Consider the following 54,976-nt stretch of genomic DNA (forward strand, 5'->3'; position numbering starts at 1 on the left):
ACGTCGCCACCCCCCGCCCCTGACCCCACCCCACCCACCCCCGATGTAGTCAGACTTCGTGCGGAGGATGATACTTCCAGGAGGGGTGAGCCGGTTGCCGGCGCTGACAGCTGCACACCTCGGCTGTCGGCGCCGCAATCGGTTCGCAGGCCGACTGGTGCAGTTCGCAGTACAGGGAAGCGCGGGCAGGACGCGCGGCCGTGGTAGACGGAAAGAACAGGACCGCTCTCTCGCAGGCGCGGGGCACGTGGTGACCTCCGCTCACCGGGTGCGGACCCGGTGCTGTTTCATTTCACAATATGGTATTTCGACCTCATATATTCCCGGGAAGGGATCATGATGAGCAATGAAAACATTCAAGCAAGTCCGGGGTCGGATCCCCAAGCGCCGGCTTGTCCGGTGGATGATCTGACGGAGCTGCACCACGCCGAGGCGGAGGAGGCCCAGATCCTCGGTGCGCTCAAGGAGGGTGTGCAGGAGCGGCGAGGTTCCCTGCGCGGGGGGTTCGAGGGTCTGGACAAGGTGATCCTGGGGGTCACCGGGGTGCTGGTGGTGGCCTTCGTGGCGTGGGGCTTCATCGCCACCGACAACCTGTCCACGGTCTCGACCGCGGCCCTGGGGTGGGTGCTGGAGAACACCGGGTGGATCTTCGTGCTGCTGTCGTCCCTGTTCGTGGTCTACGTCCTGTGGCTGGCCCTGGGACGCTACGGCACCATCCCGCTGGGCAAGGACGGAGAGCGCCCGGAATTCCGCACGGTGTCGTGGATCTCCATGATGTTCGCCTGCGGGATGGGCATCGGCCTGATGTTCTACGGGGTGGCCGAGCCGCTCTACCACTACATCTCCCCGCCTCCGGCCACGGTGGACGCGTCCACGGCCGAGGCGATCGAGACGGCCATGGCCACCTCGCTGTTCCACTGGACCCTGCACCCGTGGGCGATGTACGCGGTGCTGGGCATCGCCATCGCCTACGGCACGTTCCGGCTGGGCCGCAAGAACCTGCTCTCCGAGGCGTTCGTCTCCCTGTTCGGCCGCCGGGCCGTCGACGGGATCGGGGGGAAGATCATCAACATCCTGGCGATCTTCGCCACGCTGTTCGGCTCGGCGGCCTCCCTGGGCCTGGGGGCTCTGCAGATCGGCAGCGGGCTGCAGTTCAACGGTGTGGTGGGTCAGGTCGCCACCCCGCTGCTCGTGCTGATCATCGCGGTGCTCACCTTCTGCTTCGTGGCCTCGGCGGTGTCCGGGATCGAGCGCGGCATCCAGTTCCTGGCCAACACCAACATGGTGCTGGCCGTGCTCATGGCGGTCGTGATCTTCGTGGTGGGCCCGACCCTGTTCATCCTCAACCTCATTCCCAACGCGATCGGCTCCTACTTCCAGCAGCTGCCCGAGATGGCCGCGCGCACCGAGGCGGTGGGGGACGAGTCCATGCGGGAGTGGCTGTCCGGGTGGACGATCTTCTACTGGGCCTGGTGGATCTCCTGGACCCCGTTCGTGGGCATGTTCATCGCCCGCATCTCCCGGGGCCGCACCATCCGCCAGTTCGTCACCGGGGTGCTGCTGGTGCCCTCGCTGGTGTCCCTGCTGTGGTTCGCCGTCTTCGGCGGCAGCGCCATCCACATCCAGCGCACCGCCGAGGCCACCCCTGACACCGGCGACGGGATCGCCACGCTGGTGGACGGGGTGCCCACCATCTCCTTCGACGCGGCGATCTACGACATGTTCACCGGCCTGGGCGCCCCGCAGGCGCTGACCGTGGGGCTGGCGGTGCTGGCCATGGTGCTCACCGCGATCTTCTTCGTCACCGGCGCCGATTCGGCCTCCATCGTCATGGGCTCGCTCAGTTCCCGCGGCACCCTGGAGCCGTCCAAGCCCGTGGTGATCTTCTGGGGCGTGCTCATGGGCGCAGTCGCGGCCGTGATGCTGCTGGCCGGCGGGGACACTCCCGCCGAGGCCCTCGGCGGGCTGCAGCGGCTGACCATCGTGGCCGCCCTGCCGTTCATCCTGGTGATGTTCGTGCTGTGCTTCGCCCTCACCCGGGACCTGCGGCGGGATCCGATGTGGCTGCGCCAGCGCCTGTCCGACTCGGTGATGCGCCGCACCATCCGCACCGCCGTGGACGACTACGGGCACCAGAAGTTCACCCTCGTCACCCGGGAGAGCGCCGAACCGCTCACCGGAATGTTCCAGGCCATCGACGCCACCGCGGCCGGACAACCCATCTACCCGCCCGGCAACGGAAACGGCCGCCGGCGGAAGAAGGACCGTGAGCGTCTCGGAACGGGAATCGACAAAGAGCCGGTTCCCTAGGAGTGAGGCTTTGTAGCCGCGGGGCACGATCCTTCCGCGGCCAGGAAGGGTGGAGCAGCCCTCAGCGGACATGAGGTCTTCGGCTCGACGTGTGGAACTTCTGCTTCCCACATCGAGCCGAAGACCTCTTTGTCGCCTCGTCGCGGGAGCGGCCGCGGCATCCGCGTGGGGCGTCCGGTGGCCGCTGGAGCGTCGAACGTGCCGGGAACCCGCGAGTCCTCCGATGGGGAAGGAGCAGCACCGCCCTCCACGGCAGGCACCGACGTCCCGCGTCGGTTCGGCGGGGGCGGGTCAGTAGGGTTGCTGGTCGGGGTCGATCTGGTCGATCCAGGCGAGGATCCCGCCCTGCAGGTGGGTGACGTCGCGGTGGCCGTGGCCGGTGAGCAGCCGCAGGGCGGTCTCGGAGCGGGTTCCGGCCTTGCAGTGCACCACGGTGGGCCGGGCCGGGTCCAGCCCGGCCAGCCCCGCCCCGGACTCCAGCTCGCCCAGCGGGACCAGCCGCGCCCCGGGGATCGCCGCCAGCCGGGCCTCGTAGGGCTCGCGCACGTCGAGCAGCTCGAAGTCGGCCTCCCCCCGGCCCCGGGCGGCCAGCATCGCGGCCAGCTGCCGGGCCGTGACCGTGGGCGCGTCCCCGGCGGAAGCACCCGCCGCCGCACCCGCCGCCGCACCCGGCACCGCGCCGGTGGGCCCGTCCTCGCCGGCGTGGGCGCCGGGGTGGGCGGGGACCGTCGGGCGCCCGGGGGTGGGGGCCAGCGGGATCTCCCACCACCGCGCCGAGAGGGCGTCGTAGGTGGCGACCCGCCCGAGCATGGTGGTGCCGATCCCGGTGATCAGCTTGATCGCCTCCACGGCCATGGCCGTGCCCACGATCCCGGGCAGCACCCCCAGCACCCCGGCCTCCGCGCAGCTGGGCACCGCTCCCGGGGCCGGGGCCACCGGGTAGAGATCGCGGTAGGTGGGCCCGTGCGCGGCCCAGAACACCGAGTACTGCCCGTCGAAGCGCAGGATCGAGCCCCACACGTGCGGGATCCCGGCCAGCGCGCACGCATCCGAGACCAGGTAGCGGGTGGCGAAGTTGTCGGTGCCGTCGAGGACCAGGTCGTAACCGGCCAGCACCGCGGCAGCGGTGGCGGCCGTGAGCCGGTGGGGGTGCTCGACCACGCCCACCAGCGGGTTGAGGTCCCCGATCCGTTCCGCGGCCGAGGCCGTCTTGGCCGCCCCCACGGTGGTGTGCCCGTGCGCCACCTGGCGCTGGAGGTTGGAGACCTCCACCACGTCGTCGTCGACGATCCCGAGGGTCCCGACCCCGGCGGCGGCCAGGTAGAGCAGTGCTGGGGAGCCCAGCCCGCCGGCGCCCACGCACAGCACCCGGGCGTTCTTCAGCCGGCGCTGGCCCACCTCCCCGATCTCGGGCACGCTCAGGTGGCGGGCGTAGCGGCGCAGCTCCGCGTCGGTGAGTCCCGGGCCCGGCTCCACCAGCGCAGGCAACCCCCCCGAGGACGGGGCGAGGGGGTGCGGGGCGAGGGGGTGCGGGTCCACGGTGCTCAGGCGTCCAGCCCGACCCACTCGGTGGAGCCGTCGGTGAAGCGCTGCTCCTTCCAGATCGGGACCTCGGTCTTGATCCGGTCCACCAGCGCCGCGCAGGCGGCGAAGGCGAGCCGGCGGTGGGCGGCGGCCACGGCCGCCTCCAGGGCCGAGTCCCCGATCTGCAGGTGCCCCACCCGGTGGGCGGCCCAGATCCGCACCCCGGGGAACTGCTCGGCCACCGCCTGGGCCACCGCCTGGATCACCTCCCCGGCGCTGGGATGGCAGGTGTAGTCCAGGCTGGTGACACCGCGCCCGCCGTCGTGGTCGCGGATCACCCCGCTGAAGGAGACCACCGCCCCGGTGCGCGCCTCCTGCACCGCCGCCACCGCCCGGGCATGATCCAGCGGCTCACCCGTGACGAACGCGCCCACCACCACCGTCTCAGCCTCAACAGGCCCGGAAATGCTCATCGATCGGTCTCCTGCAGTGTCGTGGTCCCGCGGTGGGGGAGCGGCCGTGCTCGGTCGCCCTGCTACCAGTCTTCCGCATCTCGCGCCGACATGCTCGGTGTCCTTTGCACACTGACCCCTTCGGGCATGTCGAGCACCGCGCGGGCTGCCGGCCTGCGGCGGGGACCCCGGCAGCCGGGCGGGTCGCGAGCAGGTGTCGAATCGGCACCTCGAGGTCGGTGACGACGCGATTCGCCGGTGGATCGGTGCTGGAGCCCTTGCCGCGCGGTCCGCTCGGCCGCGCGGTCGGACGACCCCGTCCCCCTCCGGTTCATCGCAGCCGTGGGGAGTGGCCTCGGCGCCGTGAATTCCACCCGTAAGAAACCACAGCCTGTTCCTACGCCTGACCTGTCCCGATAGGGTGAGCGCGGGCGGTGTCGATGACGGGTCGCCCGGTCTGGTGATCAGGTGCCGGTGACGGAGCCTGACCCGAGTCACTTCACTCTGGGGGCAAGCATGACTGATTCACAGCAGGATCCGAGCCAGCCGGAAGGCCCGGCCGACGGTGGCGCGTCCGGCGCCCCGGGCGTCCACGACGGCGGTGCCGACGGGGGCGCGGAAGGTCCGGCGGACGGCGGCGCGTCCGGCACTCCGGGCGTCCACGACGGCGGTGCCGACGGGGGAGCCGACGGCGGTGCCGACGGGGGAGCCGACGGGGGAGCCGGAGCACGAGGCAGCTGAGGTTGAGCACCACTCGGACTGATCCCCAGGACCCCGGCGCCCCGGGAGGCGCCGGGGTCCTGGAGACCCGCCTGATCGACATCGGGCGGGAGCAGTTCGCCGGCAACGTCTGGGGGCGCACCGCGTTGCTCACCCGCTGTGCCGGCGACTTCTCCGACCTGTTCTCCGCCGCGGCCGTCGACGAACTGCTCTCGTGCCGTGGCCTGCGCACACCTTTCCTGCGCGTCGCCAAGGACGGCTCCACCTTTCCCGACTCCTCGTTCACCTCCTCCGCAGGCGTCGGCGCCACCATCGCCGACCAGCTCGACGACACCGCGCTGTGGCGGAGTTTCGCCGACGGCGCCACCCTCGTCCTGCAGGCGCTGCACCGCACGTGGGAACCGGTCTCGGCCTTCACGACCCGGCTGAGCACCGAACTCGGGCATCCGGTGCAGGCCAACGCCTACATCACCCCGCCCCAGAACCGCGGATTCGGCGATCACTACGACGTCCACGACGTCTTCGTCCTGCAGATAGCAGGCACCAAGCGCTGGATCATCCACGAGCCCGTCCACCCGGACCCGCTGCGTGATCACCCCTGGACCGATCGCCGCTCCGCCGTGGCCGAGGCCGCGAAAGGCGGGGCCTACATCGACAGCGTGCTCGAACCCGGTGATGTCCTCTACCTGCCGCGTGGCTGGCTGCATGCCGCCCAGGCGCAGGGCGAGGTCTCCATCCACCTCACCCTCGGGGTCCACAACTGGACCCGCTACGCCCTGGCCGAACAGCTCGTCCAGGCCGCCCTTGCCGCGCTGCGCGAGGATCCCGAGATGCGCAGAACCTTGCCCCTGGGCCTCGACGGTCCGAGCGGGGAGATCGACGCCATCCGCGAGCGCGTCACCGCCGCCGTCGCCGAGGCCGATTCCACCGCCCTGTTCCACCGCACCCGGCGAGGACAGGGACGTGCGGCGCCGCTGGGACCGCTGGCCCAGCTCGAAGCCGTCGAGAACCTGGGCCCCGGGTCCCCGGTGCGGCTGCGTGGCGCGCTGGAAGCACGGCTGGAGGGCTCACGCCTGACCACGCGCGTGGGCTGGCTCGACTTCCCGGAGGCCGATCTGCCCGCTGTCGCGCGTCTGCTCGACGGTGCGGTCCACACCGCGGACGCTCTTGGCGTCGACCTCACGAGAAGACTGTTGCGGGCGGGGGTCCTCGTTCCCGCCGGACAGTGACGTCGCCGCGATGACCGCCACGGACCGCTTCCTCTGCGCCGACGGCGCCCGCACGCGCGGCGACCCGATGGCAGGAACCGCGCCGCGCGGCGTCGCCTGGGTCCTCGTCGAGTACCGAGGCCGGTGGCCGATCAACGGTTTCGACGGCCTCGAGCTCGAGCCGGAGACCAAAGCCCGCGTGTTCTCCGCCGCGCAGGCAGCGCAGGCGCGCGTGCTCCTGGTCAGGCGGCACGGCCGCCGCAGTCGCGAGGGCCCCAGCCGCTGGGCCGTGCTGCACCGGGACAACTCCGGTGCCTGTCGTCAGCACTGGGGAACGTGGCACCGCGACGAGGAGCTGGCGCAGGTCGCCACAGCCCTCGGTGTTCCGGGCGTGCTCGGCCGTCCCCCCGTCCTCCTAGTCTGCACCCACGGTCAGCACGACCCCTGCTGCTCCGTGCGCGGACGGCCTGTGGGACGGGCACTGAGCGAGCGCTGGCCGGACCTGGTGTGGGAATGCACGCACGTCGGGGGTGACCGGTTCGCCGCCAACGTCGTCGTCGCCCCCGACGGCGTCTACTACGGCGGTCTCGATGCCACGTCCTCCGTCGCCACGATCGAGGAGCACCTCGCGGGCCGCATCCACGCCGAGCACCTGCGCGGATACACGGATCTCTCCCCGCCGCAGCAGGCCGCTGTCACGGCCGCGCTCAGACGCTTCGGTCCGGCCGCCCGCAACGACTACACGGTCGCCGAGAGCTTCCGGCACGGCGACCACTGGCGGATCCGCATCACCGGCAGGCCGCCTCACCCGGCGCGTGTCGACGTCGAACTGCAGGCCCACCGCGCCCCGCCGGCTCGGCTGACCTGCCGCGGGCCGGCGATGGGCTCGGCCACGGTCTACGAGCTCACGTCGATCCGCAGGGTCTGAAGGCCGGGCGGACCGGAGGCGCCGTCGTGGGCAGATCGGCCACCGACGGGTCGACCGTATCGGGGATCTCCGACCGGATCGGGCGACGCACCGCGTCCTTCCTCGGGTGCACCTGCCCGATCCCGGCCCCTCCGCCCTGGTCGCCGACCTGGACGACACCCACCCGCCGGTGGCCCATGAGCACTTGGGCCCGGCGCTGCCCATCGTGAAGTACACCGACGTGAAGGGGGCCATCTCCATGGCCAACGGTCCCGGGGTGGGCCCGGGCGCCTCCGTGTGGACGGCTGATCCCGCCAGGGCCCGCGAGGTCGCCGCCCGCGTCCACGCCGGCACCCTGTGGATCGACGAGCACGGCAACGCCGGCCCGCGCATCCCCTTCGGCGGGGCCAGGCGCTCCGGCTACGGCCCGGAGGGCCGCAAGCACCTCGGCATCCCCCCAGGTCGTCCACGGCTGACGCGGCGCCCCGCACGGACACGTGTGGCGCCGGTGGCCTGCGTCCGGGGAGGGCCACCGGCGTCACGTTCGTCGTCTGTGCTGACGCCGTCGGCTCCAGGACTGTGTGCTCAAGGCGCTTCTCCTGGGTCGAGGGAGCGCGCGCGCAGGTGCGAGGGCGTCGTGCCGTAGGCGGCCTTGAACACCCGTGAGAAGTGCGCTGCGTCGGTGAAGCCCCATCGGGCCGCTATCCGCGCGACCGGCACCCCGGCACTCACGGGGTCCTCCAGCGCCCTGCGGCACCGCTCCAGACGGCGGGTGCGGATCCAGGTCGAGACCGTGGTCCCCTCGTCGTGGAAGACCTGGTGCAGGCGTCGCACCGAGATGTAGTGGGCCCGGGCGATCATCGCCGGGTCCAGCTCCGGGTCCGCGAGGTGGGCCTCGATGAAGTCGTGCACGCTGGCGCGCAACCGGTCCTTCCCGTCGGCCGACGATGCCGCCTGCTCGTCGAGTGCGTGGTTGAAGGACGTGGTGAGCAGATCCAGGGCGGAGTTGCCCATCCGCTGGCCGGTCATCCCCGTGAGTTCGCCCAGGTGCTCGGCCATCGAGGCCAGGAAGGAGCCCACCATCCGGTGGACGGGATCCTCCGGCCCGGTCCGGCGAGCCCGCAGCTGGGCCACCGCGTTGGGCGGCAGGTCCAGGACGGCGTGGTCGAACATCAGCACCAGCAGGCGGGACTCCTCGGGGAACTCCAGCCGGTAGGGCGCCGAGGTGTCGTAGAGGGCCATGTCCCCGGGCTGGAGCACAGCGCACCGGCCGGCCTGCTCGACGATCCCGCGCCCCTCCAGCTGCACCCCGACCTTGAACCGGCCCGCCCCGGGATCCCCGGGGGCCACCGGAGCCCGCTCGACGACGTGCGGACCGAAGCGCAGCTGCGTGAGGTGCACCTTCCCGGCCTGCCGGGTCACCATGGCGCCCCGGAACGTGCGGGGGGACGTCGTCGTGCAGGTCAGCGGCACGAAGGAGCGGCAGGAGAGCCTCGTCCAGTCCCGGATCGACTCGACCAGGGTCGGGACCGAGGAAGCGTGGGCACCAGCGCCCGATGTCGACCCCATGAGATGCCTTTCCCGTTCCGCTGTGGGCGTGCCCGGCGTGTTCGCCGTCACAGTCGAGACCGCATCCTAGCGCAGGAAGCCGGGAATCCGCGCTCGGGAGCCCGCGGACCGGTGGCGCAGCCGAGCCGATGCGAGACCCGCCGCCACCAGCTCGAGGGCGATCGGCAGGACCATGGTGCCGTGGTCCGCCCCGCCGGTGGAGGCGGCCACGGCACCCGGTGCGGTACCGCCCTCTGCGTGGTGCGCATGCTGGGTCCCTCCCTGCCCGCCTGCCATGAGCGGGAGCATCAGGACATGGACCACGGCCATGGCCACCGCCATGCCCAGGGCCATGCGCACCGGCCCGTGCGCCTCCCGCCGGCGCACCAGATCCACCAGGCAGACGGTGCACGCCAGGGACATGGCGGCCATGACCAGCGACCAGCCGGCACCGTGGCCGCCGCCGACGGCCATCCATCCGTGGGCTGCGACGGAGGCGGCCACACAGGCGACGAGGAGGACGTGCACCGGCCGGGTCGAGGTGCGCGCGTCGGACGCGCCGACGAGAAGGCGCGGGGCCGGGGCGGGCCGGACGGCCTCAGCGGCGGACATCGCCGGTTCCTGCGCTGGAGGAGGCGGCTGCAGGAACCACCTCGGCGGTGCCTCCGGTGCCGACCCGGGCGAACACGTCGGGGCGACGACGCCGCAGGTGCTCTCCCCACACCACCCCGGCCGCCCCGGTGGCCAGGACGATCGCGGGCATGACCACCGCCAGCGGGCTGGGACCCTCGGCGCCGATGAGGACGTCGAAGTTCACCAGGATCAGCACGAACACGGCCCCCAGACCCGCCGCAGACAGTCCAGGGGCGATCCAGCGCACCCAGACGGAGTGACCCCCGGGGTCGCGGCGGAAGTGGCCCATGACGGCCAGCGAGGTGACGGCCAGCAGGAAGACCAGCCCGAAGGCGCCCGCGTTGGTGAGCCAGGTGAACAGGGTCAGCACCGGGAAGAGCGGGCCCAGTTCCGAGCCTTCTCCGGTGACCGCGAAGACGACCACGAGCACCACGGCGAGGCCGCTCTGGGTCAGGGACCCGGCCACCGGGGCGTGGTTGGCCCGCCCCACCGCCCCCAGCCACCGCGGCAGCACGGCCTCGCGGCCCAGGGAGAAGAAGTACCGGGCCACCGCGTTGTGGAAGGCGATGAGCGCGGCCAGCAGGCTGGTGACGAACAGGACCTGGGCGATGTCGGTGAGCAGCACCCCGCCGTGGGTAGTGAGGAAGACGAACACCAGGTCGGGCCCGTTCTCCCGGGCGGCCGCCACGATCGAGGAGGGACCGATGCCCACGGCCAGCGCCCAGGCCGACCCGGCGTAGAACACCGCGATGATGCCCACGGCGGTGAAGGTGGCCCGCGGCACGGAGCGAGCGGGGTCCCTGACCTCCTCGCTGTAGATCGCCCCGGACTCGAAGCCCATGAACGCCGCGATGCCGAAGGCCAGCACCGCCCCGATGCCGGGGGCGAAGAACTCCCCCGGCATCAGCGGGGCGGCACTGATGCCCTCCGGGGCCACCGCCAGGGAGACGACGTCGACGACGATCACCACGAGGAACTCCAGGGCCACGAGCACGGCGATCACCTTCGCGGAAAGGTCCACCCGGCTGATCCCGAGCAGGCCCACGACCACGAGCCCGGCCAGGGCCGAGGCCCACCACGGCACCGCCAGGCCCAGCCTGGCCTCCAGCAGGGAGGACAGGGCGAAGCCGAAGATGCCGTAGAGGCCGATCTGCATGGCGTTGTAGCTGACCAGCGCCAGCCACGAGGCGCCGATGCCCTGGCGGGGGCCCAGGCCGTCGGCGATGTAGGCGTAGAACGCCCCGGCGTTGGTGATCCGCGCGGACATCGCCCCGTAGCCCACGGCGAACAGTCCCAGCAGCAGCCCGAGCCCGACGTAGGCCAGGGGCACCCCCAGCAGGCCGGTGACGGCGTAGGTGGAGGTCACCCCGCCGGCCAGCACGGTCAGCGGAGCCGAGGCGGCGATGATGAGGAAGACCAGGGACGGCACGGTCAGCGTCCGGCGGTCCAGCCCCCCGCTCTGGGCGAGATGGCCGGAGGCCGTGGAGTTCCCGGGCGCGGGCGGGTTGTCGGACGGGGTGGCGTTCGCGCTCATGGGTCAGTCCTTGCAGTCGCAGGCGGGGGCTGCGGAGCGGGGCGAGGGGCTCGGGGCATGGCCGTGGGGGTGGTCGCCGGTGCCGGTGATGGCGTGCACCCTCTCGACGGCGGGGGCGGGGTCGGCGCGGCCCACCTCGGTGCCGCAGCACCGACCGCCGGCGGTGGACCAGTCGGGCAGGTCCAGGGCGGGGTTGCGGTCGAGGAAGCCGTAGGGCTTGAACCAGAACCCGTAGTAGTCCACGGGCATGACCGGCCAGTCCTCGGTGCGCGGGACGTGGGTGGGGCCGAAGGTGTGCCACAGCACCACGTCGGTGCCGGCGAGTTCGCGGTCCTGCTTCACCCACTCGCCGATGCCGCCGCCGGCGTGCTGGTTGGGGAAGTCCCCGGCCGGGAAGCGCTCGGCCGCATCGAACGCGGTGACCCACAGGTGGTGGGTGGCGAACTCGGCCCGCTTGCGCACCGAGGAGCCCTCCGCGGCCAGCAGCCGCGGCCCCGGCATGGGGATCAGGTGGTAGGCGGTGGGCTCCCCGACGTGGTTGCGCCGGTGGGGGTTGGTGACGAACCACTTGCGCCCGGTCTCGGTGTTCGCGTCGCGCACGCCCTCGGACTCGCGGGTGAGGTCGGTGCGCGACCAGGTGAAGGCGTTGCCGTACGGGTTGTCCTCGCCCATGGGCAGGGCCACCAGGTTCTCCTCCTGCACGGAGTTGGCCATCCCGTCGACGGCGACGTCGAGGCGGGCGCAGAAGATGTGCTGGTGGACGGGGGCCTGGATGCCCGGGGCGATCTCGGCGGCGTGGCGGCCGGGTTGCCCGGGCACACACGCTCCGGCGAAGACGATCCCGGTGGCCTTGGCCTCCACCTGGATGGAGCCGTCGAGGTAGAAGTACCAGAAGAACCCGTACTCGTAGTTGCCGATCGTGGCGAAGTAGGAGATGACCAGCCGCCGGGAGCGGCGCACCTGGGGGGCCTCGCCGGGCTCGGTGTGCTTCCAGAGGATGCCGTAGTCCTCCTCGTGCATGCACACCGCGTGCGGGATCTCCATCGGGTGGCCCTCGTCGTCGGCCACGAAGGCGTCGAAGTACTGGATCACGCCCAGGCAGTCGCAGCCCAGCTTCAGCGAGTTGGCGTTCTTGCCCAGCAGGTACTCCCCGGCGTCGAAGTAGCTGATCCAGAACCGGGTGCTCGTGGTGTCCCCGTAGGGCACCACCATCTCGGGCACGGAGCCGCGGTAGAGCACGGAGCGGTCCTCGGGCTCCTCCCCGGAGTCGTCGCGGAAGGTGACCTGGTTGATGACCAGGCCCTCCTGGGCGTTGAAGCCGATGCGCAGCTTCCAGTTCTCCCAGCTCACGTGCGTGCCCTCGACCTGGAAGGACGGGCCCTCGGGCTGGACGATGTCCAGGGGCTTGAGCGTGGTGCGGGCGGGGCCGACGTGCTCGGGGGTGTAGTTGGCGTCGGCCATCGGGACCGGCACCTCGCCCTCGTCCTCGAGGCGGATCACCACCCCGGCCGTGAGGTCGACATGGGCGATCAGGCCCTCGACCGGGTGGCCCCAGGGGTTGTCGCCCTCGAAGCGGCGGTGGAAGGTCAGGGAGCGGATCACGCGCCTGCCCGTCTCGTCCTCCCGGGGGAAGAACCCCGGGGCCAGCGGGGAGACGAACGTGTGGGTCGTGTCCTCGATCCCGCGGCGGGCCATGGCGGCCTGCCAGCGCGGGTCCGCCTTGACGATCGCCGCGGCCCGGTCGTACTCCTCGAACAGGTACTGGGCCTGGCCGTAGGGGTGCTCCCCGGTGGCCAGGGTCTCGATCGAGCGCACCTGCCCGGCCGTCACCGACACGACCGCCCGGCGCGTCTCGCCCGTGTCGGTGTCCAGCAGGGTGACGTCCACGGACCGGTCGAAGTCGTCCGCGCCGTCGGCGTGGGACAGGACCACGGACTTCGGCGGCTCCACGGGCAGGACCCGCGGGAACCGGGTGGCCGGCCCCACGTGTCCGGCGTCGGCGAGGATGCGGCGGGCGGCCGAGATCTCCGCAGGAGTCAGCAGGTCCAGGGGATGGCCCACCCCCAGTGCGGAGGGGCGGACGGGGTGGGTGGTTTCGCTCATGGACGCTCTCCAGGTGTGACGAAGGAGGCCGGGGATCCGGCCGCAACGGGGATTGCTGTCCATGGTGACCCAGGCAACACCACCTGTCGTGCGTCCGCTGGACTTCGTTCACTGGATGGCGGTCGACGTGCACGGAGAATCAAATGGCGAAGACCGGCGCTTCGCCCGGCCGATCGACACCAGGCCCGTGCGGGAGGTCGAACGAGCACGCTCCACTTCCAGGGGGCTGCTCGGAACTTCCAGGGGGCTGCTCGGACACGGGCCGGCGCACGGCGTGCACAGAACCGCACGGGGGACTGGGGTGGCTGTCGCAGGCAGCCGTCCTGATGCGTCTGGGCGGAGCCCCGTCCCACCTGTCTCCCGGGGTGCCGCGGGCTGGCCGCGGCGGACGGCGAGAGGTGCTGGAGCAGGGCCGTGACCCCGACAGGCCGATGAACGGCCCGGCCGCACGGCGGCGTTCGGGCCTCCGGCGGCGCCGGTGCGTTCCACCGGCGCCGATGTCCTGGGTGGAGGACCGGGCCCACGAGGGCCTCGACCGCGCCGTCGGCGATGTCGGGTCGATGCGGAACGACGAGGTCGGGGACGGTGCCCTCCGCCGGCGCCCCGACGAGGTCGGGCGCCGGCGTCCGGGCGGCGCCGGTCCGGGCCCGGGTCGATCGCAGGACCCCGTTGGCCGGCTCGTCCTCGGGCCGGGTGCGCGGGACGTCCGACGACGTGCTGACCCGCTGCGGTCCCAACCGTCCCTGGCCCGAGGCGGGCGACGAGCCGCTGGCGGGCGGTCCAGGAGCGCACCGCGGACCGGCTGGTCCCGCGGTGGTGGGCGAGCTGGCCGAGGAGCGCACCCGGCTCAACGGCGGCCCGGAGCCGCGGCAGCAGCACGACGACCACGTGGCGGTTCCGGATGACCGGGCGATGATCGCCACCCCCGGCGGGGATGGCCGAGAGGACCGGCCTGCGGGCCGGGACGGACGGCTACCCGCTGGTCCGGCGGGCCGGTGACCTGGGTGCAGAAGCACGGCAGGGACGTGCGGCCGCGGGCGGCGGCAGGACTCCTTCGAGGGCAACGGCCGCCACGTCCTCACCAGCTTCCGCCACCGGCCGTTCGCGTGGCGCAGCGACGACACGGCGCACGAGACCGTGAGGAGCGTGGACCACGGAGACGTTCCCGTCTCACCCAGCACGCCGGGTGAGCCCACCCGCCGCGAGCGCCTGGAGGGGAGGACGGCCGGGTACCGGGCCGGGCGCGGCCCGCGGTGAGCCGGTCGCGGCACCCTACGGCCCGTCGAAGCGGGGGAACCGGTCCCCCGGATCACCCGCGGCCTCGGCCTGTCCCGGGCGCTCCTCGGCCGGCGCGTGAGCGAACCCCCATGCCCTCGCCGGAGAACCGGGTCGGTGGTCACGTCGACCGCCGGCCGTGGGCGGAACCTGTCAGCCGGCGCCCACCTGGCATCAAGGTGGGTCTGCGACGGTGGTGCCGCTGGGGGGCGGTGCGCGCATCGCCCCCCTTCCCATGCCGCCCCCGATGCAGGAGTCGCCCGTGCCGCCGTCCCGCTCGACCTCTCGTGTGCCCCTGTCCCCGCCGACCGACCGTGCGTCGATCCCGGCCAACATGGTCCGAGGAGCGCTGATCGGGGTCGTCGAGACCGTGCCCGGGGTCAGCGGGGGCACCATGGCGCTGGTGACGGGCATCTACGACGAGCTGATCAACTCCGCCGGCCGCCTGGTCTCCGCCGCCAAGCAGCTGGTGCTGGGTCCCCACCGCCTCGCCGGGGCCGGGGACTACCTGGCGGCGGTGCAGTGGCGGATCATCGTTCCGGTCGCCGTGGGCATGGTGGTGGCCCTGCTGGGCGTGGCCGGGCCCGTGAGTGTCCTGGTGGACGCCCACCCCGTCACGACGCGGGCGGCGTTCTTCGGCATGGTGGCGGCCTCCCTGGCCGTGCCCCTGCGTCTGGCGGGCGGGCCGGTGCGCATGCGCGACGGGGCCGTCGTGGCCGCCGCCGCCGTCGCGGCGTTCGCGCTCGTGTCCCTGCCGCCCGTCGTGGTGGACCCGCACCCGGTCCTCATCGTGGCGGCGGCGACGGCCGCCGTCTGCGCACTGTTGCTGCCCGGGCTCTCGGGCTCCTTCCTGCTGCTGGCGATCGGGCTGTACCAGCCCACCCTGCAGGCGGTCGCCGACCGGGACCTCGCCTACCTCGGCCTGTTCCTCACCGGCTGCCTGCTGGGTCTCGCCGCGATCGTGAAGGTCCTGCAGTGGGTGCTGGCCCACCACCACCGGACCACCATGGTCGTGGTCACCGGGCTGATGCTCGGGGCCATGAGGTCCCTGTGGCCTTGGCAGCTGGCCGACCGCACACCGGTGGCCCCCGACGGGGACTGGCTGGTCCCAGCGCTGGTGGGCGCTGCCGGGTTCTGCGCCGTCGTGGCCGTGCTGGGCCTCGACGCCCGCACCCGGGCGCGCACCGGCCAGGGGGTGCCCGAGGAAATCGCCGGTGTGGAGCACCCCGGCCCGGGGCGCAGGCCGTGACGCGCGCCGACGCCGTGGCCTCCTGTGCCGCGTGGCCGCGCTGGGTCCGGCTGTCCGTGACCTTCGGCATGGTCCTGGTCCTGCTGACGGTGGTGACGGTCCCGGCGATGCTGGGCCGGTTCGCCCGTCTGGTCGACACCATCGACACGGTGGACCTGGACCGCGGAGCCGGCACGGCATCGGCCGGCGCCGTGCGGGGTGGCGGGACCAATCTCCTGCTCGTCGGCTCCGACGCCCGCGACGGGGACCCGGCCCTGGGCGACCGGGCCGACTCCATGGTGCTGGCCCACCTGAGCGAGGACCGGTCCCGCATCGACGCCGTGCAGATCCCCCGGGACACCATGATGGACCTCCCCGCCTGCACGGACGACCTCAGCGACGTCTTCGCCGGGCAGCACGGCATGCTCAACGCAGCCCTGGGGGACGGGGCGGGGTGTCTGGTCAAGGCCGTCGAGGCGCTGAGCGGGGCGAGGGTCGACCACTTCCTCGAGCTGCGCTTCGCCGGGTTCGCCCGTATCGTCGACGCCCTGGACGGGGTGCCGGTCGACCTGCCCGAGGCGATGGTCGACCCCAAGGCCGACCTCGACCTGCCGGCCGGGGAGCAGGTCCTCGACGGGGCCCAGGCCCTGGCCTGGGCCCGGACCCGGTACGGCATCGGCGACGGCAGCGACATCGGACGCATGGGCAATCAGCAGACGGTGATGTACACCGTCGTGGACCGGATCAAGGAACGGAGACTGGCCACCCGTCCGAAGCGTGCCTACACGTTCCTGGAGGCGGTGACCTCCTCGGTCCGGGCCGACCCCGACCTGGCCGACGTGCGCACCCTGGCCCGGCTCGGCGCCGGCATCGCACGGGTCCCGCGGGAGAGCATCAGCATCGACCTCATGCCCTGGGAACCCGATCCCGACGATCCCAACCGGGTGGTGCCCGCCGCCGAGGCCGAGGGGATCTTCGCCGCGCTGGCCGGCGACGAACCCCTCGGCGCCGCCCCCCGCACCACCGTCGCCGAGCCCGGCCACGGGCTGTGAGCTCACGTCGAGCCGCTTCCCCGCCTCCTCGTCCGGGTCACCGCGCCGCACCGTGCCACGGCACTGCTGGGGCGCGCGGAGGGGACGAACGACCGGGAGCCGAGCAGCCACGCCGGCTGCCTCGGGCCCGTGCCACCTGCGGCGGCCACCCTCCGGCCGCACACGTCCCGGCGCGTGCCGGTGACGCCGTGCCCGGCCCGGACCGGGCACCTCGCTCCCTCGCTCCCCCGGTCCGGGCAGGTGCTCGCCGGCCTCCCCTCCCGTGTGGTCCGAGCGGGTCGTGCCGGTGGCGTCGTCAGCGGAGGTCGAACCGGTCGAGCTCCATCACCTTGACCCACGCGGCGACGAAGTCGCGCACGAACTTCTCCTGGGCGTCGTCGCCGGCGTAGACCTCGGAGATCGCCCGCAGCTGGGAGTGCGAGCCGAAGACCAGGTCGGCCGCGGTGGCCGTCCACCTCAGTTCGTCCGTGGCGAGGTCGCGGATCTCGAAGACGTCCTCCGACGACCCGGAGGTCCTCCATTCCGTGCCGGACGCGAGGAGGTTGACGAAGAAGTCGTTGGTCAGGGTCCCGGTGCGGTCGGTGAGGACCCCGTGCTGCGACGTCCCGACGTTCGTGCCCAGGGCTCGCATGCCGCCGACCAGGACCGTCATCTCCGGGGCGGTGAGGTTGAGCATGTAGGCGCGGTCGAGCAGGAGCATCTCGGGGGAGAGCTTCGCCCCGGAGCCCAGGTAGTTGCGGAAGCCGTCGGCCTGGGGCTCGAGCACGGCGAAGGAGTCGGTGTCGGTCTGCTCCTGCGTGGCGTCCGTGCGCCCGGGCCGGAACGGGACCTCGACCTGGTGACCGGCGTTCCGCGCGGCCTCTTCGACGGCGGCGCAGCCGCCGAGGACGATGAGGTCGGCCAGCGAGACCTTCTTGCCGCCGGACCGGGCGCCGTTGAAGTCCTGCTGGACCTGCTCGAGGACGGGCAGCACCTCGGCCAGCCGGGCCGGTTCGTTGACCTCCCAGCTGCGCTGCGGCTCGAGGCGGATCCGGGCGCCGTTGGCCCCGCCCCGGTTGTCGGTGCCCCGGAAGCTGGACGCGGCGGCCCAGGCGGTGGAGGCGAGCTGGGACACGCTCAGGCCCGAGCCGAGGAGAGCGGCCTTCAGCGCGACCACGTCGTCGTCGTCGACCAGCTCGTGGTCCACCGGCGGGACGGGGTCCTGCCACAGCTGCGGCTCCGGGACCCACGGGCCCAGGTAGCGGGAGACGGGGCCCATGTCGCGGTGGAGCAGCTTGTACCAGGCCTTGGCGAACGCCTCGGCGAACTCGTCGGGGTTCTCGTGGAAGCGCCGCGAGATCTTCTCGTACACCGGGTCGGCCCGCAGCGCGAGGTCGGTCGTCAGCATTGTCGGCCGGTGCTTCTTCGCCGAGTCGTAGGCGTCCGGAACGGTCTCAGCGGCGTCCTTGGCGACCCACTGGTGCGCCCCGGCGGGACTCTCGGTCAGCTCCCACTCGTGGCCGAAGAGGTTCCCGAAGAAACCGTTGCCCCACCGGGTCGGGGTGCTGGTCCAGGTGACCTCCAGCCCGCTGGTGATCGTGTCCGGGCCCTTGCCGGTGCCGTAGGTGCTCCTCCAGCCGAGCCCCTGCGCCGCCACCGGACAGGCCTCGGGCTCGGGGCCCACGTGGTCGGCGGGCCCCGCGCCGTGGGTCTTGCCGAAGGTGTGCCCTCCGGCGATCAGGGCGACCGTCTCCTCGTCGTTCATCGCCATCCGGCGGAAGGTCTCGCGGATGTCACGGGCGGCGGCCACCGGGTCGGGGTTGCCGCCGGGGCCCTCAGGGTTGACGTAGATCAGTCCCATCTGCACCGCGGCCAGCGGGCCCGACAGCTCCCGGTCGCCGGCGTAGCGCTCGTCACCGAGCCAGGTGTCCTCCGGGCCCCAGAACATCTCCTCGGGCTCCCAGACGTCCTGGCGTCCGAAGCCGAACCCGAACGTCCTGAAGCCCATGGACTCGAGCGCGACGTTCCCGGCGAGGACCAGCAGGTCGGCCCAGGACAGTTTCCGGCCGTACTTCTGCTTGACCGGCCACAGCAGGCGCCGGGCCTTGTCGAGATTGGCGTTGTCCGGCCAGCTGTTGAGCGGGGCGAACCGCTGGGCGCCCTCCCCGGCGCCACCACGGCCGTCGGCGATCCGGTAGGTGCCGGCCGAGTGCCAGCTCATCCGGATGAACAGCCCCCCGTAGTGCCCGAAGTCGGCGGGCCACCAGTCCTGCGACGTGGTCATCAGCTCGACGAGGTCGCGCTTGAGCTCCTCGACGTCGAGCGTCCCGAACTCCTTCGCGTAGTCGAAGTCGGCGCCCAGCGGGTCGGTCGTGGCCGAGTGCTTCCTCAGGACCCCCAGGTCCAGCTGGTCGGGCCACCAGTCCTGGACCGTCCTCGGCCGGCGACCGGTCTTGGGGGTGGGGGAGTCGATCGCCGGGTTCTCGCTCTCGCTGCCGTGGGCAGGAGCTTCGGGCGTCGGGCACATGGGATTTCCTTCCAGGAGGGTTGTCCGGGGCGGTGGCCGGTCCCGCATGCGGGGCATGGCTGTCCGGGGACGAGGTCGGCCCCGCCGACAGGGAACCGGTCCGTGGAGCGGCCGTGCTCGCCGTGCGCCACGGGGCGCGAAGCCACACCGGTCGCGCGGTCGGCCTCGACCATGCCCGGCACGGCCTGCGGGCGGGACGGTGGTGGTCACCCCGTGCTCGCGCCCTGCGACGGGCCGGGAGGCCGGTGGGCCGGCTCCGGCCCACCGGGGCCGGAGTGGTCAGCGCCGGCGGGGTGCCGGGCACGGCGGGGTGTGACGGGCCGGGGGGATCACGATGGGCGGGCACTGCGCATCCGATCCGTCCCGGCCGGCGCGGGCACGGCATCCGGTGCCGCCGCCCGAGGCCGGGTGAGCCGCGGGGCGGCACCCAGGAGGAGCTGCTGGCGATCCAGCGGTGCAACCACGCTTCAAAGTCTGGTGCCGGGTCCGGAGGCAGTCAAGAAGCCGCCGGCACCGGCAGTCCCTCACGCAGGACGCCTTCCTCCAGCATCCCCGCCTCCGCACCGCGGGTGGAGCGGCCGTTCCCGCCGGCGGCGGCCGAGCGCACGGAGGCTCTGCCGGCCGAGCGCACGGAAGCGCTCAGGCCGGCCCGGCGCCCAGCTCGATCAGCAAGACCCCGCCCACGATGAGCGCCACCCCGACCGCCGTCACCCAGGTGAACGGCTCGCGGAACAGCAGCCGGCCGGCGAGCGCGGTCAGCGCCACGCCGGTGGCCGACCAGATGCCGTAGGCGACCCCCAGCGACATGCCCTCGGCCAGCGCGAGACTCAGGCAGGTGAAGGCCACCAGGTAGCCGGCGAGCACGGCGGCGTACCAGCGGGGGCGGCCCCGGGCGGCCATCCGCAGGGACAGGGTCCCGGCGACCTCGGTGAGGATCGAGCCGGCGAGGAAGAGCCAGGCCATCATGGTGCCTCCTCCTGCCGCGGGGCGGGACGGTGGGAACCGATCTCCACGCAGAGCACACCGGCCACGACGAGCGCGATCCCGGCCAGCACGGCCGGGCTCAGCCGCTCGCCGAAGACCACGGCCGCCCCCAGGGCGGTGAGCATCACCCCCAGGGCGGCCCACACGCCGTAGGCGACCCCCACGGGCGTGCCGCGGCGCAGCACGGCGGCCAGGAAGGTGAACGCGGCACCGTAGCCGGTGACGACGAGCGCGTACCAGGCGGGCTCGTCCAGCGCCGCCTTCAGCGACAGCGTGGCCGCCACCTCGCTGAGCACTGCGGCGATCAGCAGCAGCCACCGCGCCACGGCTCAGGCCGCCAGCAGGGCGTCGGCCACGGCCCGGACGCGCACCCGCTCGTCCGGGTCGAGAGGGAGGATGCCCGAGGCGTCGGCGAACCACGCGCCGTCGGCGATCAGCCGCACGGTCAGCAGCCGGTCCCGGTCCTCGGCCGGCAGGTCCCCGGGCAGCGCGACCCACGGTGCCACCCGCGCGGCCCAGCGCTCCTTGAGCGTTCCGCGCAGCCGCGGGTCGGTGAGCATCACCAGATCCGTCTCGTCGAACTCCCCGGACAGGCACCAGTCGAGGTAGGCGCGCAGGCGCTCGCGGGCGGGCACCTGCTCCGCCGGGGCGGGCAGGCGGCGGGCCATCTGCTCCTCCCAGCCGTCCATCACCCGGTCGACCAGCGCGAGCATCAGCGCCTCCTTCGTGCGGAAGTGGTACATCACCCCGGGCTTGCTCAGGCCCACGTGCCGTGCGGCCGACTCGAGGGAGATGGTGCCACCGCTTCGGAGCAGCTCGAGGGCGCCGCCCAGGACCCGGTCTCGGGAGGAAGTGCTCATGAAAAATGACTTTACCAACCGGAAGGGTGGTGTCACCATGTTACCCAACACCGGTGCGGCGGCCTCGGCCGTCGCACCGTCTCGCGGGCACGACGACGTGCCCGCCCCGACCGTTCCGCGCAGGGCCGCGGAACGGTCGGACTCCAACCCGGACCACCACTCCCAGGAGGACTCGTCCCATGACTTCCGTCCTGCAGCAACGCACCTCGGGCGGCGAGGAGCCGCCCGGCAGCGAGGATCCGCCCGGCGCGCGGTCCCGGCCCACCGTGAACCGCACGGTGTTCGCTGGTTCGGGCGCGACCATCGTCCTGTTCTCGCTGTGGGCGATCTTCTCCCCGGAGCAGGCCTCGACCGTGATCAGCGCCGTGGTCGGCTGGATCGCCACCAACATGGGCTGGTTCTACGTCCTGACCGCCACCGTGGTGACGGTCTTCGTGCTCGTCGTGGCGTTCTCCCGCGAGGGCAGGATCAAGATGGGCCCCGACCACTCCAAGCCGCAGTACAACCTGTTCACCTGGACCGCGATGCTCTTCGCGGCCGGCATCGGCATCGACCTGCTGTTCTTCTCCGTGGCGGAGCCGGTCACCCAGTACTACGGCCCGCCCACCGGGGACGGCGAGACGGCCGAGGCCACCCGGATGGCGGTGGTGTGGACCCTGTTCCACTACGGCGTGAGCGGGTGGGCGATGTACGCCATGATGGGCATGGCCTTCGGCTACTTCGCCTACCGCTGGAACATGCCGCTGAGCATCCGCTCGGCCCTCTACCCGCTGATCGGGCGGCGGGTGCACGGGCGGGCCGGGGACGCGGTGGACATCGCCGCGCTGCTGGGCACGATCTTCGGCGTGGCCACCTCCCTGGGCATCGGCGTGGTGCAGCTCAACTACGGCCTCTTCCTGCTGTTCGGGATCGAGGAGGGCGTCGCCGCCCAGATCGGGCTGATCGTCGTGGCCGTGGTGATGGCCACCGCCTCGTGCGTCTCGGGCGTGGACAAGGGCATCCGCCGGCTCTCGGAGCTCAACGTCCTGATGGCCGTGGCGCTCGTCGTCTGGCTGCTCGTGGCCGGCCGGACCTCGTTCCTGCTCGACGCCATGGTGCAGAACCTCGGCGACTACGTGGCCGCGCTGCCCGGGATCACCCTGGACACCTTCGCCTACACGGGCGCCGCGGAGTGGATGGCGGGATGGACGCTGTTCTTCTGGGCCTGGTGGGTCGCGTGGGCGCCGTTCGTCGGACTGTTCCTGGCGCGCATCTCCCGCGGCCGCACCCTGCGCGAGTTCGTGGTCGCCACCCTGACCGTGCCGTTCGTGTTCATCCTCATCCTGGTCTCGGTCTTCGGCAACAGCGCCCTGGCGATCGTCACGGGCGGCGACGACGCCTTCGGCCAGGTCGCCATGAACACCCCCGAGCGGGCCTTCTACTCCCTGCTCGACCAGTACCCGGGTGCCCCGCTGCTCATCGCGCTCGCGTCACTGGCCGGGCTGCTGTTCTACGTCACCAGCGCCGACTCGGGAGCGCTGGTGATGTCCACCTTCACCTCGACCATCCAGGACCCCACCCAGGACGGGCCCAAGTGGCTGCGGGTGTTCTGGGCCGCCGCCACGGGGCTGCTGACCCTGGCCATGCTGCTGGTCGGCGGGGTGGCCACCCTGCAGGCCGCCACGCTGATCATCGGCCTGCCCTTCTCGGTCGTGATGTACCTCGTGATGATCGGGTTCTGGAAGGCGCTGCGCGCCGAGCGCTCCCAGCGCGAGGGGCTCAGCTCCACGCGCCGCTCCGCGGCGGCCTCGCGCATCCCCGGTCCGGACAGCCACTGGCGCCGCAGGCTCTCCCGGATCGGCTCGTTCCCCGGCCCGAGGGCGGTGCGCCGCTACGAGGACCAGGTGCTGCTCCCCGCCCTGACGGAGGTCGTCGAGGAGTTCAAGGCCCAGGGCCGCGACGCCGAGCTCACCAGCTCGGTGGTCGGCTACCAGGGGCTCTCCGAGCACACGCTCAGCGTGCGCATGGGCGAGGACCGGGACTTCTGCTACCAGGTCTATCCGGTGGCCACCCCGGTGCCCGCATTCGGCGGGCACCGGACCAACCCCGACTCGGACCTCTACTACCGCCTCGAGGTCTTCAACGAGACCGGCTCCCAGGGCACCGACGTCATGGACTGGAGCCACGAGCAGGTCATCAACGACGTCCTCGACAGCTGGGAGGCGCACCTGGCCTTCCTGAGCATCCACGCCGGCCCGTCCAAGATCCAGGACGGCGCACAGGGCCACCCCGACTGGTCCACCGACATCCACGACGTGCCGACGGGGCAGATCCCCGCGGTCAAGGAGGTTAAACCGTGAGCACCACTTTGTTCATCGACGGTCAGTGGCAGGCAGCCGCCCAGGGCGGCACCCGCACCATCGTCTGTCCCGCCGACGGCACCGAGGTCGGCGTCGTCGCCGAGGCCACCGCGGAGGACACCGAGCGCGCGATCGCCGCGGCCCGCCGCGCCTTCGACGACGGCCGCTGGTCCTCGGTGCCGGCCGCCCAGCGCGGCGACCTGCTCCTGAGGGTCGCCGAGCGCCTGCGCGAGCGCAAGGACGAGTTCGCCCGCGCCGAGTCCCTCGACACCGGCAAGCGCCTGGTCGAGTCCGAGATCGACATGGACGACATCACCGCCTGCTTCGCCTACTTCGGCAAGATCGCCGCCGAGCAGACCGGGCGCATCGTGGACGCCGGGAACCCGGACGTCGTCTCGAAGGTCGTCACCGAGCCGGTGGGCGTGTGCGGCCTGATCACGCCGTGGAACTACCCCCTGCTGCAGGCCGTGTGGAAGATCGCCCCGGCCCTGGCCGCGGGCAACACGTTCGTGCTCAAGCCCGCCGAGCTCACCCCGCACACCGCGATCCTCATGATGGAGGTGCTCCAGGAGGTCGGCCTGCCGGACGGCGTGGCCAACCTCGTGCTCGGCGCCGGTGCGCAGGCCGGTGCCCCGCTGTCCTCCTCCCCGGACGTGGACCTCGTCTCCTTCACCGGCGGCGTGCTCACGGGAAGGGCGATCGCCGCCGCGGCCGCGCCGACCGTCAAGAAGATCGCCCTGGAGCTCGGCGGGAAGAACCCCAACATCGTCTTCGCCGACGCGGACTTCGACGCCGCGGTGGACAACGCCCTCAACGCCGCGTTCGTGCACTCCGGCCAGGTCTGCTCGGCCGGGGCCCGGCTGGTGGTCGAGGAGTCCGTCGCCGAGCGCTTCGTCGACGAGCTGGTCCGGCGGGCCGAGGGCATCCGCCTCGGCGGGCCCTTCGACGAGCAGGCCGAGACCGGGGCGCTGATCTCCGCCGCTCAGCGCGAGAAGGTCCACGCCTACGTCGAGTGCGCCCGGGAGCAGGGCGCCCGCATCCGCACCGGCGGCGCCTACGCCACCGGGGCCTCCGCCGACGGGTCGCTGGACCTGGCGCAGGGCTTCTTCTACCCGCCCACCGTCATCGACCGCTGCACCCGCGAGATGGACTGCGTCCACGACGAGGCCTTCGGCCCGACCGTGACCGTCGAGACCTTCACCACGGAGGACGAGGCCGTCGAGATCGGCAACGACACCTACTACGGCCTGGCCGGGGCCGTGTGGACGGCCGACGCCGGCAAGGCCCACCGCGTGGCGTCCCGGCTCCGGGCCGGGACGGTGTGGATCAACGACTACCACCCCTACCTGCCCCAGGCCGAGTGGGGCGGGATGAAGCAGTCCGGCATCGGCCGCGAGCTCGGCCCCACCGGACTGGGCGAGTACCAGGAGCTCAAGCACGTCTACCAGAACACCGCACCCGCCGTCACCGGCTGGTTCTCCCAGCACTGAAGCCGCACCCGATCCTCCGAAGGAGACACGACATGACCGTTCCCAGCTCCACCCCCGCGCCCCAGGACGCCCCCCAGGAGTTCGACTACCTGGTGGTCGGCGGGGGCTCCGCCGGAGCCGTCGTCGCCGCCCGGCTGTCCGAGGACCCGGACGTGACCGTCGGGCTGATCGAGGCCGGGCCCCACGACAAGAACATCGACGAGGTGCTGACCCTCAGCCGCTGGATGGAGCTGCTGGAGTCCGGCTACGACTGGGACTACCCGCTCGAGGAGCAGGAGAACGGCAACTCCTTCATGCGCATGGCCCGCGCGAAGGTGCTGGGCGGGTGCTCGTCGCACAACTCCTGCATCGCCTTCTGGGCGCCCTCCGAGGACATGGACGAGTGGGAGGAGAAGTTCGGCGCCGAGGGCTGGAACGCCGGCACCGCCTTCCGGCTGTACCAGAAGCTCGAGACCAACGACGACCCCGGTGCCCACCACGGCCACGACGGGCCCGTGCACCTCATGCAGGTCCCGGACGGCGACCCCTGCGGCGTCGCGGTCCTGGAGGCCTGCGAGGAGGCCGGGATCCCGCGCACCCCGTTCAACACCGGCAAGACCGTGGTCAACGGCGCGAACTTCTTCCAGATCAACCGCAGGCCCGACGGCACCCGCGCCTCGGCCTCGGTGTCCTACCTGCACCCGGTCGCGGACCGGGGCAACCTCACCATCCTGCACTCCACGCAGGCCAAGCGCGTGGTGATCGAGGGCGGCCGGGCCGTCGGCGTCGAGGTCGTGGACAACGCCTTCGGCACCGGCCGCACCGTGCGCGCCCGCCGCGAGGTGGTCGTCTCCGCCGGGGCCATCGACACCCCGAAGCTGCTGATGCTCTCCGGGATCGGCCCGGCCGAGCACCTGCGCGAGGTCGGCGTGGACGTGCTCGTGGACGCCCCCGGCGTGGGCTCGAACCTGCAGGACCACCCCGAGGGCGTGATCCAGTGGGAGGCGAAGAAGCCCATGGTCACCGAGTCCACCCAGTGGTGGGAGGCTGGGATCTTCACCCAGGTGGACCCCGACACCGACCGGCCGGACCTGATGATGCACTACGGCTCGGTCAACTTCGACATGCACACCTACCGGCAGGGCTACCCGACGGCCGACAACGCCTTCTGCCTCACCCCGAACGTCACCCACGCCCGCTCCCGGGGCACGGTGCGGCTGCGCTCGCGGGACTTCCGCGACAAGCCCCGGGTGGACCCGCGGTACTTCACGGACCCCGAGGGCTACGACATGCGGATCATGATCGCCGGGATCCGCAAGGCCCGCGAGATCGTGGCGCAGCCGGCGCTGGCCGAGTGGGCCGGGCGGGAGCTGTTCCCGGGCCAGGACGTGCAGACGGACGAGGAGCTGGCCGACTACGTCCGCCGCACCCACAACACCGTCTACCACCCGGCCGGCTCCTGCCGGATGGGCCCGGCCGACGACGCGATGTCGCCGCTGGACCCGCAGCTGCGGGTCAAGGGCGTCGAGGGCCTGCGGGTGGCCGACGCCTCGGTGATGCCGGAGCTGGTCACCGTCAACCCGAACATCACCGTCTACATGATCGGGGAGCGGGCGGCGGAGCTCATCGTGGCCGACCGCGCCGTGGACCAGGCGGAGGAACTCGTGGCGACCGAGGTCTGAGAGCGCGCCGCCCACGCCTCCGGCACAGCGAACGGGCCCGGCACCTCCTGGGGGAGGGGCCGGGCCCGTTGGCTGCGCCCGGGCGGAGCCGGTCCGCCCCCTTGCTCGTCCGCTCCGGCCCGCGCGAGGCCGGAGCGGGCGGCACGCCCGGGCGCACGACGACCCGTCATGCCGCGAACAAGGCCGAGCGCACCGCCACTTCGAAGCCTTCGATGTGGTGGCGAGCGAGCCCGGAGGCCCTGTCCTCGTTGCCGTCGATGACTGCCTGCAGCAGCTCGAAGTGCTCGTGGACGTGCTCGGTCAGGCGGGGCAGCTGGTCGATGACCAGGCACCAGATCCGGGTGGCGAGGTTGTTGTAGCGGATGAGAGTGTCCTCCAGGTGCGGATTGCCCGCGGCCTGGTAGACGGCCCGGTGGACCATGGCATCGCAGGCCAGGATCTCCGTGACGCTGGCGCGGTCGATGTCGAAGGCGCCGACCTGCTCCCGGATCCCGGCCAGCTCCGAGCGCATGGAGGGGGTGGCCACCCGGGCGGCACGAGCGGCGGCCAGCGGCTCCAGCTGCAGCCTGATCTCGGAGACATACGCCAGATCGGTGATCTCCACACGCGTGGCGAAGGTCCCCCGCTTGGGGTAGCTCACCACCAGGCGGTCGACCTCGAGGCGCTTCAGGGCCTCCCGCACCGGTGTGCGCCCCATGCCCAGGCTCCTGGCCAGGACCTCGTCGTTGATGGGCTCGCCGGGGCGGATCTGCAGGGTCAGCAACTGGTCGCGGATGGCCGCATATGCGGTCCCGGCCAACGACGCCCGCTGCGGTGATGTCCGCTCTGCCCCGATGCTGCCCACGGTCACGGGTCCTCCCAGCTTCATTTCCGGCCGACCCTTGACCGGTCGGCCGGTGTTACCTACGCTACAGGAAAGTCTAATATATAAGTCGCACACTTCAGGTGTACATGTGTTGAGGAGGCTTCCATGACTCTCGTGGAGAAGGTTGAGGCACCGGTCGGCCACCAGGCGGCTCCTGCGGACGCGGCCACCGGGGAGACCCGCTGCCAGTTCGTGTTCGCCGCCAGGTGCCCCGACCGGCCGGGAGTGGTCCACGCCGTCACGAAGTTCCTGCTCGACCAGGGCTGCAACATCAAGGAGCACCAGCAGTTCGACGATCCGGTGCGCGGCGTCGTGCATCTGCGGACCGCCTTCACCGGATCGCCCCGGCTGACCCGTCGAGGACTGGAGCAGGACTTCTCCTCCATCGCGGAGCAGTTCGGCATGAGCTACAGCTTCCACGACCCGACTCCGCCGCGGCTGATGGTCATGGTGTCCAAGAGCGGGCACTGCCTCAACGACCTGATCTTCCGCTGGCGCGCCGGTGGTCTCGGCGGTGAGATCGCCCTGGTCGTCTCCAACCACGACGACCTGCGCCCCATGGCGGAGGCCGCAGGACTGCCCTACCTCCACATCCCGGTCACTGCCGAGACCAAGGACGGCGCGGAGCGGCAGCTCCTGGCCCTCGTGGAGGAGCACCGGATCGACCTCGTCGTGCTGGCCCGCTACATGCAGATCCTGTCCGACGACCTCTGCCGGGCGCTGGCGGGCCGGGCCATCAACATCCACCACTCGTTCCTGCCCGGCTTCAAGGGGGCCCGGCCCTACCACCAGGCCTACGCCCGGGGCGTGAAGCTCGTCGGTGCCACCGCTCACTACGTCACGGCCGACCTCGACGAGGGCCCCATCATCGAGCAGGAGGTCATCCGCGTGGACCACACCCACGATCCCCGCGCGCTGGCCACGGTCGGCCAGGACGCCGAGGCCCTGGCTCTCTCCCGTGCGGTTCGCTGGCACTGCGAGCACCGCGTGGTCCTGGACGGTGCCAGCACCGTCGTCTTCCGCTGAACACCAACAGTTTCCTCATCGCACCCATCTCAGGAGAAACACATGTCCAGTTCACCGCGCATCGTCATCATCGGCGCCGGGATCGTCGGCACCAACCTGGCCGATGAGCTCGTCGCCCGCGGCTGGAACAACATCACCGTGCTCGACCAGGGCCCGCTGAACATGCCCGGTGGTTCCACGTCCCACGCACCGGGGCTGGTCTTCCAGACGAACCCGTCCAGGACCATGACCAAGTTCGCCAACTACACCGTCGAGAAGCTGAAGTCCCTCCAGCTGGACGGCACGAGCTGCTTCAACCAGGTCGGCGGTCTGGAGGTGGCGACCACCGAGACGCGATGGGCCGACCTGCACCGCAAGCACGGGTACGTCGCCTCGTGGGGGATGGAGGGGCGGCTGCTGAGCCCGGCGGAGTGCAAGGCGCTCTACCCGCTGCTCGACGAGGAGCTGCTGCTCGGCGGCCTGCACGTGCCCAGCGACGGCCTGGCCCTGGCGGCTCGCGCCGTGCAGCTGCTGATCCAGCGGACCACCGAGGCCGGGGTCACCTACTGCGGCTCCACGGAGGTCGTGGACGTGGAGCAGTCCAACGGACGCGTCACGGGTGTCCGCACCGCCGACGAGGTCATCCCGGCCGACATCGTGGTCTCCTGTGCCGGTTTCTGGGGTCCCAGGATCGGGCAGATGGTCGGGATGGACGTGCCGCTGCTGCCCCTGGCCCACCAGTACGTCAAGACCACCCCGGTGGAGGACCTCAAGGGCCGCAACGAACTGCCCAACGGTGCCGGCCTGCCGATCCTGCGCTTCCAGGACCAGGACCTCTACTACCGCGAGCACGGTGAGCGCTACGGCATCGGCTCCTACGCCCACCGGCCGATGCCGGTGGACCTGGACGACCTGGGGGCCTTCGCCCCCACGGAGATCGACGAGCACCACATGCCCTCCCGGCTGGAGTTCACCACCGAGGACTTCCTGCCCGCCTGGGAGGCCTCCAAGCAGCTGCTGCCCGGCCTGCGCACCAGCGAGATCGAGGACGGGTTCAACGGCATCTTCTCCTTCACCCCCGACGGCGGTCCGCTCATGGGCGAGTCCTCCCAGGTCGAGGGCTTCTACGTCGCCGAGGCGGTGTGGGTGACCCACTCCTCGGGCGTGGCCCGGGCGATGGCCGAGCTGATCACCACGGGGCGCTCGGAGACCGATCTGGGGGAGTGCGACGTGAACCGTTTCGAGGAGGTGCAGCTCAGCCCCTCCTACGTCAGCGAGACCTCCCAGCAGAACTTCGTGGAGATCTACGACGTCCTCCACCCGCTGCAGCCGCGCCTGTCCCCGCGTGACCTGCGGGTCAGCCCCTTCCACGCACGGCATAAGGCGCTGGGGGGCTACTTCCTGGAGTCGGGCGGCTGGGAGCGGCCGTACTGGTTCGAGTCCAACGCCCGGCTGCTGAAGGAGCTGCCGACGGAGTGGCGCCCGCCGGCCCGGGACGCCTGGTCGCAGATGTTCAGCTCGCCCATCGCCGCTGTCGAGGCGTGGAAGACGCGCACGGCCGTGGCCATGTACGACATGACGCCGCTCAAGCGCCTGGAGGTCTCCGGCCCCGGTGCCCTGGCCCTGCTGCAGCGGCTCAGCACCGGGAACATGGACAAGAAGCCCGGCGCGGTGACCTACACCCTGCTGCTGGACGAGGCCGGCGGGATCCGCAGCGACGTCACCGTCGCCCGCCTGGACGACCGGACGTTCCAGGTCGGGGCCAACGGCAACATCGACCTGGCCTACCTCACCCGCGAAGCGCGCGCGCAGACCGAGGGCACGGTGCCCGGGGGGTGGGTCCAGGTGCGCGACACGACCGGTGGGACCTGCTGCATCGGGCTGTGGGGTCCGCTGGCCCGTGAGGTGGTCTCGGCCGTCAGCGACGACGACTTCTCCAATGACGGCCTGCGCTACTTCCGCGCCAAGAAGGCCCGCATCGGCGGGGTGCCCGTGACCGCCATGCGCCTGTCCTACGTGGGGGAGCTGGGCTGGGAGATCTACACCAGCGCCGACAACGGCCAGCGTCTGTGGGACGTGCTGTGGGAGGCAGGACAGCGCCACGGGATCATCGCCGCGGGCCGGGCCGCCTTCTCCGCGCTGCGCCTGGAGAAGGGCTACCGGTCCTGGGGCGCGGACATGACCACCGAGCACAACCCGTACGAGGCCGGGCTGTCCTTCGCCGTGAGCGCCGCCAAGGAGTCCTTCGTCGGCAAGGACGCCCTGGAGGGCCTCAGCGAGGACACCGTGGACCGGCGGCTGCGCTGCCTGACGATCGACCGGACCCAGTCCGTCGTGCTGGGCAAGGAGCCCGTCTTCCACCAGGGCGAGCCCGTCGGCTACGTCACCAGCGCCGCCTACGGCTACACGGTGGGCAAGCCGATCGCCTACACCTACCTGCCGTCCTCGGTCCGGATCGGCGACACGGTGGAGATCGAGTACTTCGGCACCCGCATCCCTGCCACGGTGACCGCCGACCCGCTCTACGACCCGGAGATGAAGCGCCTGCGCGGCTGACCCGAGCCGCCACGCCGATCTCCCCAGACCTGCGGCCCTGGCCCTGCCTCGCCACCGGGGTCAGGGCCGCAGACCACCTCCGCCGCGGAGACCGTCCACGACGGCTGCCGCCGCCCACCACCGTCCAACGAAGGGATCAGACCATGATCGGCTCGGAAACCATCAACGACTATCTGTCACGCCTGGCGTCCCGCGCGCCCACGCCGGGAGGCGGGGCCGCGGGGGCGCTGCACGCGGCCCAGGGCGCCGCCCTGATCGCCATGGTCGCGCGCTACACCACGGGCGCCAAGTACGCCGAGCACGAGGACCGGTCCCGCAGGATCGCCGCCCGGGCCGACGAGATCATCCCGGCCACGATGCAGGTGGCCGACGAGGACGAGAAGGCCTTCGCGGCGGTGATCGCCGCCTACGGCCTTCCCCGGGTCTCCCCGGGCGACCGCACCGCGAGGTCCGCGGCGATCCAGGAGGCCACCGTCATGGCCGCTGCTCCGCCCCGCCGGCTGATCGAGCTGGCGGAGGAGGTCGTCGAGCTGGGGCAGGAGCTGGCGGAGATCAGCAACCCCCAGGTGATCAGCGACGTCGCCGCTGCCTGTGAAGCGGCCCGGGCCGCGATCGCCACCGCCCTCATCACCCTGGACATGAACATCGGCGCCATCAAGGACGAGCGGACGCAGGCCGAGTTCAAGAAGGAGGTCCGCCGGGCCGACAACGCCATCGTCCTGGCGCAGGCAGTGTCCGACCGCGTGCGGGAGAAGGTGGCCGCATGAGCGCGCTGCCCCTGGCCGGGGCTCCGGTCGCGCAGAAGCTGCGGGCCGAGACCGCCGAGAACGTCAGCAGGCTCCGCGGGAGCGGTGTGGTGCCCCGGCTGGCCGTCGTGGTGGCCACGGACAACGAGGCCACGCTCTGGTACGTCCGGTCCATCGCCCGGGCGGCAGAGAAGGCCGGCGTGGAGTGCGCGGTCGTCGACCTCGGCGCCGACGCGCGCGCAGAACGGATCGCCTCCGAGCTCACGCGCCTGAGCGCCGACGACGCCACCCACGGGATCATCCTGCAGACCCCGCTGCCGCCGGGCGTGGACGCCGACGAACTGATCGGCGCCATCGACGCGGGCAAGGACATCGACGGCGCCAATCCTCTGAGCCTGGGGCGTCTGACCGTGGGCCAGGACGCCTTCGCCCCCGCCACGGCCCGCGCGGTCGTGGAGATCCTGGAGCACTACGACGTGCCCGTCGCGGGCCGGCACGTCACCGTGGTGGGCCGCTCTGCGGTCGTCGGCAAGCCCCTCCTGCAGCTGCTGCTGCAGCGCGACGCCACGGTCACCGTCTGCCACTCCCGGTCCCGGCCCCTGGACCGGTACACGCGTGAGGCGGATGTCGTGGTGGCCGCAGTCGGCCGCCCCGATCTGCTCACCGGCGACCAGGTGCGTGCGGAAGCCGTGGTCGTCGACGTCGGCACCAACGTCCTCGAGGACGGGCGGCTCGTCGGGGACGTGGAGCCCACCTCGACGGCCGCCGTCGCCTCCGCCCTCACGCCGGTTCCCGGCGGCGTCGGCACGGTGACCACGGCCCTGCTCGTGCTGCACACCACGCAGGCAGCGCTGCAGCTGAGCGAGGCCCCGGCCGCCGCGGCCGCCCGCTGCGGAGGCTGAGTCACAGCACCTGGCGGATGTGGGTCTCGAAGTCCCGGACATGGTTGAACATGATGGTGCCGGCCTCCTCGGGGTCGCCCTCCAGGACGGCCGTGAGCAGGGCGTGGTGGACGCTGATGTGCTCCTGGAGCGCGGGCAGCCGGTCGGCGACCACGCACCAGATGCGTGTGGCCAGGTTGCTGTAGCGCTCCAGGGTGGCTCGTAGGTGGGAGTTGCCGGCTCCCACGTAGACGGCCCGGTGGATGCCGATGTCCCAGCGCAGGGCTTCATCCCCGCCCAGCTGCGCGGTTCCCTGGGCCAGCACCTCGTCGCGGAGCTCCTCCAACTGGGGCCGGGCCGCCCCGCCCCGGCGTTCCGCCGCCAGGCGGGCCGCCAGGGGTTCGAGGACCTCGCGCACCTGGGAGATCTCCGACAGGGCCGTGATGTCCACGGTCGTCGCGAACGTGCCGCGGCGCGGATAGGTCACCACGAGGTGTTCGGACTCCAGGCGCTTGATGGCCTCCCTCAGCGGCGTCCGTCCCACGTTGAGCTCCTGGGAGAGGCGCCCCTCGTTGAGCGGCGCTCCCGGAGGGATGTCGAGGAAGATCAGCCGGTCCTGCAGCCGGAGGAACGCCTGCTCGGCCAGGGAGAGAGGGTGGTCGGGGGTTTCGGTGGGCGTGAGGGACATGACGGGACTGCGCGCCTTCCGGTCGCGTCGGAGGAAGCGCAGTGGCGGGACGGCCCGGGACGCAGGCTCCGCGTGTGCCGCCCTCCTCCATACCAAAGTTCGGGGACTAATACGGGCACAGTATATAAAACCGCGGGAGGTCAGTGCTCCGTGCGGATCGGTGGGGCGTCGTCCCGATCCCCCGGGGACCTCGGAGGACGACCTCCCCGCACTCCCTAACAGCGGGGCGCCGGGCACCCCGAAGTCCGGTCGGCCGTCACCCGGCGGGCATCCCCCGGGTTCCTCGGGCAGTCCGGCCAACACGTCGGAGCAGGCATGGCGGACCCGCTGCGGGGCGGATCGGAAGGGCCGCGCTGCTGGAAGGGGAGAGGCCTCCCGGGAGGAGCCCGGAGGAGACCCCCGTCCGGGCCCCGCCGGTGATCACAGGGCGGTGCGCATGGTGTGCTCGAAACTGGTGACGTGCTCGAGGGCCAGCTCGGCGGCCAGGTCGCCCCGGCCGGCGATGATCGCCTCCAGCAGCTCCACGTGCTCGTGCGCATGGCCGGGCGCCAGGGGCACCCGGTCCAGCACCAGGCACCAGATGCGGGTGGCGAGATTGTCCAGCCGCACCAGCGTCTCCTCCAGGTGGGCATTGCCTGCGGCCTTGTAGATCAGGCGGTGGACGGCGAGGTCCGTGCGCAGGAAGGCCTGTTTCGTCGGGGCCTCCTCCGTCAGGCCCTCGAGGGTGTCGACCAGCGCTCGCAGTTGTTGCCGGACGTCCACAGGGGCTGCCAGCGCGGCCTTGTGCGCCGCCAGCGGCTCGAGGTGGCGCCGCAGTTCGGACACGTCGGACAGCTCGGTGATGTCGACCTTGGTCGCGAACGTGCCGCGGCGAGGGTACGACACCACGAGATGGTCGGTCTCCAGCCGCTTGAGCGCCTCCCGGACGGGCGTGCGGCCGACCCCGAGCTCGGCGGCCAGCTGGACGTCGTTGAGCGGGGCGCCGGGGTGGATCTCGAGCATGGTCAGGCGATCGCGCAGCTCGCTGTAGGCCTGGTCGGCCAGCGAGGCGGGAGCGGTGCCGGTATAGCCGCTGACGGCGATCGCACTCATGACGTCACACCTCGTTCCTGGGGCCTTCCGGGGACCCATTGACACCACTTTCCGGCTTAGCATACCGTAGAACCACATCTGATATATCAACTACGTATGAGAAATCCACCACTACTCCTAGGAGCGCTGGGATGCCGGACCTGACCACCCACCTTGCCGCGGCCGACGCCGAGATCGCGGCGGCCATCGACGCCGAGCTGCACCGTCAGCAGTCCACGCTGGAGATGATCGCCTCGGAGAACTTCGCCCCCCTCGCCGTGATGGAGGCCCAGGGCTCGGTGCTGACCAACAAGTACGCCGAGGGCTACCCGGGCCGGCGCTACTACGGCGGCTGCGAGCACGTCGACGTGGTGGAGCAGCTGGCGATCGACCGGCTCAAGGCCCTGTTCGGCGCCGAGCACGCCAACGTCCAGCCGCACTCCGGGGCCCAGGCCAACGCCGCGGCCATGGCCGCGCTGCTGAACCCCGGGGACACGATCCTGGGCCTGGACCTGGCCCACGGCGGGCACCTGACCCACGGGATGAAGCTGAACTTCTCGGGCAAGCTCTACCGGGTGGCCGCCTACGGTGTCTCGGCGGAGGACCACCGGATCGACATGGCCGAGGTGGAGCGCCTGGCCCGTGAGCACCGCCCGAAGCTGATCGTGGCCGGCTGGTCGGCCTACACGAGGCAGCTGGACTTCGCGGCGTTCCGCCGCATCGCCGACGAGGTCGGGGCCTACCTGATGGTCGACATGGCCCACTTCGCCGGGCTGGTCGCCGCGGGCCTGCACCCCAACCCGGTGCCCTACGCCGACGTGGTCACCTCCACCACCCACAAGACCCTGGGCGGTCCGCGCGGCGGGGTGATCCTCAGCAAGGCCGAGTACGCCAAGAAGATCAACTCCGCGGTGTTCCCCGGCCAGCAGGGCGGCCCGCTGGAGCACGTGATCGCGGCGAAGGCGGTGGCCTTCAAGTACGCGGCCGGCGAGGAGTTCGCCGACCGCCAGGCCCGGACCCTGGAGGGCGCGAAGATCCTGGCCACCCGGCTGCTCTCCCCGGACGTGATGGCCACCGGGATCAGCCTCGTCAGCGGGGGCACGGACGTGCACCTGGTGCTGGTGGACCTGCGCCACTGCGAGCTCGACGGCCAGCAGGGCGAGGACCGGCTGCACAGCATCGGGATCACGGTCAACCGCAACGCGGTCCCCTTCGACCCCCGTCCGCCCATGGTCTCCTCCGGGCTGCGGATCGGGACCCCGGCCCTGGCCACCCGCGGCTTCGGGGCGGAGCAGTTCACCGAGGTCGCCGACATCATCGCCGAGGCCCTCATCGCCGCCCCCGGGGCGGACCTGAGCGACCTGCGGGACCGGGTCGCCGCCCTGGCCGGCGCCTTCCCGCTCTACCCGACCCTGTCCGCCCCGGTCCTGAACGGAGTCTCCTGATGGCTGATCTGCTCCCCGAGCACCCCGACTTCCTCTGGCACAACCCGGACCCCAAGCCCTCCTACGACGCGGTGATCGTCGGCGGCGGGGGCCACGGCCTGGCCACCGCCTACTACCTGGCCTCCCGCCACGGCATGACGAACATCGCGGTGCTGGAGCGCGGCTGGCTGGCGGGCGGGAACATGGCGCGCAACACCACGATCATCCGCTCCAACTACCTCTGGGACGAGTCGGCCGCGATCTACGAGCACTCCCTCAAGCAGTGGGAGGTCCTGCCCGAGGAGCTCGACTACGACTTCCTCTTCTCCCAGCGCGGGGTGATGAACCTCGCGCACACCCTGGGCGACGTGCGCGAGTCGGTGCGCCGGGTCAACGCGAACAAGCTCAACGGGATCGACGCGGAGTGGATCACCCCGGAGCAGGTCAAGGAGCTGTGCCCGATCATCAACCTCGACGACGGGCTGCGCTACCCGGTCATGGGCGCCACCTACCAGCCGCGGGCCGGGATCGCCAAGCACGACCACGTGGCGTGGGCGTTCGCGCGCAAGTGCGACGAGCTGGGCGTGGACATCATCCAGAACTGCGAGGTCACCGGGTTCCTCAAGGACGGCGACCGGGTGGTGGGTGTGGAGACGTCCCGCGGGATCATCCACGCCGGCAAGGTGGGCCTGTGCGGGGCCGGGCACTCCTCGGTGCTGGCGGAGCTGGCCGGGTTCCGGCTGCCGATCCAGTCGCACCCCCTGCAGGCGCTGGTCTCGGAGCTGCACGAACCGGTGCACCCCACCGTGGTGATGTCCAACCACGTCCACGTCTACGTCTCCCAGGCCCACAAGGGCGAGCTGGTCATGGGGGCGGGGGTGGACGCCTACAACGGCTACGGCCAGCGCGGGGCCTTCCACGTGATCGAGGAGCAGATGGCCGCGGCCGTGGAGCTGTTCCCGATCTTCGCCCGCGCCCACGTGCTGCGCACCTGGGGCGGGATCGTCGACGTCACCCTGGACGCCTCGCCCATCGTGTCCAAGACCCCGGTGGACCAGATGTACGTCAACTGCGGCTGGGGCACCGGCGGCTTCAAGGGCACCCCGGGGGCCGGGTACACCTTCGCCCACACCATCGCCACCGACGAGCCGCACCCGCTCAACGAGCCGTTCTCCCTGGAGCGGTTCGAGACCGGGATCCTGATCGACGAGCACGGCGCCGCCGCCGTGGCCCACTAGGAGAGAGACCCACGATGCTGCTGATCGAGTGCCCCAACTGCGGGCCGCGCGACGAGACCGAGTTCCAGTACGGCGGAGAGGCCCACGTGCCCTACCCCGAGGACCCGTCCCAGCTCTCCGACAAGGAGTGGGCCGAGTACCTCTTCTACCGCAACAACCCCAAGGGCCTGCTCGCGGAGCGCTGGGCGCACTCCGTCGGGTGCCGGCGCTGGTTCAACGTGGTGCGCGACACCGTCACGTACGAGATCAAGGCCGTCTACCGCATCGGCGAGCCCCGGCCTGCCGTGCAGACCGGTCAGCCCCAGTCCCAGCCCCAGATCGGAGGTGCCCGATGACCGCCCAGCCCAACCGCCTCTCCCCGGGTCGCGTCGACGGCAACAGCATCGACCGCGACGCCCTCGTCCGCTTCACCCTGGACGGGAGGGAGCTCACCGGATTCGCCGGGGACACCGTGGCCTCGGCGCTGCTGGCCCACGGGGTCGTCAGCTGCGGGAACTCGATGTACCTCGACCGCCCCCGCGGGATCCTGGCCGCCGGGGTGGAGGAGCCCAACGCGCTGGTGAAGGTCACCGCCCGCTCTGCGGCGGACGTGGACGAGTCCATGCTGCCGGCCACCACGGTGGAGCTCACCGACGGCCTGTCCGCCACGTACCTGCGCGGGCTGGGGCAGCTCGATCCCCGGAAGGACGAGGCCTACTACGACCACAAGCACGTCCACACCGACGTCCTCGTCGTCGGGGCCGGCCCGGCGGGGCTGACCGCCGCCCGCGAAGCGGCCCGGACCGGCGCGCGGGTCCTGCTCATGGACGAGCAGCCCCAGGCCGGCGGGTCGCTGCTGTCCGGGCGCGCCGAGGAGATCGACGGGCAGCCCGCCCTCGCGTGGGTGGGCGAGACCCTCGCGGCCCTCGACGCCGAGCCCGAGGTGACGGTGCTGAACCGCACCACGGCGTTCGGCAGCTACGACAGCAACTACGTCGTCGCCGTCCAGCGGCGCACCGACCACCTGAGCCCCGACCAGCGGGCGGCCGTCGGAGCCGGGGTCTCCCGGGAGCGGATCTGGCACGTGCGCGCGGGTCAGGTCGTGCTCGCCACCGGCGCCCACGAGCGCCCCGTCGTGTTCGCCAACAACGACCGGCCCGGGATCATGCTCGCCTCCGCGGTGCGCACCTACCTCAACCGCTACGCCGTCGCCGCCGGCAGCCGGGTGGTGGTGGCCACCACGAACGACTCCGCCTACGCCCTGGTGGAGGACCTGGCCGCCGCCGGCGTGGAGGTGGCCGCCGTGGTCGACTCCCGTCCCGAGCAGAGCGCCCGCGCCGCCCGCGCCGCCAGCACCACCGGGGTGCGGGTGCTCGCTGGCTGCGCCGTGGTCGACACCGCCGGGGACGGGGAGGGCGGGCGGCTCAGCGCCGTGACCGTCAGCGCCCTCGACGAGTCCGGGGAGCTGACCGGTCCCACCACGACCGTGGACGCCGACCTGCTCGCCGTCTCCGGCGGGTGGACCCCCGTGGTCCACCTGCACAGCCAGCGGCAGGGCCGGCTGCGCTGGGACGAGACCCTCGCCGCGTTCGTGCCCGCCCTGCCGGTGCGCGACCAGCAGACGGCCGGGGCGCTCAACGGCACCCTGGACCTGGCGGGCTGCCTCGGCGAGGGGGCGCGGGCCGGTGCCGAGGCCTCCTGCCGTGCCGGCTTCGACACCTCGGCCCAGGAGCCGAGCGCCGCCCCGCAGACGTTCGCCGCGCCCCGGCCGCTGTGGCTGGTGCCCGGTCCCGACGGTGGGTCCTCCGACTGGACCCGTCACTTCGTGGACCTCCAGCGGGACCAGACCGTGGCCGACGTGCTGCGCTCGACCGGGGCCGGGATGCGCAGCGTCGAGCACGTGAAGCGCTACACCTCGATCTCCACGGCCAACGACCAGGGCAAGACCTCCGGGGTCAACGCCATCGGTGTCATCGCCGCCGCGCTGAAGGACCCCGACGTGGGCGGGATCGGCACCACCACCTACCGGGCCCCGTACACCCCGGTGGCCTTCGCCGCCCTGGCCGGACGCCGGCGCGGGGACCTGTTCGACCCCGCGCGCCTGACGTCCATCCACCCCTGGCACCTGAGCCACGGGGCGCTGTTCGAGGACGTGGGGCAGTGGAAGCGCCCCTGGTACTACCCGCAGGAGGGCGAGGACATGGACGCCGCCGTGCTGCGCGAGTGCGCCGCCGTGCGCACGGGCGTGGGGTTCATGGACGCCACCACCCTGGGCAAGATCGAGATCCGGGGGAAGGACGCCGGGGAGTTCCTCAACAGGATCTACACCAACGCCTTCAAGAAGCTCAAGCCGGGCATGGGCCGCTACGGGGTGATGTGCACCCCCGACGGGATGGTCTTCGACGACGGCGTGACCCTGCGCCTGGACGAGGACCGCTACCTCATGACCACCACCACCGGCGGCGCCGCGAAGGTGCTGGAGTGGCTGGAGGAGTGGTCCCAGACCGAGTGGCCGGAGCTCGACGTGGTCTGCACCTCGGTCACCGAGCAGTGGTCCACCGTCGCGGTGGTCGGACCGAAGTCCCGCGCCGTGATCGCCGAGCTGGCCCCGGAGCTGGACGTGTCCAACGAGGCCTTCCCCTTCATGGCCTTCCGCGAGACGACCCTGGCCTCCGGGATCCCTGCCCGGATCGCCCGGATCTCCTTCTCCGGGGAGCTGGCCTTCGAGATCAACGTGGCCTCCTGGTACGGGCTCACGGTGTGGGAGGACGTGGCGGCGGCGGGCGCGAAGTTCGGGATCACCCCGTACGGGACCGAGACCATGCACGTGCTCCGTGCCGAGAAGGCCTTCCCCATCGTGGGCCAGGACACCGACGGCACCGTCACCCCGCAGGACCTGGGCATGGACTGGGTGGTGTCCAAGACCAAGGACTTCATCGGCAACCGCTCCTACGCCCGTCCCTCCGCCACCAGCGACGACCGCAAGCAGCTGGTGGCCGTGCTGCCCACCGACCCCGCCTTCCGCCTGCCCGAGGGCGCGCAACTGGTCAAGGCCGGCACGCCCATCACCCCGCAGGCCGCCCCGGTGCCCATGGAGGGATACGTGACCTCCAGCTACCGCAGCGCGGCCCTGGGCCGCACCTTCGCCCTGGCCCTGGTCAAGGGCGGGCGTGCTCGCATCGGCGAGACCCTCCAGGCGCCCCTCGACGGGACCCTGGTCGACGTCGTCATCGCCGAACCCGTGCTCTACGACCCCGAAGGGAACCGCCGAGATGGCTGAGCAGCTCCTCACCGACATCACCACCCTGCGCCGCAGCCCCCTGAGCCACCTCCACCAGCAGCTGGCGGACGCGGCCGTCGCGGGGGAGCGGGGCGTGTCCCTGCGCGAGATCCCCTTCCTGACCATGGTCGGGATCCGCGTCGACCCCGCCACGGCCGCCGCCGGCGCGCTGGCCGCCAAGGCCGGGGTTCCCCTGCCCGCAGGCCACGGGGCCGTCACCGGCACCCCGGGCGGCACCGCCGTCCTCTGGCAAGGACCCGACGAGTTCCTGCTCGTGGGCCCCGAGGAGCCGGCGGGTGCGGCGGCCGGGCACTCCGGTCTCCCGGGCGATCCGCGTGCCCAGGAGCTGGTCCGCGCCCTGGGCCAGGAGCCCGGCCAGGTCGTCGACCTCTCCGCGAACCGCACCACGCTGGAGCTGTCCGGGCCCTCCGCCCGAGCCGTGCTGGAGAAGGGCTGCCCGATGGACCTGCACCCCCGGGTCTTCGCCGTGGGCACCGCCGTGGCCACCACCCTCGGCCCGGTCCAGGTGGTGCTGTGGCGCACCGCGGAGCAGACCTGGCGCATCATGCCGCGGCCCTCCTTCGCCGAGTACGTCGCCCGGTGGCTGCTGGACGCCATGACCGAGTTCGCGTCCCCCGAGGTGCCCTGATGGCCCTGTCCGCCCTGGACCTGTTCTCCGTGGGGATCGGGCCCTCCTCCTCCCACACCGTGGGACCGATGCGCGCAGCCCGTCTGTTCGCCGAGGGGCTGCGCGCGGACGCACTGCTGGACTGCGTGGTCAGGGTCCGTTCCGAGCTCTACGGCTCACTCGGGGCGACCGGGTGGGGCCACGGCTCCGACAAGGCGGTCATCCTGGGCCTGCAGGGCCAGGACCCGGAGACCGTGGACACCGACACCGCCGACGACCAGGTGCAGGCGAGCACGGACCGCGGGCAGCTGTGCCTGGCCGGGACCCACCCGATCGCCTTCGACCGCTCCGGGGACGTGGTGCTGCACCGGCGCAAGTCCCTGCCCGCCCATCCCAACGGCATGACCTTCTTCGCCTACGCGGCCGACGGCGGCCTGGTGCGCGAACGCACGTACTACTCCGTGGGCGGCGGCTTCGTCGTCGACGGGGACGCAAGCGGTGCGGACCGGGTCGTGGCCGACACCACCGAGGTGGCGCACTCCTTCACCACCGGCGGTCAGCTGCTGGAGATCTGCCGCCGCGAAGGGATGAGCATTGCCGAGGTGATGGCCGCCAACGAACGCTCCTGGCGCTCCGATGCGGACACCCGGGCGGCGCTGCTGGGCATCTGGGCGGTGATGCAGCAGTGCGTGGAGAACGGGTGCACCCGCACCGAGGCCACGCTGCCCGGGGGCCTGAAGGTCAGACGCCGGGCCCCGGCCCTGCGGGCGCGGCTGCGGGCGAGCGAGGAGGTCGCGGCCGCCACGGGGAGCCCGGTCGCGGACCCGCTGCAGGCCATGGAGTGGATCAACCTCTACGCCCTGGCCGTCAACGAGGAGAACGCCTCCGGCGGCCGGATCGTCACCGCTCCGACCAACGGGGCCGCCGGCATCATCCCGGCCGTGCTGCACTACTACGCCCGCTTCGTCCCCGGCGCCGGTGAGGACGGGGTGGTGACCTTCCTGCTGACGGCGGCCGCCATCGGCATCCTCATCAAGGAGAACGCCTCCATCTCCGGGGCGGAGATGGGGTGCCAGGGCGAGGTCGGCTCGGCCTGCTCCATGGCCGCCGCCGGCCTGTGCGCGGTGCTCGGCGGGACCCCGGAGCAGGTGGAGAACGCCGCGGAGGTCGGCATGGAGCACAACCTCGGCCTGACCTGCGACCCCGTGGGCGGGCTGGTGCAGATCCCCTGCATCGAGCGCAACGCCATCGGGGCCACCAAGGCGGTCAACGCCGCCCGCCTGGCCATGCACGGGGACGGCGAGCACAAGGTCTCGCTGGACCAGGTCATCAAGACCATGCGCGAGACCGGCAACGACATGAAGATCAAATACAAGGAGACCTCCCGTGGTGGCTTGGCCGTCAACGTCATTGAGTGCTGAACAGCAGCGTCCGCAGGTCGATCAGAAGACCGCCCCCGGGGCGGCGAACGAACTCGTGCTGACCCTGGACTGCCCCGAGACCCTGGGCATCGTCCACGCGGTGAGCGGAGTGCTCGTCGACCACGGGTGCAACATCGTCGAGCTCACCCAGTTCGACGACCGCCGGCTCGGCCACTTCTTCATGCGCGTCCACGTGGCCTCGGCCACGGGGGAGGCGCTGGACCGGGAGGCTCTGCTGGCGGACCTGGCTCCGGTGGCGGAACGGTTCGGGATGCGGTGGGAGCTCAACGAGCACGGAGCCAAGCGGCGTGTGCTGGTGATGGTGTCCAAGTTCGGCCACTGCCTCAACGACCTGCTCTTCCGCGCCCGGACGGGCGAGCTGCCCGTGGAGATCGTGGCGGTGGTCTCCAACCACCGCGACCACCAGCGACTGGTGGAGTGGCACGGCATCCCGTTCTACCACCTGCCCGTCACCCCGGAGACCAAGCCGGAGGCGGAAGCCCGGCTGCTGGAGCTGGTGGATCGCCTGGAGGTGGACCTCGTGGTCCTGGCCCGGTACATGCAGGTGCTCAGTGACTCCCTGGCGACCCGCATGGAGGGGCGGGTGATCAACATCCACCACTCGTTCCTGCCCAGCTTCAAGGGCGCCAAGCCCTACCACCAGGCCTACGACCGCGGTGTGAAGACCGTGGGCGCCACCGCCCACTACGTCAACGCCGAACTCGACGAAGGGCCCATCATCGCTCAGCAGGTGGTGCAGGTCGACCACACCTACGGACCGGAGGAGCTCGTCGCCGCCGGCCGGGACACCGAGTGCAAGGCGCTGTCCAACGCCGTGAAGTGGCACTGCGAGGGACGGGTCGTCCTCCACGGGAACAAGACCGTCGTCCTGCGCTGAGAGCGCGGTCCCACCTCATCCCGTTCCGGGCGCCCCGAGGACTCCCCGAGCTCCTCGGGGCGCCCGCCCCGTCATGGTCCTCCACCGCGTGCCCCTTCCGGGGCATCCGCTTCCACGCCACCTCCCGACCGGCCGCTCCAGTTCCCAGGGGTCAGGACCGGTGATCTGCGACGACCGCTCTGCCCCGGGCCGACCCGATCCGGCTCCGTGAGGCTGCAAACACCGAGGCCGGTGCGCTGCGGAGGGTCCCGGCCGCTCGACCTCGTCGGTGCGCGCCCTCCTCCGCCGACGCGCCCGGGAAGGGCGGCAGGCAGTTCTCCCCGGAGCCGTTCCTGCGCCGCGTGGGCGACGAGGTGCTCACCTCTCCCGCACAGGGCACCGCACCGAAGGGTTCCGGTCCCGCCGCCCTGTACTCGCCGGCCGAGACCAGGGCCGTGGACCACATGATCGTGGATCTCCTGCGGAACCACCTCCCTGCGCCGGCGTGCCGCAATCCGTGGTCGCCCACCCGTCCCACGGGCGGAGCCCCGCACTGGAGTCCGGGACCGGGTGGCCGACGTCCACGGCCCCTTGCGACGCGGCCTGGACGACGGCGGTCCGATGCGGGCGACCTTCCCACCGGGCGCCTGCACCGCAGCGCCCGGGATCCGCGCGACGGAGATCATCCATTGCCTCCAACCACCAGCACGAGACGTGTGCACCCGGGCCACGGGCTGCATCAGCCCGGTGGCCGGGACGGCGCCCGATGCCGCGATCCGCACCTTCGAGCTCCCAGGCTCCCGGGTGCGGCAGGGCCTCGGAGGAGACCTCGGTCAAGGCCGCGCCCCTGCCGAAAGCCGTGGGCGCCCGGCTCGATGCCGCAACGGGTCCGGAGCGGGCGGAGGCCCGCTCGGGAGCCGTGGAGCTTGCCCGGGGAACTGCGCCGACAGCGCAGGACGGTCGGTGGGGGCACGGCTGGCAGGCCATCGACGGTCACATCGCGCCTCGAGGGTGCGCGAACGGTCCCGACCTCTGGCCCCGCAAGAATATAAGTGATATATCTGTTGGCGACAGCATGAGATCCGAGTCGACCGGGAGGAGCCTGTGATGCACAAGGTTCAGGGTGTGGTGTCCAGGGGCAAGAACCAGCCGGTGAGCGTGGAGACGATTCTGGTGCCTGATCCGGGGCCGGGGGAGGCGTTGGTGGAGGTGCTCACCTGTGGGGTGTGCCAGACCGATCACCACTACGTGGAGGGCGGGGTGGGGGACGACTTCCCGTTCCTGCTCGGTCACGAGGCCTCCGGGATCGTCGCGGCCGTGGGCGAGGGCGTGAGCGACCTCGCCGTGGGGGATGCGGTGATCCTCAACTGGCGGGCGGTGTGCGGGGCGTGCCGGGCGTGCAAGAAGGGCACCCCGTGGTACTGCTTCAACACCCACAACGCCACCACCAAGATGACCTTGGAGGACGGCACGGAGCTGACCCCGGCGCTGGGCATCGGTGCCTTCGCCGAGAAGACCCTGGTGCACGCCGGGCAGTGCACCAAGATCGACGGTGAGCTGGCCCCGGAGCAGTACGCGGCCGTGGGGCTGCTGGGGTGCGGGGTGATGGCCGGGATCGGGGCGGTGCTCAACACCGCGGCCGTGGTCCGCGGGGAGTCGGTGGCGGTGATCGGCTGCGGCGGGGTCGGTACGGCCGCGGTGGCCGGGGCGGTGCTGGCCGGGGCGACGACGATCATCGCGGTGGACCTCGACGAGGAGAAGCTGGCCACCGCGCGGGCGTTCGGGGCCACCCACACGGTGAACTCCCGCACCACCGACCCGGTGGCCGCGATCCGGGAGCTCACGGGCGGGTTCGGCGCCGATGTGGTGATCGACGCCGTCGGGATCGCCGCGACCTTCCGGCAGGGCTTCGAGGCCCGGGACCTGGCCGGGCGGTTGGTGCTGGTGGGGGTCCCGGCCCCGGGCACCAGCTGGGAGATCCCGCTGGACGAGGTCTTCGGGAGGGGCGGGGCGATCAAGTCCGCCTGGTACGGCGACACCCTCCCGTCGCGGGACTTCCCGATGCTGGTGGACCAGTACCGGCTGGGCCGGCTGGATCTGGACGGCTTCGTGTCGGAGCGGATCACCATCGACGGGGTCGAGGCGGCGTTCGAGAAGATGAAGGCCGGGAAGGTGCTGCGCTCCGTCGTGGAGCTCACTCCCGCCCCCGGTTCCACGGCCACGGCCGTGTCGGGGCGGACCGAGCCGGTGGAGGCGACCCGATGAGCGGCGGCGACGTCACCGGGGTGGACCCGGTCCCCGCCCACGACCCCGCCCCGGACGGGCAGCGTGAGCACCGGGCGGACCACGGTGCTGCTGCGGCCCTGCGCACGGACGCGGCCGGGCGGGTGCGCCTGGAGCACCTGGTGACCTCCGGGACGTTCTCCCTGGACGGGGGGACCTGGGAGGTGGAGAACAACGTGTGGATCGTCGGCGACGACCAGGCGTGCCTGGTCATCGACCCCGCCCACGACCCGGCCAAGGTGGTGGAGGCCGTCGGCGGGCGGGCGGTGGCCGCGATCCTGCTCACCCACGGCCACGACGACCACATCCGCGCCGTCAAGGAGGTCGCCGGCCAGGTGGGCGCGCCGATCCATCTGCATCCGGCCGACACGATGCTGTGGGAGCAGGTCTACCCGGCCACCGCCGTCGACGCCGAGATCGCCGACGGGGACACGTTCGAGCTCGGCGGGCTGACCCTGACCGCGGTGCACACCCCGGGGCACTCCCCGGGCTCGGTGTGCTTCACCGCCCCGGGCCTGGGAGCCCACGGGGTGGTGTTCTCCGGGGACACCCTCTTCGCCGGCGGGCCCGGGGCGACGGGGCGGTCCTACTCCGACTTCGACACGATCATCGCCTCCATCCGCGACCGGCTGCTGACCCTGCCCGGGACAACGGAGGTGCTCACCGGCCACGGGGAGCCCACCACCATCGGCGCCGAGGCGCCCCACCTGGAGGAATGGATCCACCGCGGCCACTGACCACCTTCCGGGCCGTTCTCCACGAGGGCGACCGGATCCCCATCTCAACCGACACCGCATGGGCGGACCTCAAAGGAGTGGTTCTGCATGACGTATGTTCTTCCGTTCACCGAGATCGATCTGTCCGACCTGGACCGGGTGGGGGGCAAGAACGCGTCCCTGGGGGAGCTGATCCGCAACCTCAGTGGCGCCGGGGTGCGGGTGCCGGGGGGGTTCGCCACGACGGCGGAGGCGTTCCGGGAGTTCCTGGCCGCGGACGGACTGGACGGGCGGATCGCCGAGACCCTCGAGGGCCTCGACACCGGTGATGTGGGTGCTCTGGCGGCCGCGGGGGCGCGGATCCGGTCGCTGGTCCGGGCCGCCCCGCTGCCGGTAGGGCTGGAGGGCGAGATCCGGGATGCCTATGCGCAGCTGGTCGCCTCCGAGGGTGGTGCGGAGGCGTCCTGGGCGGTGCGCTCCAGCGCCACCGCCGAGGACCTGCCCGACGCCTCCTTCGCCGGGCAGCAGGAGACGTTCCTCAACGTCCGTGGCGTGGAGAACGTCCTGGCCGCCGTCAAGGACGTCTTCGCGTCGCTGTACAACGACCGGGCCATCGCCTACCGGGTCCACCACGGGTTCGCCCACGCCGAGGTCGCCCTGTCGGCGGGGATCCAGCGGATGGTGCGCTCGGACATCGGCGCCTCGGGGGTGATGTTCACCATGGACACCGAGTCCGGGTTCACGCAGGCGGTGTTCATCACCTCCTCCTACGGGCTCGGCGAGGCGGTGGTGCAGGGGGCGGTGAACCCGGACGAGTTCTACGTGCACAAGCCCGCCCTGGCGGCCGGCCGGCCGGCGGTGCTCAAGCGCGGACTGGGGGAGAAGGCCCTGCAGATGACCTACACGGAGTCCCGGGAGCTCGGGGCGACGGTGGGCTTCGTGCCCGTGCCCGAGCAGCTGGCCCGGCGGTTCAGTCTCACCGACGCCGAGGTGGAGCAGCTGGCCCGGTACGCGGTGGCGATCGAGGCCCACTACGGCCGTCCGATGGACATCGAGTGGGGCAAGGACGGTCTCGACGGGGGCCTCTACATCCTGCAGGCCCGCCCGGAGACGGTCGTCTCCCGCCGGGCGACCGGGACCGTCTCCCGCTACCGGCTCCACGAGACGGGGGAAGTGCTGGCCGAGGGCCGGGCGATCGGCCAGCGCATCGGCGCCGGACAGGTCCGGATCCTGTCCTCGATCGACCAGATGGCCTGCTTCCAGGACGGCGACGTCCTGGTGGCGTCCATGACCGACCCCGACTGGGAGCCGATCATGAAGAAGGCCGCCGCGATCGTCACCGACCGCGGGGGGCGCACCTGCCACGCGGCCATCATCGCCCGCGAGCTGGGCATCCCCGCGGTGGTCGGGGCCGGGGACGCCACCACGGTACTGGCCGACGGGAACCCGGTGACGGTCTCGTGCGCCGAGGGAGAGGCAGGGCGGGTCTACGCCGGCCTGCTGGACTACACCGTGGAGGAGACCACCCTGGGCTCCATGCCCGAGGCGCCGCTGAAGGTGATGATGAACGTGGGCACCCCGGAGCAGGCGTTCAGCTTCGCCGCCCTGCCCCACCACGGCGTGGGCCTGGCGCGGCTGGAGTTCATCATCAACCGTCAGATCGGCATCCACCCCCTGGCGCTGCTGGCGCTCCAGCGCGGCGACCCGGCGCTGCCGGAAGCGGTGGCCGAGCAGATCCGGGAGCGGATCGGCGCCTACCCGGGCCCTCGCGAGTACTACATCCAGCGCCTGGCCGAGGGCATCGCCACGATCGCCGCGGCCTTCGCCCCTGCCCCGGTGATCATCCGGCTGTCGGACTTCAAGTCCAACGAGTACGCCAACCTGCTGGGCGGCCCGCAGTTCGAACCCGCCGAGGAGAACCCCATGCTCGGGTTCCGCGGGGCCTCCCGCTACCTGTCCCCGGCGTTCCGGGAGGCCTTCGAGCTGGAGTGCGCGGCGGTCACCCACGCGCGCACCGTGATGGGGCTGAGCAACATCAAGCTCATGGTCCCGTTCGTGCGCACCGTCGCGGAGGCCGAAGGGGTGATCGCGCTGCTGGCCGCCAACGGCCTGAAACGGGGGGTGGACGGGCTGGAGATCGTCATGATGTGCGAGCTGCCGGCCAATGCGCTGCTGGCCGATGAGTTCCTGGACCACTTCGACGGGTTCTCCATCGGTTCCAACGACCTCACCCAGCTCACCCTGGGCCTGGACCGGGACTCGGCGCTGGTGGCCGGCTCCTTCGACGAGCGCGACCCGGCGGTGAAGAGGCTGCTGGGAATGGCCATCGCCGCCTGCCGGGCTCGGGGCAAGTACGTGGGCATCTGCGGCCAGGGCCCCAGCGACCACCCCGACCTGGCTCAGTGGCTGCTGGAGCAGGGCATCGACTCGGTGTCGCTGAACCCCGACGCCGTCGTCGACACCTGGCTGTCCCTGGCCCGCACCACGCCCCACCCCGGCGTGTGATCGGCCCCGTCCTGGCGCCATGCGCGCCAGGACGGGAACACCGATCTGCAGACACGGCACGAGAGAGGCGAGCAAGGACGTGACCGAAACCTGCCCCGTGGCGTTCTTCCTGTCGGACAGCACGGGCATCACCGCTGAGACCCTGGGCAACACCTTGATCACGCAGTTCCCGGACCAGCGCTTCGAACGCCACACCGTGCCCTTCATCACCACCGTGGACCACGCGCGCCAGGTCGCGGCCCGCATCGAGGCCGTGGCGGTCACCGGGCGGGTGCCGGTGGTGTTCTCCACCGTCGTCGACCCGGACATCCGCGGCATCCTCGCCGGCAGCCGGGGGTTCTTCGTGGACCTGTTCGGAGCCCACATCCCCCAGCTCGAGGCCGCGCTGCACACCACCGCGAGCCTGCGGCCGGGCAGAGCCCACGGGCTGGGGGACACCCTGCGCTACCAGTCCCGGATGACGGCGGTCGAGTACGCCATGGAGCACGACGACGGCCAGTCCGTCCGGGCGCTGGAGCGAGCGGACCTCATCCTCATCGCCCCGTCGCGCTGCGGCAAGACCCCGACCACCATGTACCTGGCCCTGCAGCACGGCATCCGTGCCGCCAACTTCCCCCTGGTGGACGAGGACTTCGATCGCCGGTCCCTGCCGCAGCCCCTCGCACGTCTCAGGGGCAAGTGCTTCGGCCTCACCTCACAACCCCTCCGGCTCAGCCAGGTCCGCCAGGAACGACGACCCGGAACGGTCTACTCCTCCCTCGCCCAGTGCTCCTACGAACTGCGCAACGCCGAGGAGCTGTACGCCCTCAACGGCATCCCGTACCTCAACTCCGCCTTCATGTCCGTGGAGGAGATCTCAGCCACGATCCTCCAGAAGACGCAGATCGACGAGGCGGTCCAGGAAAGAAGCGGCCGCCGACCTTGAGTTCAAGAAGCGTGTGTCGTGGGCGCTCGGTCACGGATGTCGAAGCCCAGGCGCCTGCTGATGGTGGAACAGGCAGCTTTGAGGTCCTCGCACATGGCGTGCATGGCTTCCTCGGTGAAGCGGAACGCCGGGCCGGAGACGGTGACCGCAGCGACGACGGTGCCCAGGTGGTCGCGCACCGGGGCGGCGATGGCATTGAGGCCGATCTCCAGTTCCTCCAGGGCGGTGGCATGGCCCTGGGCGGCGACATCGAGCAGCTGCCGCTCCAGCCGTCGCCGGGAGGTGACCGTACGCCCGGTGAAGGCCTTGAGCCCCAGCGTCGACAGCAGGGTGGCGCGCTCTGCTGAGGGCAGGGCGGCGAGCAGGACCTTGCCGGTGGAGGTCGCGTGCACGGGAGTGAGGCTGCCGATCCAGTTGTGAGTGCCCAGAGAGGTCGGGCCGATCTCCTGGGCCACATTCACCGCGACCCCCTCCCGCAGCACGGCCAGGTTGACCGTCTCGCGATGCTCCTCGGCGAGCCGGCGCATCTCGTCGTGCGCCTCGGTCACCAGGCTCAGCCGGGCTGGGATGGCGTGGGCCAGGCGCAGGATGCCGAAGCCGAGACTGTACTTTCCTCGATCCTCGTTCTGGGTCACCAGGTCGCGCGCCTCCAGGGCGCTGAGCAGGCGCGAGGCAGTGGACTTGTGGACTCCGAGCTCCTGGGCCACCTGGACGACGCTGGCGCTGCCCAGGTGGCCCAGGAACTCCAGGGCGGTGATGGCCCGATCGACGGACTGGACGCCGCCGGGCGTCACCCCGTCCTTGACTGCCAGGTCCTCAGGAACGGACGGTGGCCGCGACGAGGAGTCTCCGGGGGCGATCATGTTCGTCATCCTACTGATGATGCACGTCCGGTCCCGCCGGTGGCCGATTCCCGCGGGCAGGACCCGTCCGGGCTCCCGGGGATGCTTTCGGGAATCCCTTGACAGCGGGTGGATCTCCGCCGGAGACTCTTCCCCAACGATGCGTTGCGCAATACGCGCCATGTTGCACCCCCAGTGCGGACCGTTGTGCCTGCCCGTGCATCCCCGTCCGAGGGGATGCACGTCCCGCGACCAGACCGAGAGCATGTCGAGAGAAGAGGCCCGAGAGTGAATGGTGGATGTCGCGGCGCAGGCCAGGCTGTCCTCCCGGTGGAGAAGTCTTGATCCTGGCCGATAGTGTGCCAGGGGAGAGGACGGATCTGCTCGGCACGGCACCTCACTTCGGTTCCGCCGAGACCCTCCGACGGCGGCGCAGGACCGAGCGGTCCACGTCGTCACTCGTGGCCGTGGCCATGGAGCGCAACAGCGCAGCGCCTGCCTCGAGCAGGGCGCCGCGCAGTGCGCAACGTGGGGTCGTGTGTCTCGGGGCAGAAATGACCGTACGACCGACGCAGTGACGCGCAGATCTCTGCGGCGTATCGACAACTCCAGATGATCACCTCGGGCCACGACAAGCGTGAGCAGTCAGTGCCCGGTCAAGAAAGGAAGATGTGATGCACAAGGTTCAGGGTGTGGTGTCCAGGGGCAAGAACCAGCCGGTGAGCGTGGAGACGATTCTGGTGCCTGATCCGGGGCCGGGGGAGGCGTTGGTGGAGGTGCTCACCTGTGGGGTGTGCCAGACCGATCACCACTACGTGGAGGGCGGGGTGGGGGACGACTTCCCGTTCCTGCTCGGTCACGAGGCCTCCGGGATCGTCGCGGCCGTGGGCGAGGGCGTGAGCGACCTCGCCGTGGGGGATGCGGTGATCCTCAACTGGCGGGCGGTGTGCGGGGCGTGCCGGGCGTGCAAGAAGGGCACCCCGTGGTACTGCTTCAACACCCACAACGCCACCACCAAGATGACCTTGGAGGACGGCACGGAGCTGACCCCGGCGCTGGGCATCGGTGCCTTCGCCGAGAAGACCCTGGTGCACGCCGGGCAGTGCACCAAGATCGACGGTGAGCTGGCCCCGGAGCAGTACGCGGCCGTGGGGCTGCTGGGGTGCGGGGTGATGGCCGGGATCGGGGCGGTGCTCAACACCGCGGCCGTGGTCCGCGGGGAGTCGGTGGCGGTGATCGGCTGCGGCGGGGTCGGTACGGCCGCGGTGGCCGGGGCGGTGCTGGCCGGGGCGACGACGATCATCGCGGTGGACCTCGACGAGGAGAAGCTGGCCACCGCGCGGGCGTTCGGGGCCACCCACACGGTGAACTCCCGCACCACCGACCCGGTGGCCGCGATCCGGGAGCTCACGGGCGGGTTCGGCGCCGATGTGGTGATCGACGCCGTCGGGATCGCCGCGACCTTCCGGCAGGGCTTCGAGGCCCGGGACCTGGCCGGGCGGTTGGTGCTGGTGGGGGTCCCGGCCCCGGGCACCAGCTGGGAGATCCCGCTGGACGAGGTCTTCGGGAGGGGCGGGGCGATCAAGTCCGCCTGGTACGGCGACACCCTCCCGTCGCGGGACTTCCCGATGCTGGTGGACCAGTACCGGCTGGGCCGGCTGGATCTGGACGGCTTCGTGTCGGAGCGGATCACCCTCGACGGGGTCGAGGCGGCGTTCGAGAAGATGAAGGCCGGGAAGGTGCTGCGCTCCGTCGTGGAGCTCACTCCCGCCCCCGGTTCCACGGCCACGGCCGTGTCGGGGCGGACCGAGCCGGTGGAGGCGACCCGATGAGCGGCGGCGACGTCACCGGGGTGGACCCGGTCCCCGCCCACGACCCCGCCCCGGACGGGCAGCGTGAGCACCGGGCGGACCACGGTGCTGCTGCGGCCCTGCGCACGGACGCGGCCGGGCGGGTGCGCCTGGAGCACCTGGTGACCTCCGGGACGTTCTCCCTGGACGGGGGGACCTGGGAGGTGGAGAACAACGTGTGGATCGTCGGCGACGACCAGGCGTGCCTGGTCATCGACCCCGCCCACGACCCGGCCAAGGTGGTGGAGGCCGTCGGCGGGCGGGCGGTGGCCGCGATCCTGCTCACCCACGGCCACGACGACCACATCCGCGCCGTCAAGGAGGTCGCCGGCCAGGTGGGCGCGCCGATCCATCTGCATCCGGCCGACACGATGCTGTGGGAGCAGGTCTACCCGGCCACCGCCGTCGACGCCGAGATCGCCGACGGGGACACGTTCGAGCTCGGCGGGCTGACCCTGACCGCGGTGCACACCCCGGGGCACTCCCCGGGCTCGGTGTGCTTCACCGCCCCGGGCCTGGGAGCCCACGGGGTGGTGTTCTCCGGGGACACCCTCTTCGCCGGCGGGCCCGGGGCGACGGGGCGGTCCTACTCCGACTTCGACACGATCATCGCCTCCATCCGCGACCGGCTGCTGACCCTGCCCGGGACAACGGAGGTGCTCACCGGCCACGGGGAGCCCACCACCATCGGCGCCGAGGCGCCCCACCTGGAGGAATGGATCCACCGCGGCCACTGACGGACCGCTTCCCTGCAGGGCCTTCGACCTCGGTCGAAGGCCCTGCAGGGACCATCAAGCTCTCAGACGCCCCTCACCCTTTGAGGCTGCCCCCGCAGGCGCATGGTAGATGCCGCCGACCGTACGACGAAGGAAAACCGTGACCGAGAACCCCATCCGCGTGGCCATTGCCGGCGTGGGCAACTGTGCGTCGTCCCTGATCCAGGGCGTGCACTTCTACGCCGACGCCGACCCCACCACCACCGTGCCCGGGCTGATGCACGTGGTGTTCGGCGACTACCACGTCTCCGACGTGCAGGTCGTGGCCGCCTTCGACGTCGACGCCGCGAAGGTCGGGGCCGATCTGTGCGAGGCGATCACCGCCGGCCAGAACAACACCCTGCTCTTCGCACCCGTTCCGCACACCGGGGTGACCGTGCAGCGCGGGCCCACCCTCGACGGGCTCGGTGCCTACTACCGCGAGGCGATCCAGGAGTCGGAGCAGGAACCGGTGGACGTGGCCGCCGCGCTGCGGGCGGCGCAGGTGGACGTGCTGGTGTCCTACCTGCCGGTGGGCTCGGAGGAGGCCGACCGCTTCTACGCCCAGGCCGCGATCGACGCCGGGGTGGCCTTCGTCAACGCCCTGCCGGTGTTCATCGCCTCCACCCAGGAGTGGGCGGGCAAGTTCGCCGAGGCCGGGGTGCCGATCGTGGGCGACGACATCAAGTCCCAGATCGGGGCCACCATCACCCACCGGGTGCTGGCGAAGCTCTTCGAGGACCGCGGCTACGTCCTGGACCGCACCTACCAGCTCAACGTGGGCGGGAACATGGACTTCATGAACATGCTCGAACGCACCCGGTTGGAGTCCAAGAAGATCTCCAAGACCCAGGCGGTGACCTCCAACGTGGTCAAGGAGCTCGGGACCAAGGACGTGCACATCGGCCCCTCGGACCACGTGCCGTGGCTGGAGGACCGCAAGTTCGCCTACGTGCGCCTGGAGGGCCACGGCTTCGGCAACGCCCCGATCTCCCTGGAGTACAAGCTGGAGGTCTGGGACTCCCCGAACTCCGCCGGGGTGATCATCGACGCGATCCGGGCGGCGAAGATCGGCCTGGACCGCGGCATCGGCGGCCCCCTGACGTCGGCCTCGGCGTACTTCATGAAGTCCCCGCACATCCAGCAGCCCGACGACCTCGCCCGGGCGAACCTCGAGGCCTTCATCCGCGGCGAGCTCGAACGCTGAGCGCCCCGGATTCGCGGAGGCCTCCCGCAGCGTACAACAGCAGCCGATCGGTCGGCCATGAGCACCCGTGAACCCGCCCTTCTGCAGAAGGAGGACCCTCGGTGACCACCGGCTTGTTCTCGGCGGCTCGGGCGTCCCGGGAAAGTTCTGCGGACGGAAGCTCTCCCGCTCCGTCCCCCGTGACATGGTTCGACGACGAGGAGTGTGCCATTTCCGCCGTGACAGGAAGTACGTGTTCGTACTGCACCGGGCCCGGGAGCGACTGAGTGACGGATCGCGATGTGCGGGCCGGAGCGAGGCCGGGTTCTGGTATGACCGTGCACTGCTGCAGGAAGGATGTGGTGAGATGAGCGTTTCCCTGGGCATTCCGCAGGTCCGTGGTGCCGAGCTGGTGCCCAGTGGTGCTGGGCGCGCGGCGGGGCTGGTGGACCGGCATGGGCGCCGGGCCACGGATCTGCGGCTGTCGGTGATCGACAAGTGCAATCTGCGCTGCACCTACTGCATGCCCGCCGCCGGGCTGCCCTGGCTGCCGGCGGCCCAGCTGATGTCCCCGGCGGAGATCACCCGGATCGTGGGCATCGCCGTGGACCTGCTGGGGGTCACCGAGCTGCGCCTGACCGGCGGCGAGCCGCTGGTGCGCCCGGACCTGGAGGAGATCGTCGCGGCGGTGGCCGCGGCCCACCCGGGACTGCCGATCTCGCTGACCACCAACGGGATCGGGCTCACCACCCGGGCCGCGGGCCTGGCGGCGGCGGGGCTGGGCCGGATCAACGTCTCCCTCGACAGCCTGGACGCGGACACCTTCGCCGCCCTGGCCCGCCGGGACCGGCTCGCCGAGGTCCTGGCGGGGGCGGAGGCCGCGGCCGCGGCCGGGCTGGTCCCGGTGAAGATCAACGCGGT

44 protein-coding genes are annotated in these 54,976 nt (G+C 71.8%); 29 read left to right on the forward strand and 15 right to left on the reverse strand.

Translation table 11 applies throughout. From position 1 onward, the window contains the following. Positions 1-339: 339 nt before the first annotated feature. Positions 340-2,310 (forward strand): BCCT family transporter, encoded by a 1,971-nt coding sequence (locus tag M3185_RS13815; protein ID WP_251334297.1) that lies wholly within the window; start codon positions 340-342, stop codon positions 2,308-2,310. 291 nt (positions 2,311-2,601) lie between these two features. On the opposite strand, the gene moeB is transcribed toward M3185_RS13815, so the two are convergent. The 3 genes from moeB to M3185_RS13830 form a co-directional block, all read right to left on the reverse strand. Continuing rightward, positions 2,602-3,849, reverse strand: coding sequence for a molybdopterin-synthase adenylyltransferase MoeB (gene moeB, locus M3185_RS13820; RefSeq protein ID WP_374238519.1), 1,248 nt, complete (start codon positions 3,847-3,849; stop codon positions 2,602-2,604). A gap of 5 nt (positions 3,850-3,854) precedes the next feature. After that, on the reverse strand, positions 3,855-4,307 hold the full coding sequence (locus M3185_RS13825) for a molybdenum cofactor biosynthesis protein MoaE (protein ID WP_251334259.1): 453 nt from the start codon (positions 4,305-4,307) through the stop codon (positions 3,855-3,857). 504 nt (positions 4,308-4,811) lie between these two features. Beyond that, the gene (locus tag M3185_RS13830; protein ID WP_251334260.1) at positions 4,812-4,949 is read right to left on the reverse strand and encodes a hypothetical protein; all 138 of its coding nucleotides are present in this window, start codon (positions 4,947-4,949) and stop codon (positions 4,812-4,814) included. An 80-nt stretch (positions 4,950-5,029) separates the two neighbouring features. Here M3185_RS13830 and M3185_RS13835 point away from each other — a divergent pair, with 80 nt between their 5' ends. The 3 genes from M3185_RS13835 to M3185_RS13845 all read left to right on the forward strand — a co-directional run bounded on the left by M3185_RS13835 (position 5,030) and on the right by M3185_RS13845 (position 7,767). Then, the gene (locus tag M3185_RS13835) at positions 5,030-6,235 is read left to right on the forward strand and encodes a cupin domain-containing protein (protein WP_251334261.1); all 1,206 of its coding nucleotides are present in this window, start codon (positions 5,030-5,032) and stop codon (positions 6,233-6,235) included. A gap of 10 nt (positions 6,236-6,245) precedes the next feature. Further along, positions 6,246-7,142 (forward strand): sucrase ferredoxin, encoded by an 897-nt coding sequence (locus M3185_RS13840; RefSeq protein WP_251334262.1) that lies wholly within the window; start codon positions 6,246-6,248, stop codon positions 7,140-7,142. 106 nt (positions 7,143-7,248) lie between these two features. Continuing rightward, on the forward strand, positions 7,249-7,767 hold the full coding sequence (locus tag M3185_RS13845; RefSeq protein WP_308222214.1) for an aldehyde dehydrogenase family protein: 519 nt from the start codon (positions 7,249-7,251) through the stop codon (positions 7,765-7,767). On the opposite strand, the gene M3185_RS13850 is transcribed toward M3185_RS13845, so the two are convergent. From M3185_RS13850 to M3185_RS13865, 4 genes are all read right to left on the reverse strand, one after another. After that, a complete protein-coding gene (locus M3185_RS13850) occupies positions 7,707-8,690 on the reverse strand; it encodes an AraC-like ligand-binding domain-containing protein (protein WP_251334263.1) in 984 nt (327 codons plus the stop codon). The genes M3185_RS13845 and M3185_RS13850 overlap by 61 nt on opposite strands. A gap of 66 nt (positions 8,691-8,756) precedes the next feature. Continuing rightward, the gene (locus M3185_RS13855) at positions 8,757-9,281 is read right to left on the reverse strand and encodes a hypothetical protein (RefSeq protein ID WP_251334264.1); all 525 of its coding nucleotides are present in this window, start codon (positions 9,279-9,281) and stop codon (positions 8,757-8,759) included. Further along, on the reverse strand, positions 9,268-10,836 hold the full coding sequence (locus M3185_RS13860; protein WP_251334265.1) for an APC family permease: 1,569 nt from the start codon (positions 10,834-10,836) through the stop codon (positions 9,268-9,270). The genes M3185_RS13855 and M3185_RS13860 overlap by 14 nt, the downstream gene beginning before the upstream one ends. Positions 10,837-10,839: 3 nt before the next feature. After that, the gene (locus tag M3185_RS13865) at positions 10,840-12,939 is read right to left on the reverse strand and encodes a primary-amine oxidase (RefSeq protein ID WP_251334266.1); all 2,100 of its coding nucleotides are present in this window, start codon (positions 12,937-12,939) and stop codon (positions 10,840-10,842) included. Positions 12,940-14,476: 1,537 nt separating this feature from the next. Here M3185_RS13865 and M3185_RS13870 point away from each other — a divergent pair. Then, the gene (locus tag M3185_RS13870) at positions 14,477-15,463 is read left to right on the forward strand and encodes a DUF368 domain-containing protein (RefSeq protein WP_251334267.1); all 987 of its coding nucleotides are present in this window, start codon (positions 14,477-14,479) and stop codon (positions 15,461-15,463) included. Then, positions 15,460-16,494 (forward strand): LCP family protein, encoded by a 1,035-nt coding sequence (locus tag M3185_RS13875; RefSeq protein WP_251334268.1) that lies wholly within the window; start codon positions 15,460-15,462, stop codon positions 16,492-16,494. The genes M3185_RS13870 and M3185_RS13875 overlap by 4 nt, the downstream gene beginning before the upstream one ends. A gap of 295 nt (positions 16,495-16,789) precedes the next feature. On the opposite strand, the gene katG is transcribed toward M3185_RS13875, so the two are convergent. The 4 genes from katG to M3185_RS13895 all read right to left on the reverse strand — a co-directional run bounded on the left by katG (position 16,790) and on the right by M3185_RS13895 (position 20,844). Further along, positions 16,790-19,000: a catalase/peroxidase HPI gene (gene katG, locus M3185_RS13880; protein WP_251334269.1), complete on the reverse strand. Its 2,211-nt coding sequence runs from the start codon at positions 18,998-19,000 to the stop codon at positions 16,790-16,792. A gap of 639 nt (positions 19,001-19,639) precedes the next feature. After that, positions 19,640-19,963: a DMT family transporter gene (locus M3185_RS13885; protein ID WP_251334300.1), complete on the reverse strand. Its 324-nt coding sequence runs from the start codon at positions 19,961-19,963 to the stop codon at positions 19,640-19,642. Next, a complete protein-coding gene (locus M3185_RS13890; RefSeq protein ID WP_251334270.1) occupies positions 19,963-20,310 on the reverse strand; it encodes a DMT family transporter in 348 nt (115 codons plus the stop codon). Before M3185_RS13890 ends, M3185_RS13885 begins: the two co-directional genes overlap by 1 nt. A gap of 3 nt (positions 20,311-20,313) precedes the next feature. Next, complete coding sequence (locus tag M3185_RS13895) at positions 20,314-20,844, reverse strand: TetR/AcrR family transcriptional regulator (RefSeq protein ID WP_251334271.1); 531 nt, start codon at positions 20,842-20,844, stop codon at positions 20,314-20,316. A 179-nt stretch (positions 20,845-21,023) separates the two neighbouring features. On the opposite strand from M3185_RS13895, the gene betT reads away from it, so the two are divergent. From betT to M3185_RS13910, 3 genes are read left to right on the forward strand one after another with little or no spacing between them, the layout of a single operon-like run. Continuing rightward, a complete protein-coding gene (gene betT, locus M3185_RS13900; RefSeq protein WP_251334272.1) occupies positions 21,024-23,183 on the forward strand; it encodes a choline BCCT transporter BetT in 2,160 nt (719 codons plus the stop codon). Next, positions 23,180-24,673, forward strand: coding sequence for an aldehyde dehydrogenase family protein (locus tag M3185_RS13905; RefSeq protein ID WP_251334273.1), 1,494 nt, complete (start codon positions 23,180-23,182; stop codon positions 24,671-24,673). The genes betT and M3185_RS13905 overlap by 4 nt, the downstream gene beginning before the upstream one ends. Before the next feature lie 32 nt (positions 24,674-24,705). Next, the gene (locus M3185_RS13910) at positions 24,706-26,334 is read left to right on the forward strand and encodes a GMC family oxidoreductase (protein ID WP_251334274.1); all 1,629 of its coding nucleotides are present in this window, start codon (positions 24,706-24,708) and stop codon (positions 26,332-26,334) included. Positions 26,335-26,500: 166 nt separating this feature from the next. On the opposite strand, the gene M3185_RS13915 is transcribed toward M3185_RS13910, so the two are convergent. Then, complete coding sequence (locus M3185_RS13915; RefSeq protein WP_251334275.1) at positions 26,501-27,202, reverse strand: GntR family transcriptional regulator; 702 nt, start codon at positions 27,200-27,202, stop codon at positions 26,501-26,503. Between the two features lie 102 nt (positions 27,203-27,304). Here M3185_RS13915 and purU (M3185_RS13920) point away from each other — a divergent pair, with 102 nt between their 5' ends. The 4 genes from purU (M3185_RS13920) to M3185_RS13935 all read left to right on the forward strand — a co-directional run bounded on the left by purU (M3185_RS13920) (position 27,305) and on the right by M3185_RS13935 (position 32,408). After that, positions 27,305-28,225, forward strand: coding sequence for a formyltetrahydrofolate deformylase (purU, locus tag M3185_RS13920; RefSeq protein ID WP_251334276.1), 921 nt, complete (start codon positions 27,305-27,307; stop codon positions 28,223-28,225). 42 nt (positions 28,226-28,267) lie between these two features. Beyond that, positions 28,268-30,760 (forward strand): GcvT family protein, encoded by a 2,493-nt coding sequence (locus M3185_RS13925; protein ID WP_251334277.1) that lies wholly within the window; start codon positions 28,268-28,270, stop codon positions 30,758-30,760. 143 nt (positions 30,761-30,903) lie between these two features. After that, a complete protein-coding gene (locus M3185_RS13930) occupies positions 30,904-31,527 on the forward strand; it encodes a cyclodeaminase/cyclohydrolase family protein (protein ID WP_251334278.1) in 624 nt (207 codons plus the stop codon). Next, a complete protein-coding gene (locus M3185_RS13935) occupies positions 31,524-32,408 on the forward strand; it encodes a bifunctional 5,10-methylenetetrahydrofolate dehydrogenase/5,10-methenyltetrahydrofolate cyclohydrolase (RefSeq protein WP_251334279.1) in 885 nt (294 codons plus the stop codon). The genes M3185_RS13930 and M3185_RS13935 overlap by 4 nt, the downstream gene beginning before the upstream one ends. 1 nt (position 32,409) lies before the next feature. On the opposite strand, the gene M3185_RS13940 is transcribed toward M3185_RS13935, so the two are convergent. Together M3185_RS13940 and M3185_RS13945 are read right to left on the reverse strand one after the other, a co-directional pair. Next, positions 32,410-33,075: a GntR family transcriptional regulator gene (locus M3185_RS13940; protein ID WP_251334280.1), complete on the reverse strand. Its 666-nt coding sequence runs from the start codon at positions 33,073-33,075 to the stop codon at positions 32,410-32,412. Between the two features lie 420 nt (positions 33,076-33,495). Continuing rightward, positions 33,496-34,167: a GntR family transcriptional regulator gene (locus M3185_RS13945; protein WP_251334281.1), complete on the reverse strand. Its 672-nt coding sequence runs from the start codon at positions 34,165-34,167 to the stop codon at positions 33,496-33,498. 131 nt (positions 34,168-34,298) lie between these two features. On the opposite strand from M3185_RS13945, the gene glyA reads away from it, so the two are divergent. From glyA to M3185_RS14005, 12 genes are all read left to right on the forward strand, one after another. Then, positions 34,299-35,591 (forward strand): serine hydroxymethyltransferase, encoded by a 1,293-nt coding sequence (gene glyA, locus M3185_RS13950; RefSeq protein ID WP_251334282.1) that lies wholly within the window; start codon positions 34,299-34,301, stop codon positions 35,589-35,591. Beyond that, entirely contained in the window at positions 35,591-36,808 is a 1,218-nt protein-coding gene (locus tag M3185_RS13955; RefSeq protein WP_251334283.1) for a sarcosine oxidase subunit beta family protein, read from the forward strand. Before glyA ends, M3185_RS13955 begins: the two co-directional genes overlap by 1 nt. Positions 36,809-36,822: 14 nt before the next feature. Continuing rightward, positions 36,823-37,143, forward strand: coding sequence for a sarcosine oxidase subunit delta (locus M3185_RS13960; protein WP_251334284.1), 321 nt, complete (start codon positions 36,823-36,825; stop codon positions 37,141-37,143). Further along, the gene (locus M3185_RS13965; protein WP_251334285.1) at positions 37,140-40,067 is read left to right on the forward strand and encodes a sarcosine oxidase subunit alpha family protein; all 2,928 of its coding nucleotides are present in this window, start codon (positions 37,140-37,142) and stop codon (positions 40,065-40,067) included. The genes M3185_RS13960 and M3185_RS13965 overlap by 4 nt, the downstream gene beginning before the upstream one ends. Then, entirely contained in the window at positions 40,060-40,716 is a 657-nt protein-coding gene (locus M3185_RS13970) for a sarcosine oxidase subunit gamma (protein ID WP_251334286.1), read from the forward strand. The genes M3185_RS13965 and M3185_RS13970 overlap by 8 nt, the downstream gene beginning before the upstream one ends. Next, the gene (locus M3185_RS13975; protein WP_251334287.1) at positions 40,716-42,116 is read left to right on the forward strand and encodes an L-serine ammonia-lyase; all 1,401 of its coding nucleotides are present in this window, start codon (positions 40,716-40,718) and stop codon (positions 42,114-42,116) included. Before M3185_RS13970 ends, M3185_RS13975 begins: the two co-directional genes overlap by 1 nt. 55 nt (positions 42,117-42,171) lie before the next feature. Beyond that, positions 42,172-43,014 (forward strand): formyltetrahydrofolate deformylase, encoded by an 843-nt coding sequence (purU, locus tag M3185_RS13980; RefSeq protein ID WP_251334301.1) that lies wholly within the window; start codon positions 42,172-42,174, stop codon positions 43,012-43,014. A 492-nt stretch (positions 43,015-43,506) separates the two neighbouring features. Further along, positions 43,507-44,049, forward strand: coding sequence for a chorismate-binding protein (locus M3185_RS13985; RefSeq protein ID WP_374238520.1), 543 nt, complete (start codon positions 43,507-43,509; stop codon positions 44,047-44,049). 51 nt (positions 44,050-44,100) lie between these two features. Further along, positions 44,101-45,258, forward strand: a complete 1,158-nt coding sequence (locus M3185_RS13990; protein ID WP_251334289.1) for an S-(hydroxymethyl)mycothiol dehydrogenase — start codon at positions 44,101-44,103, stop codon at positions 45,256-45,258. Further along, positions 45,255-46,013, forward strand: coding sequence for an MBL fold metallo-hydrolase (locus M3185_RS13995; protein WP_251334290.1), 759 nt, complete (start codon positions 45,255-45,257; stop codon positions 46,011-46,013). Before M3185_RS13990 ends, M3185_RS13995 begins: the two co-directional genes overlap by 4 nt. Positions 46,014-46,100: 87 nt before the next feature. Beyond that, a complete protein-coding gene (ppsA, locus tag M3185_RS14000; RefSeq protein ID WP_251334291.1) occupies positions 46,101-48,497 on the forward strand; it encodes a phosphoenolpyruvate synthase in 2,397 nt (798 codons plus the stop codon). Between the two features lie 79 nt (positions 48,498-48,576). Beyond that, positions 48,577-49,422: a pyruvate, water dikinase regulatory protein gene (locus M3185_RS14005; RefSeq protein ID WP_251334292.1), complete on the forward strand. Its 846-nt coding sequence runs from the start codon at positions 48,577-48,579 to the stop codon at positions 49,420-49,422. Positions 49,423-49,424: 2 nt separating this feature from the next. Here the strand turns inward: M3185_RS14005 and M3185_RS14010 are convergent, their stop codons facing one another. Continuing rightward, positions 49,425-50,285 carry an IclR family transcriptional regulator gene (locus M3185_RS14010; RefSeq protein WP_251334293.1) on the reverse strand — a complete coding sequence of 287 codons (861 nt, stop codon included), beginning with the start codon at positions 50,283-50,285 and terminating at the stop codon, positions 49,425-49,427. Between the two features lie 653 nt (positions 50,286-50,938). Between M3185_RS14010 and M3185_RS14015 the strand changes: the two genes are divergently transcribed. The 4 genes from M3185_RS14015 to M3185_RS14030 form a co-directional block, all read left to right on the forward strand. Continuing rightward, positions 50,939-52,096 carry an S-(hydroxymethyl)mycothiol dehydrogenase gene (locus M3185_RS14015; protein ID WP_251334294.1) on the forward strand — a complete coding sequence of 386 codons (1,158 nt, stop codon included), beginning with the start codon at positions 50,939-50,941 and terminating at the stop codon, positions 52,094-52,096. Further along, a complete protein-coding gene (locus M3185_RS14020) occupies positions 52,093-52,851 on the forward strand; it encodes an MBL fold metallo-hydrolase (protein ID WP_251334290.1) in 759 nt (252 codons plus the stop codon). The genes M3185_RS14015 and M3185_RS14020 overlap by 4 nt, the downstream gene beginning before the upstream one ends. Positions 52,852-52,990: 139 nt before the next feature. Next, on the forward strand, positions 52,991-54,076 hold the full coding sequence (locus M3185_RS14025; protein WP_251334295.1) for an inositol-3-phosphate synthase: 1,086 nt from the start codon (positions 52,991-52,993) through the stop codon (positions 54,074-54,076). A gap of 346 nt (positions 54,077-54,422) precedes the next feature. Next, positions 54,423-54,976: radical SAM protein (locus M3185_RS14030; protein WP_251334296.1), on the forward strand; the 554-nt coding region annotated here is incomplete at its 3' end.

Source organism: Kocuria rosea, assembly GCF_023715525.1.
In the GTDB taxonomy this organism is placed as follows: domain Bacteria; phylum Actinomycetota; class Actinomycetes; order Actinomycetales; family Micrococcaceae; genus Kocuria; species Kocuria rosea_A.

What these genes read in the sequence shown, in the direction of transcription:
- M3185_RS13990 (WP_251334289.1), top strand. Translation starts at nt 44,101, where the DNA reads ATGCACAAGGTTCAGGGTGTGGTGTCCAGGGGCAAGAACCAGCCGGTG.
- ppsA (WP_251334291.1), top strand. Translation starts at nt 46,101, where the DNA reads ATGACGTATGTTCTTCCGTTCACCGAGATCGATCTGTCCGACCTGGAC.
- M3185_RS13965 (WP_251334285.1), top strand. Translation starts at nt 37,140, where the DNA reads ATGACCGCCCAGCCCAACCGCCTCTCCCCGGGTCGCGTCGACGGCAAC.
- M3185_RS13850 (WP_251334263.1), bottom strand. Translation starts at nt 8,690, where the DNA reads ATGGGGTCGACATCGGGCGCTGGTGCCCACGCTTCCTCGGTCCCGACC.
- M3185_RS13955 (WP_251334283.1), top strand. Translation starts at nt 35,591, where the DNA reads ATGGCTGATCTGCTCCCCGAGCACCCCGACTTCCTCTGGCACAACCCG.
- betT (WP_251334272.1), top strand. Translation starts at nt 21,024, where the DNA reads ATGACTTCCGTCCTGCAGCAACGCACCTCGGGCGGCGAGGAGCCGCCC.
- M3185_RS13865 (WP_251334266.1), bottom strand. Translation starts at nt 12,939, where the DNA reads ATGAGCGAAACCACCCACCCCGTCCGCCCCTCCGCACTGGGGGTGGGC.
- M3185_RS13935 (WP_251334279.1), top strand. Translation starts at nt 31,524, where the DNA reads ATGAGCGCGCTGCCCCTGGCCGGGGCTCCGGTCGCGCAGAAGCTGCGG.
- M3185_RS13930 (WP_251334278.1), top strand. Translation starts at nt 30,904, where the DNA reads ATGATCGGCTCGGAAACCATCAACGACTATCTGTCACGCCTGGCGTCC.
- M3185_RS13885 (WP_251334300.1), bottom strand. Translation starts at nt 19,963, where the DNA reads ATGGCCTGGCTCTTCCTCGCCGGCTCGATCCTCACCGAGGTCGCCGGG.
- purU (WP_251334276.1), top strand. Translation starts at nt 27,305, where the DNA reads ATGACTCTCGTGGAGAAGGTTGAGGCACCGGTCGGCCACCAGGCGGCT.
- M3185_RS13815 (WP_251334297.1), top strand. Translation starts at nt 340, where the DNA reads ATGAGCAATGAAAACATTCAAGCAAGTCCGGGGTCGGATCCCCAAGCG.
- M3185_RS13940 (WP_251334280.1), bottom strand. Translation starts at nt 33,075, where the DNA reads ATGTCCCTCACGCCCACCGAAACCCCCGACCACCCTCTCTCCCTGGCC.
- M3185_RS13960 (WP_251334284.1), top strand. Translation starts at nt 36,823, where the DNA reads ATGCTGCTGATCGAGTGCCCCAACTGCGGGCCGCGCGACGAGACCGAG.
- M3185_RS13915 (WP_251334275.1), bottom strand. Translation starts at nt 27,202, where the DNA reads ATGAAGCTGGGAGGACCCGTGACCGTGGGCAGCATCGGGGCAGAGCGG.
- glyA (WP_251334282.1), top strand. Translation starts at nt 34,299, where the DNA reads ATGCCGGACCTGACCACCCACCTTGCCGCGGCCGACGCCGAGATCGCG.
- M3185_RS13855 (WP_251334264.1), bottom strand. Translation starts at nt 9,281, where the DNA reads ATGTCCGCCGCTGAGGCCGTCCGGCCCGCCCCGGCCCCGCGCCTTCTC.
- M3185_RS14015 (WP_251334294.1), top strand. Translation starts at nt 50,939, where the DNA reads ATGCACAAGGTTCAGGGTGTGGTGTCCAGGGGCAAGAACCAGCCGGTG.
- M3185_RS13910 (WP_251334274.1), top strand. Translation starts at nt 24,706, where the DNA reads ATGACCGTTCCCAGCTCCACCCCCGCGCCCCAGGACGCCCCCCAGGAG.
- M3185_RS13945 (WP_251334281.1), bottom strand. Translation starts at nt 34,167, where the DNA reads ATGAGTGCGATCGCCGTCAGCGGCTATACCGGCACCGCTCCCGCCTCG.
- M3185_RS13925 (WP_251334277.1), top strand. Translation starts at nt 28,268, where the DNA reads ATGTCCAGTTCACCGCGCATCGTCATCATCGGCGCCGGGATCGTCGGC.
- M3185_RS14010 (WP_251334293.1), bottom strand. Translation starts at nt 50,285, where the DNA reads ATGATCGCCCCCGGAGACTCCTCGTCGCGGCCACCGTCCGTTCCTGAG.
- M3185_RS14020 (WP_251334290.1), top strand. Translation starts at nt 52,093, where the DNA reads ATGAGCGGCGGCGACGTCACCGGGGTGGACCCGGTCCCCGCCCACGAC.
- M3185_RS13860 (WP_251334265.1), bottom strand. Translation starts at nt 10,836, where the DNA reads ATGAGCGCGAACGCCACCCCGTCCGACAACCCGCCCGCGCCCGGGAAC.
- katG (WP_251334269.1), bottom strand. Translation starts at nt 19,000, where the DNA reads ATGTGCCCGACGCCCGAAGCTCCTGCCCACGGCAGCGAGAGCGAGAAC.
- M3185_RS13840 (WP_251334262.1), top strand. Translation starts at nt 6,246, where the DNA reads ATGACCGCCACGGACCGCTTCCTCTGCGCCGACGGCGCCCGCACGCGC.
- M3185_RS13895 (WP_251334271.1), bottom strand. Translation starts at nt 20,844, where the DNA reads ATGAGCACTTCCTCCCGAGACCGGGTCCTGGGCGGCGCCCTCGAGCTG.
- M3185_RS13995 (WP_251334290.1), top strand. Translation starts at nt 45,255, where the DNA reads ATGAGCGGCGGCGACGTCACCGGGGTGGACCCGGTCCCCGCCCACGAC.
- M3185_RS13970 (WP_251334286.1), top strand. Translation starts at nt 40,060, where the DNA reads ATGGCTGAGCAGCTCCTCACCGACATCACCACCCTGCGCCGCAGCCCC.
- M3185_RS13825 (WP_251334259.1), bottom strand. Translation starts at nt 4,307, where the DNA reads ATGAGCATTTCCGGGCCTGTTGAGGCTGAGACGGTGGTGGTGGGCGCG.
- M3185_RS13975 (WP_251334287.1), top strand. Translation starts at nt 40,716, where the DNA reads ATGGCCCTGTCCGCCCTGGACCTGTTCTCCGTGGGGATCGGGCCCTCC.